The organism is Pedobacter africanus, assembly GCF_040548825.1.
GTDB classification, from domain to species: domain Bacteria; phylum Bacteroidota; class Bacteroidia; order Sphingobacteriales; family Sphingobacteriaceae; genus Pedobacter; species Pedobacter africanus_A.
Genome location: NZ_JBEPSL010000001.1, coordinates 1,326,201 through 1,383,871, shown reverse-complemented (window position 1 = coordinate 1,383,871; position 57,671 = coordinate 1,326,201). Strand labels below are relative to the sequence as shown.

The 57,671-nt window shown below is 41.0% G+C and carries 57 protein-coding genes and 1 tRNA gene (2 of these 58 cut by a window edge); 20 read left to right on the top strand and 38 right to left on the bottom strand.

The annotated features are described in order from the left end of the window. From ABIE26_RS05660 to ABIE26_RS05645, 4 genes are all read right to left on the bottom strand, one after another. On the bottom strand, positions 1-96 hold the 5' end (the start) of the coding sequence (locus ABIE26_RS05660; protein ID WP_310139095.1) for an adenylate/guanylate cyclase domain-containing protein. The gene continues 936 nt to the left of window position 1, outside the view; only the first 96 of its 1,032 coding nucleotides appear in the window; it begins with the start codon at positions 94-96; the stop codon falls past the left edge of the window. A gap of 72 nt (positions 97-168) precedes the next feature. Continuing rightward, positions 169-603, bottom strand: a complete 435-nt coding sequence (locus tag ABIE26_RS05655; protein WP_310139097.1) for a tail fiber domain-containing protein — start codon at positions 601-603, stop codon at positions 169-171. 74 nt (positions 604-677) lie between these two features. Continuing rightward, positions 678-986 carry a hypothetical protein gene (locus ABIE26_RS05650; RefSeq protein WP_310139098.1) on the bottom strand — a complete coding sequence of 103 codons (309 nt, stop codon included), beginning with the start codon at positions 984-986 and terminating at the stop codon, positions 678-680. 109 nt (positions 987-1,095) lie between these two features. Continuing rightward, the gene (locus tag ABIE26_RS05645) at positions 1,096-2,058 is read right to left on the bottom strand and encodes an LCP family protein (RefSeq protein WP_310139099.1); all 963 of its coding nucleotides are present in this window, start codon (positions 2,056-2,058) and stop codon (positions 1,096-1,098) included. Positions 2,059-2,165: 107 nt separating this feature from the next. Between ABIE26_RS05645 and ABIE26_RS05640 the strand changes: the two genes are divergently transcribed. After that, positions 2,166-2,705 (top strand): SRPBCC family protein, encoded by a 540-nt coding sequence (locus ABIE26_RS05640; protein ID WP_310139101.1) that lies wholly within the window; start codon positions 2,166-2,168, stop codon positions 2,703-2,705. A gap of 33 nt (positions 2,706-2,738) precedes the next feature. On the opposite strand, the gene ABIE26_RS05635 is transcribed toward ABIE26_RS05640, so the two are convergent. From ABIE26_RS05635 to ABIE26_RS05610, 6 genes are all read right to left on the bottom strand, one after another. Continuing rightward, positions 2,739-3,764 (bottom strand): TlpA disulfide reductase family protein, encoded by a 1,026-nt coding sequence (locus ABIE26_RS05635; protein WP_310139104.1) that lies wholly within the window; start codon positions 3,762-3,764, stop codon positions 2,739-2,741. A 4-nt stretch (positions 3,765-3,768) separates the two neighbouring features. Then, on the bottom strand, positions 3,769-5,250 hold the full coding sequence (locus ABIE26_RS05630) for a PKD-like family lipoprotein (protein ID WP_310139107.1): 1,482 nt from the start codon (positions 5,248-5,250) through the stop codon (positions 3,769-3,771). Between the two features lie 11 nt (positions 5,251-5,261). Then, complete coding sequence (locus tag ABIE26_RS05625; RefSeq protein WP_310139109.1) at positions 5,262-5,987, bottom strand: DUF4843 domain-containing protein; 726 nt, start codon at positions 5,985-5,987, stop codon at positions 5,262-5,264. A gap of 11 nt (positions 5,988-5,998) precedes the next feature. Then, positions 5,999-7,432: a RagB/SusD family nutrient uptake outer membrane protein gene (locus ABIE26_RS05620; RefSeq protein ID WP_310139111.1), complete on the bottom strand. Its 1,434-nt coding sequence runs from the start codon at positions 7,430-7,432 to the stop codon at positions 5,999-6,001. A gap of 12 nt (positions 7,433-7,444) precedes the next feature. After that, entirely contained in the window at positions 7,445-10,711 is a 3,267-nt protein-coding gene (locus ABIE26_RS05615; protein WP_310139114.1) for a SusC/RagA family TonB-linked outer membrane protein, read from the bottom strand. 282 nt (positions 10,712-10,993) lie between these two features. Beyond that, complete coding sequence (locus ABIE26_RS05610; RefSeq protein WP_310139116.1) at positions 10,994-12,190, bottom strand: FecR family protein; 1,197 nt, start codon at positions 12,188-12,190, stop codon at positions 10,994-10,996. A 246-nt stretch (positions 12,191-12,436) separates the two neighbouring features. Here ABIE26_RS05610 and ABIE26_RS05605 point away from each other — a divergent pair, with 246 nt between their 5' ends. Both ABIE26_RS05605 and ABIE26_RS05600 read left to right on the top strand, forming a co-directional pair. After that, positions 12,437-13,039 carry an RNA polymerase sigma factor gene (locus tag ABIE26_RS05605; protein ID WP_310139117.1) on the top strand — a complete coding sequence of 201 codons (603 nt, stop codon included), beginning with the start codon at positions 12,437-12,439 and terminating at the stop codon, positions 13,037-13,039. A 10-nt stretch (positions 13,040-13,049) separates the two neighbouring features. Further along, complete coding sequence (locus ABIE26_RS05600) at positions 13,050-14,423, top strand: NAD-dependent succinate-semialdehyde dehydrogenase (RefSeq protein WP_310139118.1); 1,374 nt, start codon at positions 13,050-13,052, stop codon at positions 14,421-14,423. Between the two features lie 32 nt (positions 14,424-14,455). Here ABIE26_RS05600 and ABIE26_RS05595 read toward each other — a convergent pair. Next, positions 14,456-14,528: transfer RNA gene (locus ABIE26_RS05595), tRNA-Lys, on the bottom strand. Positions 14,529-14,823: 295 nt separating this feature from the next. Between ABIE26_RS05595 and ABIE26_RS05590 the strand changes: the two genes are divergently transcribed. The 5 genes from ABIE26_RS05590 (at position 14,824) to ABIE26_RS05570 (ending at position 21,044) form a co-directional block, all read left to right on the top strand. Beyond that, a complete protein-coding gene (locus tag ABIE26_RS05590; protein ID WP_310139119.1) occupies positions 14,824-15,579 on the top strand; it encodes a polysaccharide biosynthesis/export family protein in 756 nt (251 codons plus the stop codon). 58 nt (positions 15,580-15,637) lie between these two features. Next, a complete protein-coding gene (locus tag ABIE26_RS05585; RefSeq protein WP_310139121.1) occupies positions 15,638-17,908 on the top strand; it encodes a GumC family protein in 2,271 nt (756 codons plus the stop codon). Between the two features lie 110 nt (positions 17,909-18,018). Next, positions 18,019-18,552: a UpxY family transcription antiterminator gene (locus ABIE26_RS05580; protein WP_310139124.1), complete on the top strand. Its 534-nt coding sequence runs from the start codon at positions 18,019-18,021 to the stop codon at positions 18,550-18,552. A gap of 31 nt (positions 18,553-18,583) precedes the next feature. Beyond that, positions 18,584-19,753 (top strand): DegT/DnrJ/EryC1/StrS family aminotransferase, encoded by a 1,170-nt coding sequence (locus tag ABIE26_RS05575; protein WP_310139126.1) that lies wholly within the window; start codon positions 18,584-18,586, stop codon positions 19,751-19,753. Positions 19,754-19,796: 43 nt separating this feature from the next. After that, the gene (locus ABIE26_RS05570; protein ID WP_310139128.1) at positions 19,797-21,044 is read left to right on the top strand and encodes a DegT/DnrJ/EryC1/StrS family aminotransferase; all 1,248 of its coding nucleotides are present in this window, start codon (positions 19,797-19,799) and stop codon (positions 21,042-21,044) included. 65 nt (positions 21,045-21,109) lie between these two features. On the opposite strand, the gene ABIE26_RS05565 is transcribed toward ABIE26_RS05570, so the two are convergent. The 22 genes from ABIE26_RS05565 to ABIE26_RS05460 all read right to left on the bottom strand — a co-directional run bounded on the left by ABIE26_RS05565 (position 21,110) and on the right by ABIE26_RS05460 (position 43,984). Beyond that, positions 21,110-21,472: a hypothetical protein gene (locus ABIE26_RS05565; RefSeq protein ID WP_310139130.1), complete on the bottom strand. Its 363-nt coding sequence runs from the start codon at positions 21,470-21,472 to the stop codon at positions 21,110-21,112. Positions 21,473-21,504: 32 nt separating this feature from the next. Continuing rightward, on the bottom strand, positions 21,505-23,406 hold the full coding sequence (locus tag ABIE26_RS05560; RefSeq protein ID WP_310139131.1) for a polysaccharide biosynthesis protein: 1,902 nt from the start codon (positions 23,404-23,406) through the stop codon (positions 21,505-21,507). A gap of 19 nt (positions 23,407-23,425) precedes the next feature. Then, on the bottom strand, positions 23,426-23,926 hold the full coding sequence (locus ABIE26_RS05555; protein ID WP_354375534.1) for a GNAT family N-acetyltransferase: 501 nt from the start codon (positions 23,924-23,926) through the stop codon (positions 23,426-23,428). Continuing rightward, positions 23,851-24,480, bottom strand: coding sequence for a hypothetical protein (locus ABIE26_RS05550; RefSeq protein WP_310139135.1), 630 nt, complete (start codon positions 24,478-24,480; stop codon positions 23,851-23,853). Before ABIE26_RS05550 ends, ABIE26_RS05555 begins: the two co-directional genes overlap by 76 nt. Next, positions 24,428-25,618 (bottom strand): O-antigen ligase family protein, encoded by a 1,191-nt coding sequence (locus ABIE26_RS05545; protein WP_310139137.1) that lies wholly within the window; start codon positions 25,616-25,618, stop codon positions 24,428-24,430. Before ABIE26_RS05545 ends, ABIE26_RS05550 begins: the two co-directional genes overlap by 53 nt. A 30-nt stretch (positions 25,619-25,648) precedes the next feature. Then, positions 25,649-26,164, bottom strand: coding sequence for a GNAT family N-acetyltransferase (locus ABIE26_RS05540; RefSeq protein ID WP_310139138.1), 516 nt, complete (start codon positions 26,162-26,164; stop codon positions 25,649-25,651). Next, the gene (locus tag ABIE26_RS05535; RefSeq protein ID WP_310139141.1) at positions 26,161-27,126 is read right to left on the bottom strand and encodes a hypothetical protein; all 966 of its coding nucleotides are present in this window, start codon (positions 27,124-27,126) and stop codon (positions 26,161-26,163) included. Before ABIE26_RS05535 ends, ABIE26_RS05540 begins: the two co-directional genes overlap by 4 nt. A gap of 6 nt (positions 27,127-27,132) precedes the next feature. Further along, positions 27,133-27,936 (bottom strand): phytanoyl-CoA dioxygenase family protein, encoded by an 804-nt coding sequence (locus ABIE26_RS05530; RefSeq protein ID WP_310139143.1) that lies wholly within the window; start codon positions 27,934-27,936, stop codon positions 27,133-27,135. Between the two features lie 17 nt (positions 27,937-27,953). After that, positions 27,954-29,000 (bottom strand): GNAT family N-acetyltransferase, encoded by a 1,047-nt coding sequence (locus tag ABIE26_RS05525; RefSeq protein ID WP_310139145.1) that lies wholly within the window; start codon positions 28,998-29,000, stop codon positions 27,954-27,956. Between the two features lie 12 nt (positions 29,001-29,012). Continuing rightward, complete coding sequence (locus tag ABIE26_RS05520) at positions 29,013-30,161, bottom strand: glycosyltransferase family 4 protein (protein ID WP_310139147.1); 1,149 nt, start codon at positions 30,159-30,161, stop codon at positions 29,013-29,015. Between the two features lie 87 nt (positions 30,162-30,248). Continuing rightward, positions 30,249-31,667 carry a pectate lyase family protein gene (locus tag ABIE26_RS05515; RefSeq protein WP_310139149.1) on the bottom strand — a complete coding sequence of 473 codons (1,419 nt, stop codon included), beginning with the start codon at positions 31,665-31,667 and terminating at the stop codon, positions 30,249-30,251. 230 nt (positions 31,668-31,897) lie between these two features. Beyond that, entirely contained in the window at positions 31,898-33,016 is a 1,119-nt protein-coding gene (locus tag ABIE26_RS05510) for an NAD-dependent epimerase (protein ID WP_310139150.1), read from the bottom strand. 37 nt (positions 33,017-33,053) lie between these two features. After that, a complete protein-coding gene (locus ABIE26_RS05505) occupies positions 33,054-33,872 on the bottom strand; it encodes a class I SAM-dependent methyltransferase (RefSeq protein ID WP_310139153.1) in 819 nt (272 codons plus the stop codon). A gap of 22 nt (positions 33,873-33,894) precedes the next feature. Then, positions 33,895-34,953, bottom strand: coding sequence for a glycosyltransferase (locus ABIE26_RS05500; protein ID WP_310139156.1), 1,059 nt, complete (start codon positions 34,951-34,953; stop codon positions 33,895-33,897). Positions 34,954-35,006: 53 nt separating this feature from the next. Further along, positions 35,007-36,851: an asparagine synthase (glutamine-hydrolyzing) gene (gene asnB / locus ABIE26_RS05495; RefSeq protein WP_310139157.1), complete on the bottom strand. Its 1,845-nt coding sequence runs from the start codon at positions 36,849-36,851 to the stop codon at positions 35,007-35,009. A gap of 27 nt (positions 36,852-36,878) precedes the next feature. Continuing rightward, complete coding sequence (locus ABIE26_RS05490; protein WP_310139158.1) at positions 36,879-37,946, bottom strand: glycosyltransferase; 1,068 nt, start codon at positions 37,944-37,946, stop codon at positions 36,879-36,881. Further along, positions 37,943-38,536, bottom strand: coding sequence for a sugar transferase (locus ABIE26_RS05485; protein WP_310139160.1), 594 nt, complete (start codon positions 38,534-38,536; stop codon positions 37,943-37,945). The genes ABIE26_RS05490 and ABIE26_RS05485 overlap by 4 nt, the downstream gene beginning before the upstream one ends. A gap of 30 nt (positions 38,537-38,566) precedes the next feature. After that, positions 38,567-39,241, bottom strand: a complete 675-nt coding sequence (locus ABIE26_RS05480; RefSeq protein WP_310139162.1) for a class I SAM-dependent methyltransferase — start codon at positions 39,239-39,241, stop codon at positions 38,567-38,569. A 17-nt stretch (positions 39,242-39,258) separates the two neighbouring features. Next, entirely contained in the window at positions 39,259-40,359 is a 1,101-nt protein-coding gene (locus tag ABIE26_RS05475; protein WP_310139163.1) for a glycosyltransferase, read from the bottom strand. Continuing rightward, positions 40,359-41,213, bottom strand: coding sequence for a glycosyltransferase family 2 protein (locus tag ABIE26_RS05470; protein WP_310139166.1), 855 nt, complete (start codon positions 41,211-41,213; stop codon positions 40,359-40,361). Before ABIE26_RS05470 ends, ABIE26_RS05475 begins: the two co-directional genes overlap by 1 nt. Positions 41,214-41,234: 21 nt before the next feature. Further along, positions 41,235-42,680 carry a lipopolysaccharide biosynthesis protein gene (locus ABIE26_RS05465; protein ID WP_310139167.1) on the bottom strand — a complete coding sequence of 482 codons (1,446 nt, stop codon included), beginning with the start codon at positions 42,678-42,680 and terminating at the stop codon, positions 41,235-41,237. Between the two features lie 5 nt (positions 42,681-42,685). Next, on the bottom strand, positions 42,686-43,984 hold the full coding sequence (locus ABIE26_RS05460) for a nucleotide sugar dehydrogenase (RefSeq protein WP_310139171.1): 1,299 nt from the start codon (positions 43,982-43,984) through the stop codon (positions 42,686-42,688). Positions 43,985-44,568: 584 nt separating this feature from the next. Here ABIE26_RS05460 and ABIE26_RS05455 point away from each other — a divergent pair. Then, positions 44,569-45,024: a hypothetical protein gene (locus ABIE26_RS05455; RefSeq protein WP_310139174.1), complete on the top strand. Its 456-nt coding sequence runs from the start codon at positions 44,569-44,571 to the stop codon at positions 45,022-45,024. A 57-nt stretch (positions 45,025-45,081) separates the two neighbouring features. On the opposite strand, the gene ABIE26_RS05450 is transcribed toward ABIE26_RS05455, so the two are convergent. The 3 genes from ABIE26_RS05450 to ABIE26_RS05440 are packed head-to-tail and all read right to left on the bottom strand — an operon-like array spanning position 45,082 to position 46,975. Continuing rightward, a complete protein-coding gene (locus ABIE26_RS05450) occupies positions 45,082-45,732 on the bottom strand; it encodes a YceH family protein (RefSeq protein ID WP_310139177.1) in 651 nt (216 codons plus the stop codon). A gap of 19 nt (positions 45,733-45,751) precedes the next feature. Beyond that, the gene (mgrA, locus tag ABIE26_RS05445; RefSeq protein WP_310141486.1) at positions 45,752-46,738 is read right to left on the bottom strand and encodes an L-glyceraldehyde 3-phosphate reductase; all 987 of its coding nucleotides are present in this window, start codon (positions 46,736-46,738) and stop codon (positions 45,752-45,754) included. A gap of 57 nt (positions 46,739-46,795) precedes the next feature. Beyond that, positions 46,796-46,975 (bottom strand): histone H1, encoded by a 180-nt coding sequence (locus tag ABIE26_RS05440; RefSeq protein WP_310139180.1) that lies wholly within the window; start codon positions 46,973-46,975, stop codon positions 46,796-46,798. Positions 46,976-47,193: 218 nt separating this feature from the next. Here ABIE26_RS05440 and ABIE26_RS05435 point away from each other — a divergent pair, with 218 nt between their 5' ends. From ABIE26_RS05435 to ABIE26_RS05420, 4 genes are all read left to right on the top strand, one after another. Further along, entirely contained in the window at positions 47,194-47,556 is a 363-nt protein-coding gene (locus ABIE26_RS05435) for a response regulator transcription factor (RefSeq protein ID WP_310139182.1), read from the top strand. A gap of 68 nt (positions 47,557-47,624) precedes the next feature. Further along, positions 47,625-48,089, top strand: coding sequence for a type II RES/Xre toxin-antitoxin system antitoxin (parS, locus tag ABIE26_RS05430; RefSeq protein WP_310139184.1), 465 nt, complete (start codon positions 47,625-47,627; stop codon positions 48,087-48,089). Between the two features lies 1 nt (position 48,090). Next, on the top strand, positions 48,091-48,540 hold the full coding sequence (locus tag ABIE26_RS05425; protein WP_310139185.1) for an RES family NAD+ phosphorylase: 450 nt from the start codon (positions 48,091-48,093) through the stop codon (positions 48,538-48,540). 354 nt (positions 48,541-48,894) lie between these two features. Continuing rightward, a complete protein-coding gene (locus tag ABIE26_RS05420) occupies positions 48,895-49,272 on the top strand; it encodes a GreA/GreB family elongation factor (protein WP_310139187.1) in 378 nt (125 codons plus the stop codon). A gap of 8 nt (positions 49,273-49,280) precedes the next feature. On the opposite strand, the gene ABIE26_RS05415 is transcribed toward ABIE26_RS05420, so the two are convergent. Continuing rightward, positions 49,281-50,051, bottom strand: a complete 771-nt coding sequence (locus ABIE26_RS05415; RefSeq protein ID WP_310139189.1) for a queuosine precursor transporter — start codon at positions 50,049-50,051, stop codon at positions 49,281-49,283. Between the two features lie 69 nt (positions 50,052-50,120). Between ABIE26_RS05415 and ABIE26_RS05410 the strand changes: the two genes are divergently transcribed. The 6 genes from ABIE26_RS05410 to ABIE26_RS05385 all read left to right on the top strand — a co-directional run bounded on the left by ABIE26_RS05410 (position 50,121) and on the right by ABIE26_RS05385 (position 56,672). Further along, on the top strand, positions 50,121-51,266 hold the full coding sequence (locus tag ABIE26_RS05410; protein WP_310139192.1) for a methionine aminotransferase: 1,146 nt from the start codon (positions 50,121-50,123) through the stop codon (positions 51,264-51,266). Between the two features lie 24 nt (positions 51,267-51,290). After that, positions 51,291-52,085, top strand: coding sequence for a nitrilase family protein (locus tag ABIE26_RS05405; protein ID WP_310139194.1), 795 nt, complete (start codon positions 51,291-51,293; stop codon positions 52,083-52,085). 62 nt (positions 52,086-52,147) lie between these two features. Further along, a complete protein-coding gene (locus tag ABIE26_RS05400) occupies positions 52,148-53,125 on the top strand; it encodes a N(4)-(beta-N-acetylglucosaminyl)-L-asparaginase (protein ID WP_409035652.1) in 978 nt (325 codons plus the stop codon). 20 nt (positions 53,126-53,145) lie between these two features. Then, positions 53,146-53,886, top strand: coding sequence for a copper homeostasis protein CutC (locus ABIE26_RS05395; protein ID WP_310139198.1), 741 nt, complete (start codon positions 53,146-53,148; stop codon positions 53,884-53,886). Between the two features lie 57 nt (positions 53,887-53,943). Beyond that, a complete protein-coding gene (gene lepA / locus ABIE26_RS05390; protein WP_310139199.1) occupies positions 53,944-55,731 on the top strand; it encodes a translation elongation factor 4 in 1,788 nt (595 codons plus the stop codon). 59 nt (positions 55,732-55,790) lie between these two features. After that, positions 55,791-56,672: a bifunctional 5,10-methylenetetrahydrofolate dehydrogenase/5,10-methenyltetrahydrofolate cyclohydrolase gene (locus tag ABIE26_RS05385; RefSeq protein WP_310139202.1), complete on the top strand. Its 882-nt coding sequence runs from the start codon at positions 55,791-55,793 to the stop codon at positions 56,670-56,672. A 5-nt stretch (positions 56,673-56,677) separates the two neighbouring features. Here ABIE26_RS05385 and ABIE26_RS05380 read toward each other — a convergent pair whose 3' ends face one another. Next, positions 56,678-57,019, bottom strand: a complete 342-nt coding sequence (locus ABIE26_RS05380; protein WP_310139204.1) for a Rieske (2Fe-2S) protein — start codon at positions 57,017-57,019, stop codon at positions 56,678-56,680. 77 nt (positions 57,020-57,096) lie between these two features. Between ABIE26_RS05380 and ABIE26_RS05375 the strand changes: the two genes are divergently transcribed. Then, a protein-coding gene (locus ABIE26_RS05375; protein WP_310139206.1) for a 7-carboxy-7-deazaguanine synthase QueE crosses the window boundary here: on the top strand, positions 57,097-57,671 show its 5' portion. The gene runs 49 nt beyond the window's last position; only the first 575 of its 624 coding nucleotides appear in the window; it begins with the start codon at positions 57,097-57,099; its stop codon lies beyond the right edge, outside the window.

Below are 57,671 nucleotides of genomic sequence, written 5' to 3'. Positions count from 1 at the left end.
CAGGTAATCGTATACCGCAATAAGCAATCCAACAAATAGCCAGGCCAAAGTCAGGATTAACAGCAGTTTAAATTTATACCTTGTTCTTGTGTTCATGGTTACTAATTTAACAAAAAAAGCCATCCTTACGGATGACTTTCCCAAAACACTTAAACTAAAAAAAAGTATTTATTTGGATTTTTCTTTCAGCAGCTGCACTTCTTTTTTCAAAAGCTCTATTTCTGCCTGCTGCTCTTTAATGGCAGCTACAAGTACAGGAATCAGGTTTTCTGTCTGTACCTCATTATACCTGGCCACTTTGGAATTGTTTTTTCCGGCTTCATAAGTCTTGGAAGCTTCGTAAACCATTCCCGGAAATTCCGGTTGCACATTACTGGCCATAAAGCCATATTGTTCTCCGGCAGGGAGCCTCAGGTGCTTGTACTTGCTTACATCGTATTTAAATGTAACTGGTTCAAGGTTTTTCAACTGCTGGGTTGAGTTGGCAATCTTGCCCACATTAACCTTTAGTTCCTGCTCATTAATTTTCTGGGCACTGGCCGTTAATGTAGCCGCGCCTAACAAAAGGCCCATAACAGAACCTTTAAACAAAGGATAGTTCATAAAATAATTTTTGTGTTAATAATAAATTGGGTTGCATGATCTTTTACAGATCATCACCAGGGGCTGTTCAACAATTATGACCAGCTGTTGGGAGGCGGATAGGGCAAAGAAAGATAAGGCGCCGGGATATCAGGGACGATGATATGTCCTGCTTTTTTAGAAATAGTTAGGGAAGCAGGTTCCAGTACGGGCTGACTTCCGAAATCTTCATCAGCGGTTTCCAGCTGCTTGTTTTCTTTTTCAGCATCGCTGGTATCGTCAGTTGCCTGATCCGTACAGCAAACCACAGCATTTTGAGTATGTTGCCCTGCAGCAAATAACGGGGCTCCTTTTATCAATAAAAAGGAAAGTAAAATCAATAAGCCTGTTATTTTTTTAAACATAATCAGCTGGTTCGTATTACTTTATACTGGTATTGCCGCAAATATAAGGGCTACTGCTTAATTAGCAGTACCTGAATTGTATTTTTTTTGTCGGATTATTTACCCCTTTCTATTTAGAAACAGGTTTTATTCCTTTATAAATAAAGTTATGAATGACTGTGGATGTTGCTTTTAAGTCGGCAGTGAGGTACCAGATATTGTTGATCCTCTTCCCCGCGCTTTGCCCATCTAACGGAAATCTTGCCTCATCAATCACTTTATGTTTTGAATTCAGCACGTTCCCCGCAAAATTCAATAGGGTCATACTACCCATACTTGTTTCTAAACTAGGTAGAATCTGCGAAGCGAAGGCAGGAAAAGCTTCCTGACCGGAACTTTTCATTTTACTGAACAAAGCTACAAGCACCAAGCGTTGCCTTTCGGTTCTTTCATAATCACCATTTCCTACTTTTCTTATACGCGTATAAGCAACGGCCTGTCTGCCTGTTAGGTTCTGCAATCCGGCAGTATTCACATGTACTGCGGGGATTTTCTCATAAATAGCCAGTTCATCAAGATAATTGTTCAATACCGGAAGCTCTGCCCCTTTTACATTCACATCTACCCCACCCAATGCATCTACAATCTTTGCTGCACTGTAAAAATCGACATTAATGTAGTCTTTAATGTCAAGACCGAAATTCTGGTTGATGGTTTTTATGGCCAGCTGTGGTCCGCCAAAGGCATAAGCAGCATTGATTTTATCCATTCCATGCCCCTCTATATTCACATAGGTATCCCTCATGATAGAAGACATTTTAATCTTTCCGCTCTGTTGATCAACAGAAATAACCATAATTACATCAGAGTTTGCCTTATTCTCTTCTTTGCGTTTATCTACAGCAAACAAAGCTATGTTTATGGGCGGGTTTGTTATGGTTTTAAGCCTGGCGGTTACCTGCGGAGTAATTCCCAGCGCCTGGGGGCTTTTATCTAATCTTACAGCTACCGGTCTGGCACCAACAGTGTTGTCCTGCGCACTTAACTGCAGGCCAAATACACTTATAAACATAAATAGGAATAACTTTTTCATTCATGAAGCATAGACAATATCCCTGCCAGCAAGCTTCGGAACCGTCCAAAAGTTATTGGCAATTGAAAAAAAATTAATCATCTTTATGTAACCAAAAACTTACTATTATGAAAATTCTAAAGAAAATTCTGTTTGTCATTCTCGGGATCATTGTATTGGCCCTGGTTGTGGCACTCTTTACCAAAAAAGATTATGCTGTTGAAAGGGAAGTCACCATTAACAAACCTAAACAGGAAGTATTTGATTTCATCAAATTTGTGAAGAACCAGGACCAGTACAGTGTATGGAACAACATAGATCCGGCCATGAAAAAAAGTTATACTGGAACAGACGGCACTGTTGGCTTTATTTATGCCTGGGACAGCGCCAACAAAAACGCTGGTAAGGGCGAGCAGGAAATCACTAAAATTACCGATGGCGAACGTATAGAAATGAAACTGCGTTTTAAAGAACCTTTTGAGGCCGAAGATAATGCCTATATGGCTACAGAGCCCATTGGTGCTGATAAAACAAAAGTTAAATGGGGTTTTACAGGCAAAATGCCCTGGCCAATGAACCTGATGCTGCTTTGCATGAATATGGAAGAGATGATCGGGAAAGATCTGCAGGGTGGTTTGGATAAACTGAAAACCATCGTTGAAAAGTAACAAAAGAGCCGGCTAAGCCGGCTCTTTTGTTTTTTACCTTATCACTTCTTCCAGTTTCTTCTCCAGGGCATCGCCTCTCAGGTTCTTGGCGATGATTTTCCCGCTTGGATCAATGAGAAAATTTGAAGGGATGGCTTTAATCGCGTATAGGTTGCCCGCACCTTTCAGATCTGTATGGTCTGAATCGTTGAGCTGAACCCATGGCATTCCATCGTCCTTAATGGCCTTCAGCCATTTATCGCGGTCATCAGCCCTATCGACAGACACCCCCAGCACTGTAAAGTTTTTACCTTTAAAAGCGTTATAAGCCTTTAATACTTTAGGGTTTTCGGCACGGCAAGGCCCGCACCAGGATGCCCAGAAATCCAGCAGTACATATTTCCCTCTAAAATCTGATAGTTTTACAGGCTTGCCATTGGTATCGTTATGCGTAAAGTCGGGTGCCATTTGCCCCACAGTTGTAGCTTTAGCTCCTGCAATAGAGGCTGCAAAAGCCTGCCCTTCTTTGGAATTGCGGTTCCTGGCAGTAAGTCCATTATATAAAGGCTCCACTTTTGCTGCATCAAAATAGGCACCTGCCAACTTAAGCAGGGCCTGCAAACTGAAATAGGAATCAGGGTTTTGTTTTACAAAAGCTGTAAATGCAGCATCCTGATTTTCTTTTATTTTTAAGAGTTGCTCATATTTCTGATGGTCGGCATTGATGATACCGCTAAGTCTCGCTGTTTTGATGGAATCGGTGATATCCATAGTGATCACACCCCTATCCAGGTACATTGAGCGCGAGTCGCGCCCTTTTGTTTTTCTATCGGCAGCTGAATTTTTACTGATAAAAGTAATATATACCTGCTGGGGGCCATCAGAAGGACCTTTAAATTCAAAGGTGCCGTTATTAACCAGCGTACTATCCCTCTTGGTGGTTCCGCCCTGGTAATAACTCATGTATACTTTGCCTGTAGCATCAGCGGATGTGAATTTGCCTTTTAGGGTATAGGTATTGTTTTGCGCCATTGCAGTGCAGGCGAACAAAAGATATAGTATTGAAAAAAAGGTTCTCATAATTTTATAGGTTGGGAATACGGTAATTGATATGGACAATGTTGTCAAAGCCTCCAAACTTTTTACTGTAGGTACTGTTGGCAATATCACCTGTCAGCATAAGATTGAAGTAGTAAAGCTCCCCTTCTGCACCATTATAGGTGCCAACAACCAGGCGGGTATTGTAAGCTGTATTGGCTTTGCCCCAGCCAAGCCCTTTAAACATCTTCATGTCTTTGATCAGGGTGTTTGCAGGAAAGGTATATACCAGCCTGGCTGTTTTGGCCAACACATCGTACAGATAAATTTTATTGGCAACAGCATAGTAAAGCTGTTTGTTCACTTCTGATGCAGCAAAAATAAGGGCTTTGTCAATTTCAGGTGCTCCATCCATTTTATCCATTAGTCCGGCGGGTTGTTTATTGTTGGGCAACACTGAACACAGGTAATAACCTGTTCCATCTCTCATGACCAGAAAATACTCATTATCTGGTCCTTTATCCCCACCAATCAATGTCTTACCAACGTCACTCATATTAAAAGGTATTTCTTTGTCAATTACACTGGGAAAAGTACTGAACGAGCGGCTGGTATAGCTGGTATGCAGGAACCGTTTACCAGTGTTATCGTAAAACAACGTCCAGTACGTTCTGCCGCTCATGAAGTATGGAAATACCGAATAACCGGCAGGCCCATTAAAGCGCTCTGAATATTTTGCTAAACCCTGCGCCGGAGTTAACGTACCATATACATTACCATTACTTACCACATACTGATCAAAATTTACGCTGTTTACCGCATAACCCGGATTTGAAACCGGATTGATAGCTGTTTCAAAGAGGTCAGGTGATTTTCCGGTAAAGGAAAAATCGTTGGCACTGAAACGGTACATCCCCTGATCGGTAAATACATTAACGTCTTCAAGCTTGGCATGTATACCTGAAAAAGCAGCCAATGGTTTACCGCTCACAGTCAGTGAAGGATTAGATGCACCTATCACATCGTTAAAGACCACATCGTCCTGTCGTACAAAAGACAATATGGTTTTTCCGCCTTTGTCGGCCATTACCAGCCAACCCTCGTAGTATTTGCCATTCACGGTTAGCATATATCGTACTGATGTACGCAGGTTTGTTTTGCTATCAGTAATTGTATATTGCAAACGATAGGTCCCGGGAGCCACCAACGCAGGAACTTTCAGGTTTTTCTCAGTTGAAACTGTAGTGGACTTATTCGCCGGATTGAGTACGGTAACTTCATAGCTCTTCACATCCTCAAAACGATAAATTTCCCATTTGTAGGTATAAGGACCACTGCCGGGCAAAGACTCAGTAATATCCGGATTGATACGTATAGTATCGCGCTGCACCACCATCAGGTCCTGTTGTGACCCTTTAATGGTTAACTCATTTATTGCATCGTAGGTGTACTTATTATTGTCCTTTTTGCAGGCAAACAGCAGGGTACAGCCAATTAGTGTCCCTGATATAATTTCTTTAATTCGCATAGCTTTCATATTTACAATGGAAATTCTACTTTTCCTCCGTTCTCGTCTATCAATGGGCCGTTCTTGCTGACGTAAGCATCCAGAGCATTCCTCAGTTTACCTTTGATATTTACCCATTGGGCATAGGTAATGATGCCACCTTTGGTATCTGGCCGGAAATCGGACATACCAAACGTATCTATCATAAACTGGTACCTTACTTCACTGTATTCGCCTATGTAGTACGATATGTAGTTCCAGTAGTCAGGTTTGATCAGCCGGTTACTGAAATTGACTTTAAAGGCTACAGTATTGGCGGTACTGACATCAGCCTGGCCACGGGTACCTATAATCAGGTCCTTACTTTCGGCGACCTGCATCACCAAGCGAACAGCCTTGCTATTTAGGTCTGTTGTACTGAGTAGCACCAGGGGATATTTTACCTGGAAGGAGTCGGCAGGCAGATAAAAATCGGGCAGGATAAAATGTTTGCCTTCCGTGGCTGTTGTACCTGCCCCGGCAACAATTTTGATCTGACGTTGCTGGCCGGATAGTTTTCCCACCAGCCGCATTTTTATCCATACTGTATCCCTTGTTTTAGGCTGGTTAAGCTTAAATGAATAACTTACGCTATCCTGCTCCTGACCTGATTTGTAAAAGAAGGTGATGCCATCCTTTCCGGAGAAGACGGATTGCGGGTCTTTTTTACATGATGCCAATGCCATCAGCATCATACAAAAGGTAAATATCTTATTCATTTTCTGTTGTTCTAGTTATAGTTTGGATTGAATTCAAGTTCATTATCGGGTATAGGCACGATATAACTGGCTTCCATCAGGTTTCTTGTAGAAAACTGCATTCTATTGAACAATTTGCGTTTGTAATAATAGAACAGCTGGCCTTCAGCATAAAAATCCTTCTGGTATTCTTTGGTAATCTCATCGGTCAGTTTCTGCGCAGTAACTCCCGCAGCAATAACCGGAAGCCCGCGCCTGTCGCGAACTGTGTTCAGATAGCCCAGGCCTTCATCTGGCGTCGCTGCAGTTTCTGCAAGGATATAATACATTTCCGATAAGCGAACTAATGAAACATTCTGGTCCAGACGCTCAGATTCTGGTGTAGTGCTTTCAGAGGGAACCCAGGTTTGCCAATACTTTGAACAGAAATAATTACTACCATCAGCTTGTATCAGGTTAACAAAACGGATATCAGAACCACCTATAGTACCAGTCTCATAAAGTGTTTCAAAGTCAGATCGGGTACGGGTAAGGTTATTACGGCTATCTGTTACTGATTTGAAATAAGCGTTTCCATTTTCCACCCAGTTTCTAATGTCCCTCACACGAAGGGCAAATACCTGTTCTGTTGAAAAAGTCCGGTCGCGACTGCCCGCCGATGCTGACACTAATTTAGCTTCAATCAATTTAAAAAAACCAGAGTTCAGCACTTCTTTTGCTGCAGCGGCTGCATTTATTTTATCACCCCTGAACAGATATACACGGGCCTGCAGGGCCTTTATCGCGTAATAATTCATTCTGAAGCGTCGGTTTTTATCCTGCGTAATTGGATCCTTATCTTTCATCAACCCTTCAGCTGTCTTCAGGTCGGCCAGAATAGCTGTCGATACCTCATCAACAGTTGATGGCACTTTAGACAAAGCATTGAGTTCTGTCCGGAACGGGATAGCCTTTTTTGTAGGATTGGCAGCAAAGTTTGCCCCATACAAACGCAGCAGGTCGAAATGCAGGTAGGCCCGTATCCCAAGGGTCTCTCCTTTTACCATTGCATAATGATTTTCTGTAAAGATTGCTTTCTTATCGTCAATTTTCGACAGTATATTGTTTGTTGCTGCGATGGTGGTATAGCCTTTATTCCAGATACCATTCACAAGCGGCACCGCATCTGCCCCTTTAAAATTAAGCGCAACGGTGGTTGGAAAAGAAAAAACGCCACTCAGACTGGTACTGTAATTCTGTGCGATCAGGCTGCTGAACCCCATGGTAAGGTTATCGCCATACAGATCGCGGCTGGCCATTTGTGAGTACAAACCGGTAAGTGCCTGTTGAAAGCCAATTTCTGAACTGAACAACTGATCCTCACCAATAGTGGATTTGGGTTCAACTTCCAGAAACTTTTTACAGCCTGTGCCCGAAGCCAGTATAAACATGGCCATCAGGAAGAATATTTTTGTTTGTGTTTTCATCTTCAAATCGTATTAAAAGCCTGCCCTTACGGATAATGAGTAAGTACGCGAGAAAGGATTACTGGTGCCACGTTCCAGTTGTACTGAACTAAGGGTAAACAAATCATTGGTACTTGCCGTAAGCGATAAACTATTCAGGCCCAATTGTTTCACAAAGGCGTGTTTATAGAAATTATAGCCTATAGATGCCGAGTTCAGGTTCAACATATTCTCGTCCTGAACAAATCTGGAACTCAACCTGGTTAAGACCGACGTAGTGCCAAACCTGGTGAACATAGATTCATCGCCGGGTTTGGTCCAGCCCAGGTCGTAAGCCCTCCTGTCTACATTGTATTTGGTATCAGCTCCCTGCACCTTGTCTACCAAAGTCTGGTTATAGATCTGTCCGCCCAGCCTGTAACTGAAAATAACATTCACTTCCAGCCCTTTATAATTCAGATTGGAACCAAAGGTGCCATTCCATTTCGGATCGGTAACACCAACAGCAACTTTATCAGCCGCTGCCCAGGTAAAAGTTGTGGTCCCATCCTTTTTAAGCAATACTTCCGCGCCTGTTACAGGATCTACACCTAATGAACGAACCACAAAAAGAGTATTGATGGCCTGCCCCTCCTCCAGAATGATATTTGGGACCTTCTGGATACTGCTGGCATTGGCTTTTGTGTTGCTGGCCTTCAGTTTATTGGACAGTTCTTTAAGAATGTTTTTGTTGGTTACAGCAGCTGCATTTACAGACCAGATGATTCCTTCCTTTTTGTTATCGATCAGTTTGTAACGGGCGTACAATTCATAGCCTGTGTTCTGTATCTTTCCAAGGTTTTCAGAATAATCCGTAAAACCATTCGATGGTGCAAGTGATACACTGGTAATAGTATTGTGGGTAAGGCTTCGGTAGTGGTCAAAACGCATATCCAGCCGTTCGTTAAACAGAGTTGCATCCAATCCGAGGTTTAGTGTGCGCACATCCTGCCAGCCAAGTTCTGTATTACCCAACCCCATGATTGCAGCCCCGATATCGCCATCATAAACATTGTCTACACCAAAAGTATAACGGGTTTGTGCGCGATAAGCCGGGATATTCAAAGAGCCTGAAGAGCCGTAACTGACTCTAAACTTAAGCCTGTTCACACTAACGTTTTTATCAAAGAACTTTTCATTATGGACATTCCAACCCAAACCAGTGGACCAGAAAGTGCCAAAACGCTTATTGGATCCAAACTGTGACGAACCATCCCTTCTTATAGAAACATCAGCCAGATAACGGTTATCGTAGGCATAGTTGGCGTTGAGCAGCAAACCCAATCTCCTAACCGTACCCTCATCTCCGTTAGGACGTGCTTCAGGTTTATACTGGGCAGCAAAAAGCAGGTTATCCAGCTGATCAAACGGAAAGCCAACAGTAGATATATTGTAGAAGTTGCTGGAGGTGCTGGCAATGTTTAGCCCCAGGGTTGAATAGATGAGATGCCTGCCAATAGTTTTATTGTAGTTTGCTGTTGTCAGACTTTCATATCCCAATGAATTGTTGCTTCCCACATCATAAGATCCTTTCCTTTTCAGGTCCTTTTCATTATTGAACATCGAGTGCTGGGCCGGGAAAAATTTATCGGAAGAGCCATTTTGTTTGTTCAGGCTGAAAGCGGTTTCAATAAACAGTGAAGGCAATACATTCCAGCGCACCTGCAAGTTGTTCGAAATACCGAAGTACTGCGATTTATTGATCGTGTTTAACCTTGCATCGTATAGCGGATTACTGAAAGTACCAATGCTGTTGCTTTCCATAATTCTTACCGGGTTGCCATTTTCATCAAAAGGCTTCCAGTAAGGATTCATTAATGCATATTGAGAGAAAGAACCATAAGGAGATTCATTAGCAATATTCTGGAAAAGCCGGATCGAATTCCGGAAGCGGAGTTTTTTTATGTTGTAGCTTAGGTCAAACTGCCCTGAGTAGTTGTTACGGTTCTGGCCTTTCATTACACCTTTCTGGAAATCTCCGGTCATCTGCAAACCGTAGCGGACAAAATCGTCTCCTCCTTCAAGGTATATTGAGGTCCTGTTGCTGGTACCTGTTTGTACAGGAAACGAAAGCCAATCGGTATTTACCCCACTGGCAACTGCCCTTGCCCTGATATTGTAGATTTCGTCGAGTGTGTATTGCTGATTGGGCTGGTCAGCAGTAAAGAATCCTACCCGTTTTTCAAAATCCAGCTTCTCCGAAGCATTGAGCAGATTGTAAACAGAAAGATCTGGCTTGGTTAAACGAAAATCGTTATTTATTGTTACCTGTATCTTTCCTGATTTTGGTGCAATAGTAGTAATAACCAGTACCCCATTTGCTCCTCTTGAACCATAAATTGACGTAGCTGAAGCATCTTTTAAAATGGTAACCGATTTAATCATGTTCATGTCCAGGTCAAAAATCCTTTGTGCCCCCACCTGGAAACCATCCAGGATGAACAGGGGTGCGTTTGGATTATCAGCAAACTCACCTGTCAGATTTGGCAATGAGTTGGCGCCTCTAAGTTGTATTTCCGGCAATTGGTTGATATTCCCACCCATTACATTGTTAGGAACAAGACGCAAGGCCGGATCTACGGCAGCTATAGCAGCAAAAATACTGTTGGAATTTACCTTTTTCAATTCCTGCCCATCAATCGTCTTAGCCGCCCCGGTAAAATTCTCTACGGGCCGTTCAAATACCCCGGTTACCACCACATCATTGAGCGACTGCTGATCTTCCACCAACCTGATGTTGAAAGTTAGAAAATTTGCAATTGCAATTTCCTGTGTCTTATAGCCTATAAAACGTACCACCAGGATTTGTCCCTCATCCGGAACATTTAGTGTAAAATTCCCGTCTTTATCAGTTTGAGTTGCTGTTTTTGTGCCTTTAATGAGTATGGTTACTCCAGGCAGTGCTTTACCATCGGCATTGTCAACCACCCTTCCCCTGATGATTTTCACTTTTGTAAAATCATTCTGTTCCCGGATCACAATGGTTTTGTTCTGGATCTCATAGGTAAATGGCTGATTGGCAAAACATTTCTCCAACACTTCCGTTAATGAAGCATTGCGAGCAAATACATCTACTTTTCGGGCCAGTTTAATTTGAGGCGTAGCATATACAAAATCGTATCCGCTTTGTTTTCTGATCTCTCTAAACACTTCAGTTAAAGAGATATTGGTTTTGGTCAGATTTATTTTCTGTGCATAACCGCTGGCACTTACCTGAAGCAGGCAGCTGGTTAACAGGATTACGGTTAGGTTGATTCGCATAATCAGTTTTCTTTGGTCTGTATTACGAACCAGTTGTGCCACCGAATCCATAATACACAAAATTGTTTGTGCTACGCAGTTAAAATACCTGCGTTTAAATAGCGCATAAAATTTCATACATTTGAATTTTAGGCCCCTGATTAGGTTCAGGGTCTTGGTTTGGTTTTAGTTAATTATAGTGTGCGAAACATTGTAGTGCGTAAATCAAGCTGTACAGTCAGGGGTGGGTCCAAGCACTCCTGGCTTTTTTTTGATTTACCGTTTTGTTTTAAACTCGTAGATTTATGGCATAACGGTAACCCTCCTTCCTTCTATCTTAAAGTGAACCTTTCCAGTGGTTTCCAGTGCTTTCAATACTTCAGATAATTTTTTTGTTCTGGAAATCTCGGCACCGAAGCCAAAATCGGGTACCTTGCCTTTGTATTCCACATTCAGATCATACCACCGGGCCAGCTTGCGCATAATGGTGCGAATATTTTCGTCTGCAAAGTAGAAACTATTATTTTTCCAGTCCAGTACCTGGTTTACATCCACTTCGGCAACCACAATACCATCAGACACTGTTGATTGCTGCCCGGGTTTAATCATTTTTGAATTTGTTCCACTTGCCACTTTAACACGACCTTCCAGTAAAGTGGTTCTGGTTGCCACTTCGTCGGTGTAGCTGTTAATGTTAAAATGAGTACCCAGTACGGTTACTTCCTGGGCATTTCCGGCCCCATTGGAAGCAACTGTAAAAGGACGCTGCTGATCTTTAGCAATTTCGAAATACGCTTCACCGGAAAGCGTTACCTTCCGGTCTGTCTCATTAAAAACCGTTGGGTATTTTAAGGACGACATGGCATTCAGCCATACCTTACTGCCGTCGGGAAGATTAATCTGGTATTGTCCCCCAGCCGGGGTGCTTATGGTATTGTACTGCTGTGCAGCGCCAGATTTTACATCTCCTGCCGTGTAAACCAGCGCACCATCCCTGGTTTTGGTAATGGTGATGCCCGACTGGCTGATCAGCTCCCCGTCATCTGCATCTGTTAAGGAAATTTCAGATCCATCGGCCAGTGTCAGGATGGCTTTATTCCCACCCGGACCAACATCATCGCCCTGATGCTGAGCGGTTAAACGCTGGCTCTTGTTTCCTGGGTTAGGATTCATATAGAAAAACAATGCGGCCGAAACCAGCAATATTACAGCAGCAGCCGCCACGTACCTGAAATAATTGCGCATTGGACGGATCACCGCTCCGCTTTGTAATACCTCGTTAAGACCTGGCTTTAACTGCCCGTAAATCTTTAACATGCGCTCATCCAGTGCAGTTTCATCGCTTTCTGTTTCTTCATCCTTTGCCATTTCCCTGGCAATGATGGTCTTAAGGTCATTTTCATTTTCGGGCTGCCCGAAATGTTCCATTAAGCGCTTAATTTCAGCTGTAGTACAGCTGTCGTTCATATATTTGGCAAAGAGTGCTTTCAATTTGTCCATAAGGTTTAACAAGGCTATTGGAAACGCCATATATAAAACAATACGGAGCAAAGCCCGAATACATTGATGCTTTTGTTAAAAAAATCACAGTAATTTAATAACCAACTAATAATCAAGCCAATAAAATTAAACAACAAAACGATTTTCATTTACGGTAGGCTAATCAAAAAATATTCAATATCATTGAAAATGCAATATGACTAAATATGTAATTTAGCATAGGGTACAATCGGGATACAAAGATCAATGAAATTATTAGAGGCGGACGAATTACAAAACCTGCTGTTGCAATTAAAGCAAGGGCAAGAACCCGCCTTTAATACTTTGTATCTCTCTTACAGCAAACTGCTGTACAAAAAAATTAACCGTGTGGTTAAAGATGAATCTGTTGCAGAGGAATTGCTGCAGGACCTGTTTCTAAAAGTATGGGAGAAGCGCCCGCAGATAGACCCCGCGCAATCATTTATTTCTTTTTTACATACGGTAGCCAATAACCTGGTGTATGATTATTTCAGAAAGGTAGCCAAAGATAAACGGCTGCAGGCACGTCTGCTGATCAATGCAGTAGATTATTATATGCAGACAGAAGAAGCACTTATAGGTAAAGAAACTTCAGCGCTGATACAGCATGCTATCAACCATCTTTCTGAATCGCGTAGAAAAGTCTTTATACTCTGTAAAATTGAAGGCAAATCTTATCAGGAAGCAGCAGACACACTCGGCATCAGCGTGGCGACGGTAAACAGCCACATGGTAAACTCTATTCGTTTTATCAAAGAATATCTTTATAAAAATCAAAACATTAGTACCCTTATTGTGGTTTCGGCTATGTTAGGTTTTAGTCTATAGCACCATCAATATGCATATACAATCTGTTAATCCTGTCAACGGTAAAATTATCAAGTCCTATAAAGAAGATACCGAAGCTAAACTGAGCCGGAAAATTGAGCAAACGCATAAGGCCTGGTTGGGCTGGCGGGAAAGCAGTTTTAGCGAAAGGACTGCTTTGATGAATAGGCTGGCTGCACAACTGACCTTAGCACGGGAACATCTGGCTGGCCTGATGGCGGTTGAAATGGGTAAACCTTTAAAAGACGGCCTGGCAGAAATAGATAAATGTGCTTCGGTATGTACTTACTATGCTAAAAACGCAAGCAATTTCCTTAGTGATCAGCTCGTTAAGACAGAAGCTACCAAAAGTTATGTCAGCTTTCAACCATTGGGTGTAGTACTGGCTGTTATGCCTTGGAATTTCCCTTTCTGGCAGGTATTCAGATTTCTTGCCCCGGCATTAATGGCTGGGAACTGTGGATTACTAAAGCATGCATCAAATGTCCCCGGCTGTGCAGTGGCTATTGAGCAACTGATCAAAGATGCCGGTTTCCCCGCCCATGTATTCCAAACATTGATGATTGGCAGTACAGCGGTAGCTGCAGTAATTGAACACCCGATGGTAAAAGCGGTTACGCTGACGGGTAGTACTGAAGCAGGAAAGAAAGTTGCCGCACAGGCGGGCAGGATGCTTAAAAAAACAGTGCTTGAACTTGGTGGTAGCGATCCTTACCTTGTACTTGAAGATGCAGACCTGGAGCTGGCAGCCAGCACTTGTGCCAGCAGCAGGCTGATCAATAACGGACAAAGCTGTATAGCAGCTAAGCGGTTTATTGTTGATAAAAAGATAGAACGGGAATTTACGGGCCTTTTTATAGAGAAGATAAAACAACGGAAAACAGGAGATCCTTTTGAAACCGGAACTGACCTTGGACCTATGGCACGCGCCGATCTGCGCGACGAACTGCACCAGCAGGTACTAAAGAACATTGAAATGGGTGCTAAATGCATACTTGGTGGCCGGATTCCCACAATAAAAGGTAAACATGCCTACTATGAACCTACCGTATTAACAGGCATAAAAAAGGGAATGCCGGCATACAGCGAAGAGTTGTTTGGCCCGGTGGCTTCCATATTGACAGCCCGAAACACGGCCCATGCAGTTAGCCTGGCAAATGATACCTCGTTTGGATTGGGAGCAGCTGTATTCACCCGGAATGAACAGTTGGGAGAAGACATTGCGCAAACCCAGCTTCAGGCAGGGTCATGCTTTGTGAATTCACTTGTAAAATCTGATCCGCGCTTACCTTTTGGAGGCATCAATCAAAGTGGCTATGGCCGTGAACTGGGCATGTTTGGTATCCATGAATTCGTGAACATCAAAACAGTCTATATTCAATAAAAAAAGCCTCACAGATCTGTGAGGCTTTTTTGTGATCCCGCTGGGATTCGAACCCAGGACCACTACATTAAAAGTGTAATGCTCTACCAGCTGAGCTACGGAATCATCTTCTGTTTGAAGAGGGTGCAAAGATAGAATTTTAATTTTTAATTGCTAAATTAATTTTAAAATAATTAGCAAAGATCCCGCCTAAAGAAAAGTACGAAAAATGTAAAGCACCTGACCAACCGCTCTGTAAAGTGCTTAACAACATTTGAAACCTATTCGTAAACTTTGTTGTAAACCTTTACAATTTAAAATACAACCTACTGATAACTAGAGCACCTGGTTTATAATTTCTATAACTTTAATCAACAAAATTGAAAGAATATCATTTAATGAAATTTTAGTTTTTATCAAAATGAAACATTTATTTCCTGTTGCATGCATTTCTATAGTGCTTATGGCTTGTTCTCCTCAAAGAAACCTGGTGTATTTCAGCAACCTTTCTGAAGTATCAAATAATCAGATCACTAATGAAGCAGAATTGAAGCTTCAAAAAAACGATCAGCTGAATATAACGATGAGCAGTCTGAATTCCGAATACAATGTTTTGTTTGCAAGTAGCGGAAATTCAGGCAACAACAACAATATTCCCGGGGGTAGAGCAGGCTTTAAAATCAGCAATAAAGGGACAATAACACTGCCCCTGCTGGGTGAATTACCTGTAGAGGGCCTGAAGATTGAAGAAGCCAGGAATTTAATTGCAAAAGAGCTAAGTAAACACGTAAAATCTCCGATTGTAGATGTGGAGCTGGTTAACTTCAGAATAACTGTAATCGGAGAAGTGAACCGACCGGCCTCACTAAACGTTCCGGGCGATCAGCTCAATTTGCTTGAAGCCCTGGGAATGGCCGGAGATATGACTGTATATGGAAAAAGAGACAATGTTCTGATCATACGTGAAAATAACGGTATGCGAAATATGGCCAGATTAAACCTGAATGACAAGAAAGTGTATGATTCACCCTACTTTCAATTGAAACAGAATGACATCATTTATGTGGAACCAGACAAATCCAAAGAAAAAGAATATAGTTCTAACAACCGTGCATTACCGATTATAACGGCCTGCATATCAGCTGTAGCTGTTTTACTAACTGCAGTACTTAAATAAAAAAATACCGCCAACCATCATACACGTGAATATGCCTGTTTACCAAACTACATCTGTAATGTTAGAAAACTTGAAAGAACTGCTGCAGAAGTATTCGAGATACTGGTATGTATTATTACTTTCCCTGATCTTGAGTTTTCTGGCTGCCTATCTTTACCTGGAAAGCACCAGTCCTGTTTATAAAATAAGCAGTACACTACTGATGCAAGATGACAAAAAGGGGGATGGAGAATTAAAAGGTACAGCCTTTAGCGATCTGAATATGTTTAGAACAGACCGCAAAGTGGACAATGAAATAGAGGTATTACGCTCTAAGGATCTGATTGGACAGGTGCTGAAAAAACTGACATTGGAAATTGCCTATTTTCAAAAAAGAGGTTTAAGAGAAGTGGAACTGTATGGAAAAAATTTACCAGTAGAGGTGAAACTACTTGGGATAAGTGCTTCAGGGTATACCAAAACACCGGCTATAACCCCTATAGATGAAAATACATTTTTACTGGAGGAGAAAAACGAAAAACGGATACTGCCGTTTGGAAAGGTAGTTCAACAAGCTGGATACAGGATTCTGATAAATAAGGGCCTAGCCTATGGCGGGAATAAACAACGGATTTCCCTGAAATTCAAAAACCTGAAATTGTTGGCAGAATATTACAGTTTAGCAGGATTAACCATACAGCCGATTGTAAAAGACGCCAATACAATTACCGTGAGTTTAACAGATAACGTCCCTCAAAGAGGGGTAGATATCCTTACACTCCTGATTGAAACCTATAATCAGGAAAATGTAGTCAAAAAGAACACTATAGCTGTAAATACCATCCATTTTATTGACAACAGGTTAAAATACCTGAACAGGGACCTATCTGTGGTGGAAGAAGATGTTGAAAATTACAAGCAAAACAATATGGTATCTGACGTAGGCATGGAAGCGCAGATAAACCTATCAAAATCTGGAGAATATAGCCAGTTACTGGCCGCTACTAATGTACAACTTAGCGTGCTGACGTCGCTGGAAAAGTACATGCAGAACGACAATATAAATCTGGTTCCAAGCTCATTAAACATCAACAACAACACCTTAAATGAACTTACCAGTAAATTTAACACACTGCAACAAGAAAGGACCCGGATGTTGCGTACCTCTGAAGAAGGCAATCCTCTGGTACAAAACCTGACCGCACAATTGTTAAGTTTAAAAGCTAATATCCGGGAAAATCTGCAAAACATTAAAAAAGGATTAACAATTGAAAGAAATAACCTGCAGGCAATGTCTTCTAAGTTTAACAGTAAGATCCGTTCGGTTCCTGCTGTAGAGCGTGGTATTCTGGAGAGAAGCAGAGAACAAAGTGTGAAAGCAGGTTTGTATAAATACCTGCTTCAAAAGAGAGAAGAAACAACACTTTCGCTTTCAGGCACCCTACCTACCTCCCAGATTGTTGACAAGCCTGCCTATAACAGCAAGCCGGTCTCACCCAAAAAACAGTTGGTGTATCTGTTCGCTGGTTTTATAGGTTGCTTTGCCCCTATTGCCTTTCTATATGGTAAATCTCTATTTAACAACAAAATTACGGATCTCAAAGAAATTGAATCGTATACAGGGGTGCCTGTTTTAGGAGTCATAAACCACCTGAAAAGAAATGAACCGGCGGTAATTGAACACAACAGCAGGTCTACCATTTCTGAACTTTTCAGGTACATCAGGAGTAACCTTAATTTTATGAACTCTGGCTTACCCAACCAGGTACTGCTGGTTACATCCTGTATGAAATCTGAAGGGAAGACGTTCTTTTCCATTAACCTTGGTTTGACACTCTCGTCGGTAAACAAAAAAGTAATATTGCTGGAATTTGATTTACGCGAACCACAGCTGCTGCAAAAGATGCATTTGCACTCTAAGGTTGGCATTACCGATTACTTATTAAACGACGATTTGGATATTGATGAATTGCTGATACAATCCAGGAAATATAAAGATCTGGTACTTGTCGATTGCGGACCGCTTCCGGAAAACCCTGCAGAGCTCATGATGCATCCAAAAGTTGGCCAGCTGATTGAAAAACTGAAAGACAGGTTTGATTATATCATTATTGACACCGCTCCTGTAGGACAGGTAGCAGATGCTTTTAGCTTATCGCCTTATACCGACGTAAGCATATACCTGGTACGCTATAACTACACGAACAAACTACAGCTGAACATTTTAAAAGACATTCTTTACTATAAAAAACTGACCAATCCGATGGTGGTATTTAACGATACAAAACTGGAAACTGTAAATGCTTACGGATACGGTGGCTACGGATTGGAATTGTCGAAGAATTATTGAATTATCCCCCGATACAATTGCATTAGTGCCAGAATTACGTGAGTGATATAGCGAAGCTCTGCAATTAAACGACAACGCCTCAGGTTTCTTGCAAATAAACAGGCTTATATATGGAAAATTCATTTGGCAGTCGTACAGTCTGGAACAGACGTTGGCTGGTAGTTTACACCCGTCCGAGATGGGAAAAAAAAGTGGACGGGCTATTAAAATCGCAGGGGATACGGTCTTATTGTCCACTTAAAACTGTGATCAATCAGTGGTCGGACAGAAAAAAAACAGTAGAAATCCCCTTGTTTAGCGGCTACGTTTTTGTATGGGTAAGCGAACGGGAAGAATACCGGGTAAGACAAACACTAGGTGTATTGAATTTTATCTATTATATGGCCAGGCCCGCTGTAATCAGAGACAGTGTAATAGAAAAAATTGAATGTTTTTTAAAAACAAGTACCGACTGCGAAATTGTGGACGCTAAAGAAATATCACCAGGCGACCGTGTCCGAATCAAAAGCGGAGTTTTTTTCAACCAGGAAGGCACTGTAATTAAAGCTCGTGGAAAAAGTGTTTTAATGGTCTTTGACCACTTAAACTGCGCGCTGATCAGCAGTATAGCGATTTCTAACATCGCACTCCAAACAGCCATTTAATATAGATTACAACCTACTTAACCTAAAGAAAATGATTCCTGTAACCAAACCATTTCTTCCAAAAAAAGAAGAATTTAAAGCTTATATCGACAGCATATGGGAACGTCAGTGGTTAACCAATAATGGCCCGCTGTTGAACGATTTTGAGCTTAAGCTGAAAGAGTATCTGAACGTCAAACATTTACTATTTGTTTGTAATGGCACTTTTGCACTGCAACTGGCCATAAGAGCCTTGCAGCTGAAAGGTGAGATCATCACTACCCCGTTTTCTTATGTAGCCACCACAAGCAGCATTGTATGGGAAGGCTGCCAGCCCGTGTATGCAGACATCGATCCGGAGACCTTCAATATAGATCCGGAAAAGATAGAAGCGGCAATTACCCCCAGGACATCGGCAATACTGGCCACTCATGTATACGGGAATCCCTGCGACATTGATGCGATACAGCAGATTGCAGACAGGCATGGTTTAAAAATTATTTATGATGCGGCCCATTGTTTTGGTACCAGATATAAGGGTAAGTCGGTATATGAGTATGGCGACATCAGCGCAACAAGCTTTCATGCTACAAAGTTGTTTCATACCATAGAAGGTGGCGCTGTATTTACAAAAGACCCGGATCTGCTCAAAAAGATGTTATATTTAAGAAATTTCGGACACAATGGCCCGGATGCCTTTGCGGGTCTTGGAGTCAATGGCAAAAACTGCGAATTCCATGCAGCAATGGGCTTGTGCAATTTAACTTACGTTGATGAAATACTGGAAAGAAGAAAATTGCTTTCTGAACATTATTATGAGAGACTCGTTGACATCAAAGCAAAATTTCCAAAATTAAACCGGGATAAAGATTACAATTATGCTTATTTCCCACTGCTATTTGACACAGAAACCCTGAGACAACAAGCTATGGAAAAACTGGAACTGGCTAAAATCTACTGCAGAAGGTACTTCTCGCCTTCGCTGGCCACACTACCTTATGTTAAACGGGTTAAAATGCCAGTTTGTGATGAAATCGTAAAAAGAATAGTTTGCCTTCCGCTATACCATAGCTTGACCTTTCCAGATCTGGATATGATTTGCCGTATCCTGATCAGAACTCAGAATTATGCCCCTGACGTACCTGCAGAAAATGAAAACTTTGGACTGGTTGTGGCCGGTAAGATTGAAAAAGAGATCAATCATATCCGGACCACCAACTGATTCAAGCACAGAACAACAATCAATTTACTTAAAATCTAAGACAATGAATATTTCATTCTCTCCTCCCTTTATTGACCAGAATGTGATCAATGAAGTAGTGGATGCACTAAAATCGGGCTGGATTACTTCCGGGCCAAAAGTTAAGGAATTGGAAGCGGAAATTTTGCATTTGACAAAATCAAAATCAGCCATATGTGTAAATTCATGGACTTCCGGGGCCATAATGATGTTAAAATGGTTTGGTATAAAAGAAGGTGATGAAGTAATTATCCCAGCCTACTCCTACTGTGCAACGGCTTTATGCGTACTGCATTGCGGCGCTACCCCGGTTATGGTAGACATAACAGACGACCTGACCATAGACCCCATGCAGATCAAAAGAGCAATCACCCCAAAAACCAAAGCCATAATTGCAGTAGACCTTGCAGGTTTACCTTGTGACTATAATGCAATTAAATCCATCATTAAGAGTACCAGAAGTCGGAACCTTTTTGTAGCCGAGTCAGAAAAACAACAGCGACTGGGCCGTATTCTGCTGATTTCGGACGCAGCGCATTCTATTGGCGCTACTTATATGGGGCATTCTGCTGCTCTGAGCAGCGATATTACCATTTTCTCTTTCCATGCTGTAAAAAATATTACAACAGCTGAAGGAGGGTGTATTTGCCTAAACCTTCCCGGCTTTTTTGACATCAATGAAGAGTACACCTTTCTGAAGGTGTTTTCCCTAAATGGACAGAACAAAGATGCCTATACGAAATCAAAAGGTGGCAACTGGCGATACGACATCCTTTATAAAGGCTTAAAGATCAATATGCCTGATGTATGTGCCGCAATAGGCCTGGCCCAACTCAGGCAATACAAACGTTTTCTGCTGCCTGCCCGCAAAAGAATCGCTCAAAAATATTGTCAACTGCTCAGTAAATTTGAGTGGTTTATCTCTCCGTCTTTGAAAGATCATACCAGAGAATCGTCTTATCACATCTTTCCATTGAGGATAAAAGATATTACGGAAGCCTTACGCGACCAGATCATCGAAGATATTGTATCCCTTGGAGTTACTGTAAATGTGCACTTTATCCCTATGCCCATGCTGAGTTATTTCAGGAAGTCAGGTTACGACATTGCCAAATATCCAAACAGCTACAAACAATATGCCTGCGAAATATCGCTTCCCATTTACCCTGGACTGACAGAGGAAGATACTGACTATATCATTGACGCCGTAGTTAACGTGGTCCAGTCTAAAATGAGAAATGCAAAACTGATGGAACTCTCACTGATCCGATAGCCAACCCTACATTTCCTTGTCAACGAAAAAGAGAGGATGCCGATTGTGCATCCTCTCTTTTTGTATTAAAAATTATTGGTCTGACGTAAAAGTTCGTTATACTTTTCGAGTAAGTTGATGTATTTAATCATCCAATAGCTTACAGAATTGCCACCAGCATCATCTGTTTCAACATTTACATCTATAAACGGCTCTGTGTCTGTAAATATCTCCGGACCGACAAGTTCAAAATCATCAGGAAACTCCTTAGAGAAATCATGTTTAATGGCTTTTCCAATTTTATCGATGATCTCATGCTTCAGCGTTTTTTTGTTAAACCAATTATATATGGTTCTCCTGCTTACACGTAATTTTCTAGAGAGTTCACTGATCCTGACATGGTCCTCTCTCACAATATGTTCTATTAACCGACCTACGTTTAAATCCATAGCAATCCATTAAATTCGTCAATCTTTAATACTTAATCCATAAGGTAATAATCGATCTGTTCATACCTTGAATTTTTACTTTTATAATCGGGAATAATTTCTTTCATTTTCTTCACCATATCAAAATCGTTGTTCAGGCTATTTAGTTTTAACAACTCTTCAATAACATGGCCTATGTAAAAGAAACTATGACCAACTACTTTTGAGATTTTAATTTTTGGATGATAGGTAGAAATAACCTGTTCTTCTACCAACAGTAGCTCTTCATACAGTTTTTCGCCCGGCCTTAAGCCGGTAAATGCAATTTTGATGTCTTTATCAGGAACTAAGCCCGCCAACTTGATCATATTGGCAGCCAGGTCAGCAATTCGAATGGGTTCGCCCATATCAAAAAGGTAGATTTCTCCCCCCTTCCCCATCGCAGCAGCTTCCAGCACCAGTTGTACCGACTCAGGTATTGTCATAAAATACCTGGTAATTTCCGGATGAGTAACTGTAACCGGCCCACCCCGCTCTATCTGGGCCTTAAACCTTGGAAGTACCGAACCGTTTGACCCCAGTACATTGCCAAAGCGGGTGGTAATGAACTTTGTACCTCCTTTTTCATTATTGAGGGACTGGATGTACATCTCGGCCAGACGTTTAGATGCCCCCATGATATTAGTTGGCCGTACGGCCTTGTCGGTGGAGATCATGATGAATTTATCTACCCCGGAATCTATAGCCAGGTCAGAGATATTCTTAGTACCCAGCACATTTGTCAGTATAGCTTCAGAGGGATTGTTTTCCATCATTGGAACATGCTTGTAAGCCGCAGCATGAAAAACAATCTGAGGACGATATGCTTCAAATATAGCTTCCATTCTGCTCTTGTTCTGTACATTCGCCATCACAACATGTGTTCTGGCATCCGGAAAATCGTCGGATATTTCGAGTTGCATATCATGCAAAGGTGTTTCTGCCTGATCGCAGAGCACCACATATTCAGGTTTAAAGCCGATAACCTGACGCACAATCTCCGAGCCTATAGAACCGGCTGCACCCGTAATTAAAATCCGTTTCCCACTGATCTCCCTCAGGATGTTAGCCGTTGACAAAACAATCGGTTCCCGCTGTAATAAATCTTCAATTTTAAGGTCCTTAATCTGATTTGCGGTTAGTTTACCATATAGCCATTTATCTGACTGCGGAACGGTGACCACCTTAATTCCCATTTCAATACATTTGTCAATAGTAGCTTTCTTTCCATTCACGTTCAGGTTGTCGCCGGTAAACAGGATTTTTTTTATGTTGAATTTATTTTTGAGAACTGTAATTGCATCAGAATGATAAACGTGTTTTTGTTCAATATGCTTGTTTATTTTATCTTCATTGTCATCTACAAATGCAAACACATTTAAATTACTTGTTTTGCTTTCTTCCAATGCCTTTTTAACTAAAATGGAATCTGGCCCGGAACCGAATATCAATATATTCTCTTTCTTATCACAAGGCTCGATGGTTTTAAGATAACCAAACAAGCTTTTAACGGCAATCCTTACCAGGATCAAAAAGGAAGAAGAAACAAAAAAATTCATGATCAGCAGTTCAGGAAACCATCTGGCAGGAACAGGGAAATATGGCGTTAGAAAAACATGGCATAAAGCAGTAAACAACAGTCCGCTCAACCAGGCAGCCATGAATATCCTGAAAATGTCATCTGTATTGGAATACCGGATGATACCGGTGTGTATACGCATTCCGGTAAACACAATAAGCGAAATGAAACAATACAGCGCGGTATAAATGAAAAAATTAGAATGCCACAACTGCTGGTAATCAAATTTATTGATCAGCAGAAAAGAACAAAAAAGTGTCCAGGCAATAATGAGCTGGTCGATCAAAAGGATCAACCAGCGCGAATATATTTTTTCAGGGAACAGGAACTTTTTCATGGTATTAAAATTTAGGTAATTAAATGAAAACAACCGCTGTAAATACATTCATTACCGCCCGGTAAAGTGGAAAAAAATCTACATCCGTATCTTTATCTATTCCTTTCCGGTCGAGCAGCGACTGATAAACGGCATCATTGGCTATAAACCTCAGGCTTTTATAATTGAGATAGGAGTCTGAAAACAGGGATTTCCATTTAAACAGGGAATCTTCTTTAAACCCGAACCCTCCGCCGAGATGCATGTATTTCATTCCTTCCACTCTGCCTGTTTTACTTACTTCATCTACTAAAAATTTGGCCGGAGAATCATTTATAAATGCGGTTTTGGTACCAATCAGGTGGGCCTGGATAATTCCATGTGTAAAAGCGGCAACCATACCACAAATTGCCTCATCTTCAAGACAAACCAAAAACAAACGGCAGTCAAACTCATCTGCTTGGATCAGGTCAAGGAAATATTTCCGGCTAAAACGGTAATAATCAGCTGACTGTACGCGATCCATATTCTCGGTATAGATAGAGACAAATGTTTCGATATCCTGCTGTTTTTTGGTTTCCTTAACAGTGAAACCTTTTTTTTGCTTTTTTTTATAGAATCATAAACAGATGAATTATACTTCTTACGTTGCTCATCAATGGGTAAGGTTAAGTCGAGTACCACGGTTTTACCATTTTCATATACACCTTTAAAATCCCCGACCAGCGGATCCTGATTAAGAAACGGATTTAGCCTGGAAAAAACCGAAACAATTTGTTCGCTTTTAAGGAAGTTCAGAAACTCACGTTTGAAATTGTTGATGAAATTTTGGTTCAGATACTTGTTATCTTTGCTGGCAATAGGTCCCACATAACCATATACAGAACTTAAATCAAAAAAAACCGCTCCGGGTATTTTTCTTTTCACTACAGGAAAAGCAATATAGTCTTGACCTTCCTCATAAACAAAGAGCATGGCCATGCCACTATGGTCCAGTGCATGATAATACCAGGTGTGGTAAAAATCGTGGACAAAAGCATTGTTAATGTAAAAATTCCATTCCCGCTTTTGGGCTAAGGTGATTGTCTTTATCATAAACGTAGTTTTTAGTTACCCTTACTTTCTCCGGTGTCTCCGGATTTTTTATTTTATAGGTTTTATGGTACAACCATAATGAAGTGAACAGTACCAGGTAGACATCAAAATAATTATGAATGGTCAACATATAGAGCATCAACGAAAAGGTTACGAAAAAGATGGAAGGGTTCTCCTTAAAAAAACGGAGACCATTAAACAGCAGATATCCATATATCCATAAAAAATAGATCAATGCAAAAATACCAGCCTCTCCCATCACCATTAAATAGGTATTGTGTACCCCCACCCTGATGTTGAAGTTATTAATTTCGTCACCTCCGGTTTGGCCGCTGAATGTTTTGTAACCATTGCCAAAAAACGGGTGGTCAAGTATTTTATCGTAATAGAGTGCCCAGGTTTCTGTACGCGCCCCTTCTTTCATTTTGGGGTCAATTTTCCCATTTAACATATCTGAAAATGCAGTCAGTCTTTGGCTGTTGAAATCAAGTTTGTCTCCAAAAGAGACAAATAAGGCAAACAAACAAACACAAATAAAAAGCTTATAGATATTTTTAAAATCCAGGAAAACGGACAAAATGTTGATCAGCACCCAGATCAGCAGGAAGGTGCGTGAAAAAGTTGCCAGACCTCCAATCGAAAAGAGCAGCTGTCCGATCAATTTTAAGGTCTTATTCTTGAGTGTCAACCCAAAAGCATAACCAAAAAGACAGGCATAGGCTGCAAGATTTGCATTGAGATAGAATCCGCTGTATCGTCCGCCGATGCCGCTAACAAATACTGCTTCGTACAGGATACTCAGGCAACCAATGAGCAGTACAATATATATATCTTCATTTTTCAGATCTCTGATCAGGCTGGGCACCATGATGACAAAAATCAGGTATTTACTGAAGCCAGCCAGGAAGGTGGTCGAATATTGACTATCGACAATCAAGGAAATTATGGAAAACAGGAAACCAAAAATGACGAAATGAACCATTGGTTTTGCCTTAACAGCAAGAAAATAGTATAAGATAATGCAAAGAAAGGTACAGTAGCTGAGCAGACTCCCCATAGCTGCACTGATATGAACCAATGCATAGCCCGGAAGATTACATAAAATCAACAACAGGATAAGCAGCTTCAGGATTTGCATCTTTTTAGCTTAAAGGTTTATCTGGCCACATTAAAGTCCGAATGAAGGGTGCTTGTGACTGAAGGTATCTTTACTGATCTTCATCTCTAAAAAACCGTTGGTCTCATCTTTACCGGAAAGGGAAAAGCCGGTCTTTTCATAAACCCGGTAAGCGGCACGGTTTAAGGGACTCACCGACAATTGTACGTAAGACAGACCAAGTTCGGAAAAGGCATAATACAAGATGATCTCTGTAGCCTTCTGCGAAATGCCTAATCCCCATAATTCCTTTTCACCTATGAAAATGTGTAGCCAGGCTTTTTCATAATCTATTTCCAACAACTGTACATTCCCCACATATTGGTTATTATCCAGCAGGCAGATGGCAAATCGTTTTTCATCAGCTCGCTTAAGTTTACTGCTTAACCATGCTGTTTCCAGTTCAGGAGAGATGTATTGATTAGGTTTGGATCCGGTATATTTCCATATTTCAGGATCATTTCTCCATCGATATGAAATCTTTGCATCGGCCAGTTTCAGGGGCCTCAAATAGATAAATGTGTTCATATTATCTTTTTTAAAACGTTGACCATATACTCCATATCCTGAAGGTCATAGCGTTGGTCTACGGGCAGGCAAACCAGATTCGCAGCCAGTTTATGTTCAAACGTATTCTGACTGGTCCATTTCAACACATTAGGCCAATAAGTTGGCACAAATATTTTTTTTTCGATCAACTTGGATTTTACTCCTTTTTTTGACAAGAGTAAAGGATAGGTCATGGCCGGCACCCCTTCAGGCAGGATCAGCTCCAGTTCATTAACCAGCATGAGCTGTTCATTTAAAAATTTGAAATTTTCAATACGCCGGGTTTTACATTCGCGGTAATTGATACCGCGCAACAGGGCCCTGGTAAATAAAGACATCGATTTAATGTCATTGTCTTTTAAATTGAGTTCATTGGTTGTAAAATCTGCATACCCCTGTTCAATACCATAGTCTATACTTTTCGTTAAATGCCCCACTCTTTCCGTAGAATAATCTTTTTCCAGAATGAGACGATCTTCTGTATTGGTCTGAAGATAAGCGCCATCCGGTACGCCAAAAAATTTTCGGCATGAATAAAAAGTATCTGAATACGGGATCGGCTTAGAAAAAAAAGCCTGAGCATTGTCAATAATCAGGTTGCCAATGGTAGCTTGCAACTGCTTTAAAACTGCATCTTTCAGTCCAAAATAATTGGTATACAACAGACATTCTGTTGGTCCGACCTCAAAATCCAGTACCGGCTCCAGTTGCTTGTTGATCTTGTAAAACTGATAAGGGATATTGAGCCTTCTCAATGGTTCCAGCAATACCTCACAGGTATAATAAGGAAAATATATCCTGGTATAGTCTTTCAGGATCAGAAGGTATTCCAATGCATTTCTGGAAGTGTTCAGTTTTATCAGCTCGGGATAATATTCTTTGCCCTGGACAAGTGCCAGCTGAAAGTATCCACCAATGGGTTTAACTGCCCGGTTTTCCATAATAAATTAGCCTTGTCCAGGCTGGTACATCCTTAGATGCACCGGCTGATAAAATTCATATAAGTTTGCTGGTATCCGGGCATTATAGCCAACGACCTGTCTCAGGTTTTCCTGAAGCGTTGCTCCGAACTCATACCCCAGGTAACGCGGAAAATCAAACTGGGGCTTAAAGTAGGGTTTGGTAAAACTTAAAGTAAGCGCCCTGCGTGGTCCATCTGTTTCATTTTTACCAGCGGCATGCCAAAGATTGGAATCGAATACAATGATGCTCCCTTTTTTGGCAATAGCCCTGTCTGCATGTTTGTAAAAGTATCCATCATCTGGCCTGGCTTCTATTTTATGAGATCCGGAAAGCAGGTAAGTGGCACCATTGTCGACAGTAAAATCATCCAACAGCACAATCATCTGAATCATCAGCTTCAGAGGCCCCGTAAAACTCCGCAAATCCCGGTGTACGTTTTGGACATAAGGCCGGTCGTCCTTCCTGTTGATAACCCCACTCATCCCATTCAGCACATAATTTCCATTCAGAAATTCCCGCATTTCTTTATCACAAAACATTTGCCCCAGAAAATGCAGGCCAAAATTATCACGTTCCAATATGTGGTGTAGCGTACCTTCCATGTTGGCTTCTATACCATTCTCAATTTGAACCTGTCGGCGGACATGATATGCCACGATTAAATCGTTCTGGATTTCTTCGACCAGTTCTGAGTTTAAGGCGTTTTCGTAAACCACCCAGCCATACTGGCTGATGGCATATTGAAAATCGGACAATGTCGCTTCTGCGTAATTGAATTTATTTTCCATTTGCTTAAAGTTTTATTTTAAACATTTCTATACAGGGGAAAGTATCCCTTATCCTCTTTGACATTTTTTTGCTGTACCAGCTGATTATAGCCAGGTTCATCGCCAATGTAGCACCAAATCTGGTCTGTCAGCAACAGGTCGGAAAACAACCGTTTGAATTGAAAAAGGGTATCTTCTCTACCGCCTACACCTCCTCCGAGATGAAAAAATTTCATTCCCAGGTCGCGTCCCATAACACTGATCTCGTCGGTAAGTAATTTACTTGGAGAAAAACAGATATGGGACTCGCTTGTGGCCGATAAATGGTTTCGGATGATACCGGCCAGCCACATCACTATGGCACCACAAATCATCTGTTCTCCATCATAAACCAGCATCAGTTTGCAATTGAATTCTGAATTGTCTAGCAAAGCCGAAAAATATTCTTCATTGTAAAAATAATGCTGACCGGCATGTAAGCGAAGCATGTTCTGATTGTACATCCGGGTAAATGACCGGATCTCTTCTTCAGTATCGGCATATTTAATCAGATAGTTTCTTTTTCGAAGTTGTCTGATCTGCCGAAGTAGTCTTTTGTCGTACCGTGACCTCTGTTCTTCCAGCGATTGAGTCAGATCGATGTATACCGTACGTCCGTTACTCCTGACCCCTCCCAGTTTATCCAGAAGGGGGGATTGATTGATAAATGGGTTTAACCTGGAAAATACACTCACTGCCCGGCTATGTTGCATAAAATCAGCAAACGAATACTTAAAATTACTGATCAGGCTGTCACTGAGCTGGTCAAATTTTTTATTGGAAACCGGGCCTGTATAGCCATAGCTGGAAGTAAGATCACAGAAACTGGCCTGCTCTATCCCTCTTTTCAGAAGCGGCAATGCAATAAATGTATTCCCTTCTTCATAAACAAAAAGAATGGGTTCACCTCTTTTATCTAAAATATGGTAGTGAAGCGTATGATAAACATCGTACACCACCGATTGTTGCATATACCAGGCCCAGCGTTGTGCATCAGTGATTACCTGATATTTAGGTTGAAACAAAAAATTTTCTAAACAAGACATCTTTTTGTGTTTTTAATTCAGGTGCATTATTTTTAGCATGGCAGCATTAATCAGGTTAACATCGAATTTCTGTCTGGCAAATTTTCTTCCGTTCAGGCCGTAAATGAGAATATCCTTTGTATGCCTGATGTAATATTCCATTTTGGAAGCCAATGCACTAATATTCTTTACTGGAACTAAAAAGCCATTGGGTTGTACATCTGAGGGGTTTATGGTTTCCCGGCATCCTACAGAATCGCAGGTGATAATAGCCCGCCCCATAGCCATTCCTTCCAGCATACACCTTGGAACACCTTCTCCATAGTAAGACGGCAATACCAGTACGGATGCTGCTTTAATGTAAGGCCTGACATCATCAACTGACCCGAGGTATTCTACCACTTTGCCAGACTTGATACTGGCATAGAGTTCCTGGTCTATAGCATCTATATTTTCATCATACGAACCCAGAAGTTTGAATTTTATTTCAGGGAATTTCTGTTGAACCAGTTTGGCTGCCTCATAAAACTCCTTAACACCCTTGGCATTGATCAATCTTGAGATCATTAAAAAACTGATGTTCCTCGTTTTTGGCCTCGAATACCGATAAGCGCTCAGATCTACGCCGGAACCATTTACAATAAAAGTGTGATGCTGTTTATTGATAACACCGGCCCGTAACAAGGTTTTGCAGTCATCCGGATTCTGAAAAATTATACTCAGCCGCTTACTGGGCAAGAGGCTCCATTTTAGAAGAAATCTGGTAATGTGGCTCACCAAACCATGCTTTACTCCCTGAGGCGAGAAATTATACCCTAAGCCGGTTAACATTGGGGTAATGTGATTTACTTTACAGATTTTGGCAATTGCAGTTCCATAAATTACGGGCTTAAACGTATATGGAAAAAATATTTCTGGCTTTAAGGTTTGAATCAGTTTATAGAGTTGAAAGATGTATTTCAGATCGGAAAATATAGAAACATTACTTCCGTTTAAGGTATTCTCATGAACTGTGACCTGCAGCGCTTTCAACTGATCGGCCACCGAGGTCAAATAAATTTTAGGGGTAAAAACATGGACTTCATTGGTTTTCACCAGTTCCGCGATCAGTTTACCCCGAAAACCCAGCAATGTAGCAGAAGAATCGCAGGCGATGAGCACGCGTTTTCTATTGTTTTCCATATCGTTGTTAATTTTAAAGATGAACGCAAAAAGCCACCTGACTCCCATCAGATGGCTTTTTGACCAAATATTAAAAATTATTTTTTATTACAAGGTTGCACCCGCACCTTTGGTCACCACTGCAGGAACGTCTGCAGCTGCATGGAGTGCAGATTTAAATTCATAACCAGGGTCCCAGTTGCCTGCTGGAGTAGTAATTTTTGGACTACCGCTATTTACATAGATATTTGTACCCGCTCCTGTAACTGTACCGGCAGCTTCGCCAGCCTGACTGTTGGAAATAGGGACCGGACAATTAGAAAAATAATCATTATCTGTACGCAAATTCACGTTTGATCTGGCGCCAATAGAGTATCCACTATTGTTAAGATGATAATTATTGAACATGTGCACACTTCCCCAACGCGTCATTGGCTCTCTTTCTGAAATATTGTACCAGAAATTGTGGTGCAGTGTTACATGCAGTTTACCTGCATCTGATTCGTAACCGGCACCACCGGCACTGATCAGAACCGACAGGTTGTTGTCATGAAATTTATTCCATGAAAGTGTTACGTAATCTGATTGAGTGGTAATGGATATGTCCTTACCCCAATATTCCCATCCCTGATTGCGGTCAGTTGAAAATTCGCAATGGTCAACCCAAATATGATGTGAACTTTCAGCCACCTGAACACCTGAATAGGTTACATAGTTTTTCATGGTCAGGTTTTGAAAAATAATGTTATTTACTCCGAATAACATAAATGACACCCCTTCTATTGACGAACCTTTCAAACCAATGATAGATTTATTTGAGGTAACATAGACCTTATTCACCCCAGTGGCTTTGATTGCACCTGATACATAAACCACTTTTGCACCACTTGATCCAACGGCACTAATTAAAGCCTGTAAACTGGATACTGTAATTTCTGAACCGCCTTTACCACCGCTTGTCAAACCGTTTACCGCGGCGTAACCGATCAGACCTGTAGTTACAACACCCGTAGTTGGCGGTGTTACTGGGGTAGTTGGTGGAGTTGGATCAATTGGTGCAATACTTGGTATACCACCTGTAGTTACTGTATACTTTTTACCATTAGTCCGTGGATCGGAGTTATCTGAAGCAGAAAAAATTAAACTGCCACCCCAATGGCTAAATCTGCCATTTCCTTTAGAACGGATATCTGCATGAACGCTGTGGGCAGGCCCCAGTTCTTTACCATCTTCAAACACCCTAAGCTTTGAAATTGAAGGTTGCGAATTTGAATCACCGGTGGTTCCGAAATTCTGTGAAATGCTATATGCATAGCCTCCATCCGTTGTAATTTTTGATAATGTTAAAGCAATTGGTGTGGTGTTGGAAACAGCACTTTGCGAATCTACCAATTCACTTTCATCACTTGTTTTTAAGTCGGCAGGAACTGCGGGACTTTCTTTTTTGCATTGAGTAAACGTTAAAAATGTAGAGAGTAATAAACCTAGTACCAGCACTCGTCTTAATTTGTCTTTCAATCTTTCCATTAATAATATTGTTTTTTAAGATACGCACTTTTAACGTGACAGTTAAAAATAAATTATATCCTAAAAGTTACAATCAAGGAAAGAAACAAAGGGTTTTAACACATAAAAAACCGCATAAAATCACTTAAAAAGCTGTTTACACAATATTGTACAATGTGTAAACCAACTTTACATTTTTTATAAAATCAGGTTTAATGACATTTAAATGACGATCAAACATCAACTACAAGTTATCTTTTTGTAACCAAAACATTGTATTTTGATGTAAAACGTAGCCTAACACGTTTTTTAAGTACTTTAAAGCGGTAAAAATTATCGTACCAATTAATAAATTCTCTAACACCATCTTTAACGGAAATTCGGGGAGTATAACTTAATTCATTTTCCAGGTCGGAAATATCTGCCCATGTTTCTGCGACATCTCCTTCCTGCATAGGTAAATATTTTTTGTCGGCAAGCTTACCAGTAGCGCTTTCGATTTCCTGAATAAATTCCAAAAGACTTACAGGCGCTCCCCTCCCAATATTAAAGATCTGATATGGCGCTTTCGAACTTCCGGGATCCGGGCACTGAGCATTCCAGTCTGGATTGCCTTTCGATGGCTTGTCTGTAACATTTATAATTCCTTCAACAATGTCATCTATATAGGTAAAATCCCGACGCATTTTACCCTCATTAAAGATCTCTATCGGTTTACCTTCCATTATGGCCTTGGTAAATATAAAAAGTGCCATGTCCGGCCGGCCCCATGGACCATAAACGGTAAAGAAACGTAAGCCGGTACTTGGGATATCAAAAAGATGGCTATAGGCATGTGCCATTAATTCATTGCTTTTTTTTGTTACAGCATACAGTGAGATCGGATGATCTACATTGTGATGGGCAGAAAATGGCATTTTTTTATTTAAGCCATAAACACTCGATGAACTCGCATACAACAAATGTTTGATTTTTACACGCCTGCAGCATTCCAGCACGTTCAGAAAACCAGAAATATTGGCTTCAATATAAGCCTCCGGGTTTGTTAAACTGTACCTGACCCCTGCCTGGGCGGCTAAATTACATACTACATCAAAATGATAAGTATCAAACAGTTCTTCCATATTGTGTTTGTCACTGATGTCTAATTTGATGAAAATATAATTGCTGTATTTTGAGCTAACAACAGGATTATTATAGGTAGTGAGCGATTTTTCTATCCCACTTTCTTTCAATCGTGCATACTTTAAATTGACATCGTAATAATCATTGATGACATCTATACCAACCACTTCATCTCCTCTCTCTGCCATTCTTTTTGCCAGGTGAAAGCCAATAAAGCCTGCAGTGCCTGTGATTAAAATTTTCATATGTTTTTAAATTAATTAGGAATTTAGTTTACATGTATCAATCAGATCCTTTTACAAATACAAACTGATTTGTACCGGAATGATTGGTATTCCTGATATTTCTAAGCTCAAAGCCCCGAGGATGGAGAAAATTGAAAATTTCTTCTACTGTGGCCACTTCAAAAGGATATCCGCCCAACCAATCAAACCAATCATGCGTAATCGACATACCCCTGTTCTTTTTATAGGCCGCAAATTCATTCTTACCCCTCACAGCACTGGACATTAATGTTCTGAAGAAAAAGTAGGGTATAAATATGCTGGAAGTGATGGCTTTTCCCAGGAAACCCGAGCAATAAAATTTCTTTATTCTCGCCCAGATCTTAGATCGTCCATCCTGATTGTTGTAGATAGCAATAAACAAGGTGCTGTTTTTTTTTGCTAATGAAGCTGCATTTCCAATAGCTGCCCACATATTACCTGTATGATGCAAAACACCCCAGGAATAAATGACATCAAAACTGCCAAATGAATTCAGGAAATCTTCATCCAGTACCGAGCCCTTTTCAATAATCCAACCCGGATCACCAGGAAAATACCGTGAACGAAGTATCTTGGTACAGGCAACCGACGCCGGATCGTAATCGAAAGAATAGACTCGTGCCCCCAGATTACGTGCCGCCAGAGAAAACAGCCCACTCCCTGATCCGATGTCCAAAACCCGCTTCCCTTTAAGATGCTCTACCTGCAACATCTCTTTTATGGAATTTTCGGCTATTTTTATTCTCTCATTGGTTAAAGACGCCAAAAAGCTTTGCCAGTTTTTACCAAACTCAAAACGTTGTCCATGTTTAATTTCTTGTTCAAATGTGTTCATGTTTTTGCCCGGGATAAGTTTATTAATCAATTACGGTCTGCCAGTCCTGCATCACCTTTTCTTCTGAAAAATTTGCGGCTATATATTGTCTCCCCCTATTGCCTAAAGCCTCTCTCTCCTGCAAGGAACTTTTCATTAACCTGCTCATCTGATCTGCAAGATCCTGCGCGTCTGCTGGTTTGGAAAGGAAACCGCAAGCTGCCCCCCCAACTAATTCTCTATTGCAACTGATATCTGTTACCACCACAGGCTTGGCATAAGCCATAGCTTCCAGTATACTATTGGACATGCCTTCAGAAAACGAGGAAAGCACAAAAGCATCCGCAACAGCTAAATAACCGGCCGGATTGTGGCTATGCCCCAACAATTGTACTGAATCCTGAATTTCCAGGCTCTTAATCAGCTGATTTGGCCAGTCCTGATGATGCAGATTTCCAACAACCTGTAAAAGAACATGCTCCCCCTTTAAGAGAGACATGGCTTTAAACAAAGTCGGATAATCTTTATTGTATTTAAAATGCGCTATGCAAATCCAGACAAATGGTTTCGTTTGTGGGATTGGAGAATCAGCAGCTGTTATAACCGGAATATCAATACTGTTATGGATTACAATTCCTTTTTTAAGTACCAGCTTTTGTTTTTCGAAGCTAATTTTTGAGGCATGGGAATTGTAAACTATAGCATCGTCCAGGCCTCGGGTCAGTTTAAAGGGCAGGTACCATTTTCTTTTGATGACGGAAATCCTTATGGTAGAAACCAGCTTAAATCTAAACCACACTCTTAATAAGCGGGCAAATATAATCGCAATAAACATAAAAGCGACGACCACATCAGCGCGATAAGCCTTTACTGTTCTGAAGAGTGTAATGCTGTTCCATACAAAACCAAATGACCAGTTTTTCAAATAAAGAACGGAAATACCTTCCTTCTCCAGTTCAGTTCCAAAGAAATTAATTGGTTTTAAGGAAATGATCATCACCTCGTGCTGCCTTGACTTGAAAAATCTGGCAACTTTAAGCAATTGTGTTTCGGCACCTCCTTTAAATAAACCAGGCGTAATGAACAGAATTCTTAGTTTCATAAGCTAAGCGATTGAATTTGGCGGGACAATTTTAAGCTACCATAGATTCTGGCTTAACCCAATATGCCGCTAGGGGTTTGTGCTGTTTTTTTCTGACCTTTAAGCCATTGGGCCAGCACCAGTAGTTTCCAGATCTGGGGATAACGATTCCATCTGCCAGACAAATGCTCCTCTATAATTTCCCGGGTCCTTGGTATATTGATACCAGGAATATTATGAAGTTCTCGTTCCGAAAGGTTATCCTGAACATAAGTTTTCAACTCTTTTCTGAACCAATGCTGGAAAGGCATAGTGAAGCCCGCCTTTGGCCTGTCAAAAAAATGAGCAGGTACATGTTCAAAAAGCAGGTCTTTTAAAATTCTTTTTTGATTGCCTTTGTAAAATTTAAAATCTGTTGGCAGTGTACGTGAAAATTCAATAATCCGGTAATCCATCAATGGCGACCTTGATTCCAGAGAAAAAGCCATTGAAGCCCGATCTACCTTTGTGTTGATGTCGCCGTTTAAATAGGTTTTGATGTCAAAATCTGAGACCCTTTCCAACAATGGCTTTAACCGATTATTCAGAATATACATCATCTCATTAGCCAAGTCCGTATCATTATTTAACACCCATGAATTTTCCATGCCGCCAAATATTTTAACATAAAGTGCTGTGATGGTAGGCATAGAAATCCCCATAGCAATAAGCTTATGCCGGTATTTTGGAGAAAGCGCAACAAGCGAAGCAATTGCTTTCCTGACAGGCAATGGAAGGCCAAACAACAATTGCACATTGTTTATCCATTTATAGCGATGATAGCCTAGAAAAGCTTCGTCGCCGGCATCTCCGCTTAAAGCTACGGTAACATGTTTCCGGGTGTGTTTGCTGAGCAATAAGCTTGGGATTGCACTGGCATCGGCAAAAGGCTCATCGTAATACCTCGATAAATTTTCTATCAGGTCTATTCCTTCATGATAATCGCAGGTTATGGTGTGATGGTGGGTTCCCAGGTGTTTGGCTACTTTTTCGGCATAGACACTTTCATCAAAACCGTTTTCATTGAATTTAACCGAAAATGTTTTTACATTTTCAACCTGCTGTACCGCCAACGCTGTTATCAGCGAGGAATCTATTCCTCCGGATAAAAAAACGCCTAGCGGTACGTCGGCAAACATCCTTATCTTCACAGCATCTGTTAGCAGGCTCGAAAGCTCCTCCCTGGCAGTCTGATAACTGCCGGTAAACTTGTTTTCGCAGTTGTAGTCCAGATCCCAGTACTTGCTGATGTTTAGTTTACCACTAAAAAGATCAAAAGTAAAACGATGGCCGGCGGGTAATTTCTTCACTTCCAGATAAATAGATCTGGGTTCCGGAATGTTGTTCCAAACCAGATATTCATGGATCGCAGTTTCATCTATGGTTAATTTCCTTCCTATGCTGAGTTGACCTGGCTGACTTGCGAATTCAAAGGATTGTCCGGAATGGCTGTAATAAAATGGTTTTTTACCTAAACGATCCCTGGCACCAAACAATTCTTTCTTCACAGAATCGTAAATCACGAAAGCAAACATTCCGTTAAAATGTTGTACACAATTTGCACCATAAGCCAGATACGCCACACAGATCACTTCGGTATCAGAACCTGTTCTGAACTGGTACCCCTGTTGTTTCAGCTCTTTTCTTACTTCCAGGTAATTGTAGATTTCGCCATTAAAAACAATCTGAAGATGTAAGTAGCCGAAAGGCTGATTCGAACGCGGATCCAGATCAATAATCGACAACCTGTTGTGTCCTAAAGTAAGGCCGTCCAACTGTTTAAAGCCGGAAAAATCCGGACCACGAAAATCAACACGGGCCAATTTTTCGCAAATGACCTCATCACTGTACTTAATGGTAGAACCGTAAATACCACACATAACTACTCCTGGTTAAGATTAGAGGATTCATTCTAATAAACATTCATATTCAGGCACTACTTTATCCAAAGCATATTTACTGAAAACATCAGCCTTAATTGCTGCAAAATCCCATACTTGATTACATGTGGTGATGATCCTTTCTTTGAAAGCATTCAGGTCATTTTGCTCTACGATATAACCATTAAAACCATCTTTTAACAATCCGTTTACCCCACCAACCCGAAAGCTTACCACAGGAATACCTGCCGACAACGACTCTAAGATTACATTTGGAAACCCTTCTGTATAGGAGCTGAGTACCACACAGTCATACTGGGGCAGTATGTGAATAACGTCAGTTATACTACCCAATAAACGCACCCTTTTGCTCAACTTTAATTTTTTTATCTTTTCCTGCAATACACGCTTTAACGGGCCATCCCCTGCAATATTTAAAGTATAGGTGCCTGGCAGTTCCGAAAAAACATCCAGTAGACGCTCCAACCCTTTCTCTTTCGACATCCGGGCAATAACCAATATCTTTTTGCACTCAGCAATTTTATAGCTGACTTTTAATTCCTTGAGTACACTGGTATACAATACTGGATTTGGAATAATGACCAATCGGCCAGGATCAAGGTGATATTCAGAAAGCACTGAATTTTTCATTTCTCGTGTCTGACACACAATTACCTGATATCTTCTATAGCTAAAACGGGTAAATAAGGACCAGAACCTGGCTTTAAACCCCTCATACTGTTTCATCTGATGGGGATTGTTTGACGCCCGGGCAATTAGTTTTGGAATCTTAACAAACAGGGAAACAAAGGAAACCAGTATATTGATGTGATCTGTAGTGGAGAAAACTGCAAATGGCTTTTCCTTTTTAAATAATTTATATAAACTGAAAAAGGACCTGGAGGCTTTCTTGGTATTCAGATCAACAATGTTTACTCCTGGTAAATCTCTGGAAAATGCGGTCTTATCTGAATCAATCAGCACCAAATTTACATCATATAGCGCTTTATTAAAACCCTGACATAACAGCCAAAACACCCTTTCAGACCCGCCATCTTTCAGTGCTGTCATCACAAAAAAAATTTTCCGCTTCATGCAAATGTCCGCTTAAGTGTTAACCATATGATTTTAACATCTGTCCATATGTCATGGTTCCTTATGTACCGGAGGTTCTGACTAATTTTTTGCGGTATCAACTCATGTATGTAAAATGACTCAGGATCATCTACCTGTTCGAGCATCTCATTTTCATCATAAAACTGAATGGATGCCCAATCGGTGATTCCAGGTTTAACCGACAATACCTGCATTTGGGCCTCGTCATATAAATTTACGTACTTTCTCACTTCCGGACGTGGCCCTACAAAGCTCATGTCACCTCTTAAGATGTTGAACAGTTGTGGCAATTCATCAAGCTTGTATTTTCTGAGCAAACGCCCGATTTTGGTTATTCTGACATCTTTTCCGCCAACAGTAAGCAATTTTTCATCTTCAGCATGAACGTACATGCTACGAAACTTATACAGGCAGAAATCCTGCATATTCCTGCCCACTCTTATTTGCCTGTAGTAGATGTCGCCTTTGGAATCCAGGCGCACTAATACACTTATCAGCATAAAAAGGGGGGCAAATACAATCAGTCCGATTGCTGCCAATACAATGTCAAAAATCCGCTTAGCCAACATTTTTTCTATTTATTATAATTCATCCTATCACTATTTTGTAGCTACACCGATAATAATATATCGGCTTGCACTTGGGATGATAGCATCAAACAGCCGGTCTAATTTCCCAAGCATGATACGCTGGTATTCGTTTCTACCCATACAACCAAAGAAACCAATGGTAGTATAATCCAGTTTTGCGAATGACGAGAATACCGTTCCTACATCACTCAATTTAAGATAATTCCAGTTTTTTGTACCAAACCACCTCCTCAAGATCTTATGAAAAATGGAAGCGTCGAGGTTTTCGGCAAATAATAATTTGCCTCCCGGTTTAAGTGATTTGTACATCTCATTGATCACTTTAACCTTTATGTCGGGATCCCCGTCGTTGATACCGCCTAAAATAGATTTAAATACGATGTAATCAAATTGATCCGTATAGGGAATAGCAGTAGCGTCGATAGCTTCATACTGTATATTGGAATGACATTTGTATTTCCGATGGACCTGCTGGGTATTTGCGTCCGGTTTATTTAAGTTTGAACAAACAACCTTGTTTTTGTTTAAGGCCAGCCATAAAGACAAACCACCGCCATATGCCCCAATCTCTAAGCACTCCTTGGAAGTTGTGTTGACTTTTCCGAAGCTTTCCCAAAAAGGTAATGCCCTCGACCAGTTTTCAGTATCCCAGCCGATAATATCTTTCCTTAAATAGCTTTCCATAATTTCATTTTTCAAGACTAAGGCAGGTTCAATAGCAGACCTCGCCAATAGCCTGCTATATTTTTTACGGAATTTGCCTCGTTAATCAATTGTGCGTTGGCTGAAATTTTCTTTCTTAAACTATGGTTAAGCAACAAATCATCAATAGCCTTACTTAGTTTACCTATATTGTTTTGTTCGACAAGTAATCCGTTGAATTCATTTTCTATTATTTCTGAAGGACCAAAATCACAGTTTACCGCTACGCAAGCACATCCAAAACTCATAGCCTCTGTAAGTGCAACAGGATATCCTTCATTTCTTGAGGGCAAAACAAACAACTCCGCCTGATGATAATAATCCTGTAAGTTGTCCTTCGATCCAACCAGTTTCACCCTGCCCGTTAAGTTCAGTTTTTCTATCTGAATTTTCAGACTTTCATATTCGGCTCCATCTCCGGCAATCACCAGGTCAATACCCGTATTATTAATGTTATTGTAGGCCTCAATTAAAATGTCAAAACCCTTGACAAAAGACAACCTGCCTACGCCCAGAATAAATTTTTTATCATTTACCTTCCAATCAGAGGGCTCTGGAAATTCATTTATGGGATTTCTAATGAGTTTAAAATTATTTAATTTTCTAAAGGAATTACTTTGTTTGATCCGTTCAGCGATACCTATTGAAGGAACCACAACTGCGGTTGATTTTCGGTAGATGTGATATGACAATTTTCGAAAAAAATAATTGAAAGTATTAAGTGTAATGTCGGGAGTAGTATGTTCAGATACGACAAAGGGTATTCTGGTTAAAAGGCAGGCTAAACCCGTCCATAAATTGGAAGTAGTCATAAAAGAAACAACGTAAAACGGCTTTTCTTTCATTAACAGCCTAATTAACCTTGTATAAAGCAATCCCGCATACCACAATCTGTTCAACGGATTTTCCTGCTTCCGTTTTTTCAACAGACTGACTACCTTCACCTCCGGCAAAATTGCAAACGCAATATCGGCGTCATTAAGACAAACGATAGTGACCTCAAAATTCTGCTGATACAGTGCATTTGAGACTATTGATATGGCCCGTTCAGCTCCGCCTCTTTGAAGACTGTTGATCACAAAAAACAGCTTATTGTTCATCACAATATGGTTCTGATGGTACCCAGCGTTTCCTGCAGTCCACGTTTCCTTAACTCAAAAAGAAAATATTTTTTTAGGTAAAGGAAGAACAATTTGGTTTTTTGGATCCAGGTATAGTTAAAAATATTGACCATAGTATACAGATCGTTTAGCTCTTTCTGTTTTAAAACATGGGGCGCTAATGAACTCCACATTCCCCCTCTATGTTGCCTGTAACAACTCATTGTTTCGGGCATAATGTATATACGTTTTCCAGACACAAAGGTGGTATAGAGTTTAATAAATTTGTCGGGTGCATTGCACTTTAAAAACCATTCCGTATCAAACATTTCCTGAATTTCCTTAGTGTTTCTAAAAACAATGGTTAACGTAGATATTTCTGTCTTACTTCCCGACATTACATCATCAAATGAATAACTCAATGGTATGGGGTTAAAATTCATATAGTGTACTTCATCATTTTCTGAAATTCGTTTTGAATAGTGTCCGCACATCACATAATCTTCATTTTGATCAAGAAAATCAATTTGCTTTTGCAGTTTCAAAGGATCTGTCCAGTAGTCATCTCCATCGCATATAGCAATATATTCAGCTCCTGCAGCTTTGAAAACCCGGACGGCGTTAACATTAGCACCAACATTGGACGCAGAAGTAATTAGACGTATCTGATCTGGGTATCTCGACTTATATTCCTCCAAAATTAACCTGGTACGGTCTGTAGAGCAATCTTCTCCAATGATAATTTCAAACGGAAAATTAGTTTTTTGCATTACAAAACCTTCTATAGCCTTTGCAATGTAGCGTTCATGATTGTAAGTCAGGCAGCAGATACTTACCTTGATATTTTTTCTCATATTCAGATTTATATTTAATTTTTATGGTCTTGCCTGCAAAATGTATCTGAAGTCTGCAACAGCGGATAATTTGACCAGGAAACCAAATCCGAAATAGCAGGAAAAAAATAAGACTGCAGTTGCAATGATCCTGAACAAATCGTTTAGGCCGAAAGCGTAAAAAACGTTTTTGTCAAGCAGGTAACAGCCTAGTCCCAATGCGCAGGATATAAGCAGGATTGGCAGAATATCTTCTATCTGTTTCAAAAAAGGATAATCAATAAACCGGCCACTGTAAATGGAATTAATGTAGAAACTAAAAAAACTAAAAAACAATTGAAAATACAGTAAACCGTAAATACCGAAAGGAAAGACACCGTAAATACCAACAATACAGAGTATCTTTTTTACAATTTCAAGCTTCAGGAACAAGTTGGTTTGTCCTTTCACTTTTAAAATATTGAGGTTGTAGGCGTGCACCGGATACATAATTCCGCATATACATAAAATGCGGAAATAGGGAACGGCAGGCAGCCATTTATCCGTCAGCACCAGCCGAAATAGCGGTTCCGCAATAACGCTCAGGAATACCATCGAAGGGGCCATCCAGAAAAGCACTTGCAACATTACTTTTTTATAGACGTTTACCAATTGTTCTTTATCGTCTGCAATTTTAACAAACATGGGAAAAGTAACTTTATTAATGGCGGAGGACAGGATACCTACAGGCAATTGGCTGATCGATTCGGCCCTGGAATAAAAGCCCAGTTGAGCAGGTGCATAAAATTTACCAATCAGTATAGTATAGATATTCTGGTATACATTGTCAATCAATCCAGACAAAGTCAGCTTGTAACCATAGTCGAAATGTTTTTTCAAGCTATGCAGATTAAACAATATAACGGGTCGCCAGGCAGAATACCACCAATGCAATACCGTTGATATTAAAGGGTTCAGCAGGTTCATCCATACAAGGCTCCAAACTCCATATCCCCTCTGTGCCAGCACAATTCCTAAAATCCCGCCGCAGATGACCGAAGGAAGTTGAATCATGGTCATTACTTTAAACTTCATTTCTTTTACAAGCAAAGTTTGCTGAATTCCAAAAAAAGCATTGATAATTAAGGCGATACCATATATCCTGATCACATTTATCAATACCGGTTGATGATAGAATAATGCAATTAAAGGGGCAGAAAAGAACAAAATAGTGTAAATCACCAGGCTTCCCGCCAAATTAAAATAGAACACTGTGGAGCAGTCTTTTTGCGTTACCACCGGCGTACGGATTAACGAAGAACTTAGCCCACTGTCCAGCAGGGAATTTCCAACAGCAATAAAAACAGACAGCATAGCAATCAGGCCAAATTCGGCGGGAGACAAAAGCCTGGCCAAAACAATGGTGATAAAAAAACTGATAAATTTGGAACTCATTTCCTGGCCAATTGACCATAATACTCCATATATTGTTTTACTACCTAAGTTCATGGTCCTTACAAGCTGGAATCTGCCGATTTATCCGGCAGTACTGATTTCACATCATATATGACGCTGTTTTTTTTACATAAACTTTTTATATCAATGGACTTAAATTCCTGATGCGCTACTGCCAGCACTACCCCATCATATTTTCTGGTCTTTGATTCACCATTTTCACATATAATTCCATATTCATGCATGGCGAGTGCTACATTTGCCCAGGGATCATGAACGGTAACCTGTATCTGATACTCCTTTAGGCGATTGATGATGTCGATAACTTTGGTGTTGCGTACATCCGGACAGTTCTCTTTAAAGGTGAAGCCCAGGATGAGTACTTTGGCGCCTATAATATGAATGTTTTTCCGGACCATTTGTTTAATGAGCTGATCGGCAACATAGGCCCCCATCCCGTCGTTCACCCGTCTCCCAGCCAGAATGATTTCCGGATGATAACCTACTTCCTGGGCTTTCTGTGCCAGATAGTAGGGATCAACTCCTATGCAATGCCCACCAACCAGTCCTGGTCGGAAGTTTAGAAAATTCCACTTTGTAGCGGCTGCGTCTAAAACTTCCGTAGTATTAATGCCCAGGCGGTTAAAGATCATCGCCAGTTCATTAACAAAAGCGATATTAATATCCCTCTGTGCATTTTCGATAATTTTTGCTGCCTCTGCAACTCTGATCGAAGAGACTTTGTACGTTCCTGCAAGGATAACAGAATGGTAAAGCTGGTCAACTATTTCAGCCGTTTCAGCAGTAGATCCTGAAGTTATTTTAAGAATGTCAACTACAGTCCTGCTTTTATCACCGGGGTTAATGCGCTCTGGCGAATAACCTGCAAAAAAATCTACATTATAGGCTAAACCCGATATCTTAGTTAAGATGGGGATACATTCTTCTTCGGTAACTCCTGGGTACACAGTAGATTCATAGATCACTATATCTCCTTTTTTTAACACCTGTCCAACAGTTGCACTTGCTTTTAAAAGTGGTGTCAGATCCGGATGGTTATTCTTATCTACAGGTGTAGGCACTGTAACAATATAAATGGTACAACTGCTTATTTTGTCTAGCTCATTGGTACAATAGAGTCCGAACGTTGAACTACAATTCTGTGTAAGCACCTGGTTTAATTCAGCATTGCTTACTTCAAATGTCTGATCCATTCCTGAATTAAGTGCTGATATCCGCAATGCGTCGATATCAAAGCCGAACACCTTATATTTCTTTGCAAATGCTACAGCCAGAGGTAAACCTACATATCCCAGCCCTATAATAGCAATCTTGGGCTGTACTTTTATCTTATTCATAATAAAACTGTGCTTGCACCTAGATTATAAGAATTTTTATTTCCTTATGAGAAAATAATATAAAGTTTGCTTTTATAAAGAATAGCCTTTGTTTCTGTATAGCTTCGCTACATCAGTTACATGAACAGATTTCAAATTGAAGGCAGTTACATCATCAGATTGACATCATAATCCTAATCCCCACTCCCGCTACATACTTTCACACGCGGGTTACTTTCCCTTTTATTTTATCAGATTTTTTTGTCTTCAATTAATTTTATTAAATAAAGCTATGCAATATATCTCAAGAAGATAAGCTTTTTTTAAAGTTGTAATTTTAATTGTACGGTTTGTACATCTTGGTTTACATTTATTATACAAATAATCATTTAAAATTGTCAAAATTTTGAGAAAAATGTGCTTTATTTATCTGTATACACAATCGGATAGCATATTTAGGTAGCGCTAAATTCGAAATACCTTTAACAATTATTAATTTTTTTTCTAATTATGGTATTTTTTTTTTAACTTTCTATTAGATTAGTCCATCCCTCTGATCTCAACATTTAGATAATAGAATTAAGTATCATTTAAACTATTTACTAATGAATTCAAACAAGGGGGATATTATCGAACGGATAGTACGCACCAAAATCGGAATCAGCGAACTCTCAAGAATACTACATGTAAGTAGAACCTCCATTTATAACTGGTTTGAACATGGCCATTTAAATCTGGAAACCATTTGTAAAATAGGTCAGGCGATTGGCCATGATTTCGCTAACGAATTTCCTGAAGAATTTGCAAAAGCAAAAATCCAGACATCAAGAGAATTTATTGATTCAAAGGATTTCAAAAATAACAGTAGCGAAAACTCAGTTCATTTTTGGATGAATAAGTATATTGTCCTTTTAGAAAAATTTAATCAGCTGCTGACTGAAATCGCCGAACGGGATGCTAAAGCAGACCTGAAAACAATAGACAGCCCGTCCTATAATGAATATAATGGGGATTTAGATGATCATTTTGACAGAAGAGACCATAGCTTAAGCTGCATCTAGCGCCAAGCTATATCTTCACAATGATTTTTTATGTATTACCGTTCTGATCAGCAGACATTACATCAACTCTTTCATTAATTTTTCAAAGGCTTCTTTCAATTCAGCTAGCTCTTCTTCCACTTTAGCTAGCCTTATTTCTAGCTCACCTGCTGGTTTACTGTATCCCTCTTCCTGCTGGTCAATCTGGCTTAGGTCTGGTTCACCGCATAACAAATGCATATAACGTACCTCCTTTTGACCAGCACGTTTGGGCAATTGGACTACATAGGGCATTTCCGGATCGGAAAGTCTTTCCAATACTGATTGTACTTCGTCAAGGGATTCAAACTCGAACATCCTCCCCGAATTGGTATTTAGCTCACCTGGTGTTTGCGGTCCCCTCAACATCAGCAAACACATGATGGCAACTTCCTGTGGCAATACGGGAAATACAATGGCAAAATTGTGCTTATATTTTACACTGCGACTGGAGCCTCCGGTTGCTGTAGATACCAGGCTTTTTCTTTTAAGCGTATCCAGGGCCAGTGTTACCGTCTGTTCGTCGTATTGAACCACCGGCTTTCGGGAAGTTTTCTGATTGCAGGCCAGAGTGATAGCATTGATAGTCATTGGGTAATATTCCGGTGTTGTTTTCGACTTCTCCATGAGTACACCCAGTACACGGAGTTCAACACCATCTAGAATTGGTAATTTTTGTGATGGTTCCATCCCTAAATATAGAAATAAATCAAAGGATACGATCTATTTTATCCAGTTCTGCCTGGCTGAATGTAATATTATCCAGGCATTTTAAGGAATCCGCAAGCTGCTCAGGTCTGCTTGCCCCAACCAGTACTGAAGTAATGCGCCGATCGCGAAGTATCCAGGACAAGGCCATCTGGGCCAATTTTTGTCCCCGTTCTGCCGCAAGTGCATTCAGTTGCTGCAGCTGGTTAATTTTCTCGGGTGTAACCTGCTCGGCTTTTAAAAATCCATGCGCTTTGGCTGCTCTGGAACCGGACGGAATGCCCTTCAAATATTTATCGGTAAGCATCCCTTGCGCCAGTGGCGAAAAAGGAATACATCCTACACCCTCGTTCCCCAAAAGATCAAGTAAGCCATCTTCAATCCAGCGTTCATACATCGAATATTTGGGCTGATGAATGAGACAAGGCGTTCCCAGTTCCTTTAAAATCTGAATTGCCTGGGCCGCTTCTGCCGGTTTGTAATTGGAAATGCCCACATACAAGGCTTTGCCTTGCCTGACAATGAGGTCGAGCGCCGACATGGTCTCTTCAATCGGGGTTTCAGGATCTGGACGATGATGGTAGAAAATATCTACATAAGAAAGGTTCATTCGCTTTAAGCTCTGGTCCAGACTGGATACCAGGTATTTTTTGGAGCCCCAATCGCCATATGGTCCCTCCCACATGGTATATCCTGCTTTTGTAGAAATGATCATTTCATCTCTGTAACCAGAGAAATTTCGTTTTAATAAACGGCCAAAATTCTCTTCGGCCGAGCCCGGAGGTGGTCCGTAATTGTTGGCCAGGTCAAAATGCGTAATGCCGTTATCAAAAGCCAGTTTTAAAATGTTGCTGCAATTTTCCAGCTGGTCAACATGGCCAAAGTTATGCCATAACCCCAAAGAAATGGCAGATAGCTTTAACCCGCTATTGCCACAGCGACGGTATTCCATTTTTGAATACCGGGAGGAATTGGGTGTATAGGACATATTAAAAAAATAAAAAATCAGCAGCCAGAACCTGGCTGCTGATTTTTTCAAAGGTTATTATTTACCGCTGTTTTTCTTTTCAGTAACTTCTGTACGGATCTCCTGAGCAAGAACTTTTAAATCTTGCATAGCTTTACGTACTCTTGTACCTGCAGCGTTGTTACCTGCGCTATAAAATTTTTCAGCATCTGCTTCAACTGAAGCTAACAATTCTTTAACTTTTGAGAATTTTTCCATGTTTTCTTTTAATTGTTAAGAAGCCGCCTGAGCAGCCTCTCTTGTTTTGAATTTTTAATTTGAGCCAAATATATATTATTTTGCAATTAAACGCACAGAACTTACCCTCTATTACATTTTTTCTGTTTAAACTTTTTTGTTTTTAAAACTTTTAGCGCCCAAATGGGTTGTTTTTGCAGGGTACCTGAATTTAATTAGAGAAGAATCACAATTTACTTATGGCAAAACGTATACACATTGTTGAAGATGATGAAGACATTAGATTTATTGTAGAATACCTGTTGAGAGATGAAAATTACGAGGTAGAATCCTTTGGCAGTGCCAAAGAGTTTGACCAGGGAATAAAAGATAATAAGCCTGATTTGATTATTTTAGATGTTATGCTTCCCGATGGCAACGGAATTAGCATTTGCCGAAATTTAAAAACAAACAGCGATACACTCCATATACCTATAATTATTATGTCCGCCCATGCTGCCGAAAAATCCGTATTGGAAGAAGCCTGTGCGGATGACTTTATCAGTAAACCCTTTGATCTCGATTATTTTCTTCAAAGGGTCAAAAAACAACTAACGGCCTGATGAAGAAAATATTCCACAACAAAAGGAATTTTTTCTTATATTTGCATATACACTAAATAGCATGTGATATGGCCGCTACACCAAAACCTTATAAAACAAAAGCAAAAGTTTCTATAGTCGCTGAATCTGCTTTGATTGCACCATATCAATCTTTATATGACAATCCCATCAGCTTACTTACCAGTTCAAAAAAAGGTTTATCAGCAAAGGCAGCTCTCGATTTTTTAAATCTTTCGGGCTTCAGCAAAGAAGAATTTCAGGATACCTTCAAAACCAATGTCAAAACCATACAGAATTATATCAGCAATTCCTCAAAACTGGATGCTGCTTTAAGTGAAAAGCTTTTAAAGTCATTTTCTTTATTTGACAAGGGTATAGAAATTTTCGGTTCCGCCAAAACTTTCCACCAATGGCTAAATATGCCTGCCTATGGCTTAGGAAATCAGGTTCCTTTCGATCTGATGGATACCATTACAGGCATTTCTCTTATCGAAGAAGAACTGATCAGGATTGAATACGGCGATTTAGCGTAAGATGCAGGTATTCCGTATTTGCCTGGCTAAATATGCTGTTAAACTAACGGCCTCAGGAAGGGCGGCACGCTGGAATCCTAACGATATAGAAATGATCTACACGGCCTCTTCCCGCTCACTTGCCTGCCTGGAAAACGTGGTGCACAGGAACCAGATCGGGCTGAACCAATCCTTTAAAGTAATGACCATCCAAATACCAGACGACATCTGCATTCTTAATATTGATCAAAAAAAATTACCTGCAAACTGGACTGAATTTCAGCATATGCCCCTTACCCAGCAATTAGGTGAAGAATGGATAAAGAATAACAAATCTGCTATATTAAAAGTTCCCTCTTCTATCATCAATGCAGAATACAATTACCTGATCAATCCACTCCACCCGGAATTTAATGCCATTAAATTGTTAAAATCAGAGACTTTTGTGTTCGATCGGCGGATAAAAGCTTAAGGATGCTCATTTTCCTTTGAATTCTGAAAAAAGCTAACGACCTTAGCGGAAATGGGACAAAAAGGGATTCATAAAGCAATAATTGTGACTTACAACAGAAGTCAGTTGCATGCTTATGCCCTGTTCAAAAAGTTCTCCAGAGAGAACTATCCACTCGGCTTTACCTTTCAGACAACGAGTAAAGACTTTATCAGTTAAGCCCCGAATCCTTCCTTTTACCTTTTTTCGATTCAGGGGCTCAGAAATTTTCTGATCAATCATTCTATTTAATTTTTTAATCTGAGGGCCTTATAGCTTTCATTTTTTGCCCGCTTGCTACGGGCATCTGTTCAAACACATTAATACATTACAATCATGGAAACAAAATCATTATCACTATCAAAAAGCGATTTCAAGCTTTTAAAGGAACACCTGGAAAAATCAAACATGAGCGCTTACAATAAAGAAAAGCTACAGGCAGAACTTAAATCGGCCACCATTTATTCGGAAGAAGAGCTTCCTGGCGATGTAGTTTGCCTGAAATCAGAAGCGCGGATAGCAAATGTAAAAACGGGTAAAGAGTTTACCTTCACACTGGTTATGCCCGAAGAGGCAAACATTAAAGTACAGAAAGTATCCGTATTTGCACCCATTGGCATTGCGCTTTTTGGCTACAGGACCGGTGATAGTATCAACTGGGAAATGCCCGATGGTATACAAGAATTTAAGATCCTGGAAGTCAACAGGCCTTAAGCCCCACACTACCTCCTGCCAGCCATTTTGATCATCCGCTGGGCCAGATCACGGCCCAGGTAACCATCGATAATGCCATGAACCATGTACAATATCGGGGTCATCAAAATGGCTACAATAAACTTATAGGTGTAGTTTACCAGGCCAATGGCAGCCACCATTTGCCAGCTCCAGTTGTATTGTGGGTTCAGGTAAAATGCGATAAAGATTACCACAAAGCTATCTATGCATTGTGAAACCAGTGTTGAACCGGTAGCACGCAGCCACAGCGCTTTATCACCGGTAATCTTTTTAATGCGGTGAAAGATCAGTACATCGGCAATCTGTCCTACCAAAAAAGCAATGATGGAACCCACAATAATCCACATACCCTGTCCGAATATACCCGCAAAGGCAGCATTCATGTTTACGGGCTGTCCGTTAATGTTTTGGTTTACCCAGAACCCGGAGGGAGTAAGGTGCATGGCTGCCCCTACAATAATAAAGGCATAGGAAATTAAAATCGCTGTTAATACGGATAAAAACCGGACCTGCCTAACCCCATAATACTCATTGATAATGTCAGTCATGATAAAGATCAATGGCCAGGTCAGTACACCGGCCGACATGTTAAAAGACAAATTAGGTACACCGAGCAAACTGATGTCAAATTGTTTTATTCCCAGTGTTCCCTCAACGGTGAATATTTTAACGCCGATAAACTCGGACAAAATAGCATTGGCAACAAAAAAGGATCCTAAAACGAGCAACAGTTTGCTCTCTTTTGTCTTAAAACTCATAGCAGGCTGAAATTATTAAATAAATCTGATATAAAGGGATAAATATTTTATTTCTATTTTCGTTGAAGCATGATATCTATACAATCAAAATTACCACATACGGGCACTACCATTTTTTCTGTAATGTCCAAACTGGCCGATACACACCAGGCCATTAATCTTTCGCAGGGCTTCCCTGACTATGATTGCGACCCTAAACTGATTGCCCTGGTAAACGAGGCTATGAAAAATGGGTTTAACCAGTACGCCCCTATGCCGGGCCTTCCGGAACTGAGAACTTTGATTGCCGAAAAAGTGAGCAATTTATATGGTGCTAACTATCATCCTGATACCGAAGTAACCATTACAGCGGGTGGAACCCAGGCTATTTTTACAGCTTTAAGCGCCGTGATCAATTCGGGAGATGAGGTGATCATTTTTGAACCGGCCTACGATTGTTATGCCCCAACAGTAAAATTACTCGGCGGTTTGGTTAAACCTTATGAGCTGGCGCCGCCAAATTATGAAATAGATTGGGAAATGGTAAAGAAATTGTTTACCGCCAATACCAAAATGATCATTCTGAACAGCCCGCAAAACCCTACCGGTTGTACTTTGTCAGAAAAAGACATCAAAGCACTAACCAAACTCACCAAAAATACGGATGTATTGATTTTAAGTGATGAGGTTTATGAACACATCATATTTGATGGTCTGAAACACCAGAGTATTGCCTTATATCCCGAATTAAGGGAAAGGAGTTTCATTACCGCTTCATTCGGAAAATTGCTGCATGCTACAGGCTGGAAACTGGGCTATTGCCTGGCCCCGGAATGGCTGACCAAAGAGTTCAGAAAGGTGCATCAGTTTAACGTCTTTAGCGTAAATACCCCCATGCAGGTTGGAATAGCCAATTATCTTAAGGACACAGATACCTATTTGGGTTTGTCTGCATTTTTTCAGGAGAAACGTGATTTCTTCCGTTCCCTCCTTTCTGAAACCAGTTTTAAATTACTACCTTGTAATGGATCTTATTTTCAATGCGTTAGCTATGCGCACCTGAACCAGGAAAAAGATACAGATATGGCGGTAAAGCTGGTAAAAACGCATGGCGTAGCCAGTGTACCTGTTTCAGCCTTCTATACAAAAGGCACTGATCATCAGGTATTGCGCTTTTGTTTCGCAAAAAAACAAGAAACCCTGGAAAAAGCCGTTGAAAGACTAATGAAATTATAATCCATATCCCTATAAACTAATATAATGGAAAGTCCAAATATAAGTAACCTTAAAGTCACCAGTTTCCAGGCCTATCTATTCTGGGAAAATATTGATAAGAACCTACAAAACTTGTCTTTACGGCTATCTATGGGCGTAAAAGAGAAAACAGACCTGATCGTTTTACCGGAAATGTTCAATACAGGCTTTAGCATGAACGCTGCTGAGCTTGCCGAAGAAATGAACGGAAAAACCATGCAGTGGATGGCTGGGATCGCTGATAAATATGAATGTGTGGTAACGGGCAGTCTGATCATCAAAGAAAACGAACATTATTATAACCGCCTCATCTGGATGCAGCCGGATGGAAGTTCCAGCCATTACGATAAAAGACACCTGTTTGGACTGGGTGAAGAAGATAAAAATTACACCCCCGGAAATGACAGGGTAATTGTTGAATTAAAAGGCTGGAAAATACGCCTCGCGATATGTTATGACCTTCGCTTTCCGGTATGGTTACGCAACCAGAATGAGGAGTACGACATCCTGTTGCTTGTGGCCAGCTGGCCCGATAAAAGGTCTGCTCACTGGAAGGCGCTTATTCCCGCTCGTGCCATTGAAAACCAGTGTTATGTGATTGCCACAAACCGCATGGGCCACGATGGAAAAGAAGTTTATTACAGCGGACATTCCATGTGCCTGGACCCCATGGGGAAAACGGTTTATTACAAACCTGAAGATGAGGACCTCTATACTTTCAGTATAGGATACGAGGAGCTTGTTAAAACCCGCGAAAGCTTTCCTTTTTTAAAGGATGCTGATAATTTTAAGATCATTTAAGCCGCACAATGTTCAATCGCCGAAAATTCATAAAAACAACAGCAGTATCAGCATCTTTGCTGATGATTGATAAAAAAAATATCGCAGCATTTGCTCCACCTGCTGTAAATACCGGTACCAGGCCTATAGTCATCTCAACCTGGGATTTCGGCGTTGCAGCCAACAAAGCTGCCTGGAAAGTCCTTTCTTCTGGCGGAAGAGCTCTTGATGCGGTAGAAAAGGGAGTTCATGTTCCCGAAGCAGATCCCAAAAACCAGTCTGTGGGTTACGGTGGATTGCCCGACAGGGATGGTCATGTTACACTGGACGCTTGTATTATGGATGAATTGGGCAATTGTGGTTCAGTTGCAGGTCTGGAACACATCATGCATCCCATTTCTGTAGCCCGCCTGGTGATGGAAAAAACCCCGCATGTAATGCTGGTTGGTGACGGTGCCCTGCAGTTTGCGCTGGAGAATGGATTTAAAAAACAGAACCTGCTTACCAAAGAAAGCGAAGGTGCATGGAAAGAATGGCTCAAAACAGCAAAATATGAGCCGGTCATGAATATCGAGAACAAGCTCTACGACAAAGCTGCCCCTACCAAACTCCCGGGAAATCAATACAACCACGATACCATTGGCATGCTGGCCCTTGATGCCAAAGGAAATCTTTCCGGAGCGTGTACCACCAGTGGTATGGCCTATAAACTGCACGGACGTGTGGGTGACAGTCCGATTATCGGTGCTGGCCTGTATGTAGACAATGAAATTGGCGGCGCAACTTCAACCGGTGTTGGCGAGGAAGTGATCCGCAATGTGGGCAGCTTCCTGGTGGTAGAGTTGATGCGGCAGGGATACTCTCCCGAAGATGCCTGCAAAGAAGCCGTAATGAGGATCATCAGGAAAAAACCCGAAACCGCCAAAAAGATACAGGTTGGCTTCCTGGCCTTAAACAAAAAAGGCGAGTACGGTGCCTATGCCATTCAGCAGGGCTTTAGTTATGCTGTTTGTACAGCACAGAAAAACGACCTGCTCATTCCTGGAAAAAGCCATTATTAATAACCTATAATTTTATACAAATGGTAAATATGGAGGTTTGTGCCAATTCTGTGGCATCAGCACAAGCAGCGGAGAAAGGCGGAGCCATACGTGTGGAATTGTGCGACAATTTACCTGAAGGTGGAACCACCCCCAGTTATGCCCAGATTGCACTGGCAAAAAAGTTGCTATCTATAAAAGTATACCCTATTATACGACCCAGGGGTGGCGACTTTCTGTATTCAGACTTAGAGTTTGATTTAATGAAAAACGATATCCTGGCCTGTAAATCACTGGGCTGCGATGGTGTAGTTATCGGAATTCTGAAAGCCAACGGCAGCATTGATAAAGAAAGATGTGCAGAACTGATTGCCCTGGCCGCACCTATGCCGGTTACCTTTCACCGCGCATTTGACATGTGTAACGACTTACAGCAGGGACTGGAAGACATCATCTCGCTTGGCTGCGAAAGGGTGCTTACCTCCGGTGGGGAAGCTTCTGCTATCAAAGGGGCCCAAACCATCGCAGCATTGATCCATCAGGCAAAAGGCAGAATCATTGTTATGCCCGGTGCCGGTGTTTCTGCCAGCAACATCATACAGCTCATCCAAACTACGGGGGCCGTCGAATTTCATGCTTCTGCAAAAGGACCTGTTAAGAGCCAGATGCAGTTCAGGAACACCCGCCTCAACATGGGTGCGGTGGCCGATGAATTTAGCTATGAACTGACTGACAGCGAGACAGTACAACGCTTAATTGAACTGGCAAACCAGGCCGGTTAAAACCCTGATGAAATTCCAAGAAAATAATCAAGGCAAAATCTTATATTTGCGCCACTGATGAAGCACATACGTAATTTTTGCATAATTGCACATATTGACCACGGCAAAAGCACTTTAGCTGACCGTTTATTGGAATACACCCAAACCATTAGCCAGCGCGAGGCACAGGCCCAATTGCTGGATAACATGGATCTGGAGCGTGAACGTGGGATCACTATAAAGAGCCATGCCATACAAATGAATTATAAGGTTGGAGATGTTGAATACAACTTCAACCTGATTGATACACCGGGACACGTAGACTTTTCTTATGAAGTTTCCCGCTCTATTGCAGCCTGTGAGGGTGCATTGCTTATTGTAGATGCCTCGCAGGGTATCCAGGCACAAACCATTTCAAACTTATATTTAGCCTTAGAGCACGACCTTGAAATTATCCCCATCTTGAATAAGATGGATTTGCCAGGGGCCATGCCTGAAGAAGTAAAAGACCAGATCATTGATCTGATCGGCTGTAAACGTGAAGACATTATTCCTGCATCCGGCAAAACCGGCATGGGTATCCCGGATATCATCCAGGCCATTGTAGATCGTGTTCCCGCTCCGGTTGGCGATCCTGAGGCACCTTTACAGGCATTGATCTTCGATTCTGTATTTAACCCGTTCAGGGGAATCATTGCTTATTATAAAGTAGTTAATGGTGAAATTAAAAAGGGTGACAAAGTTAAATTCATCAATACGGGCAAACAATACCTGGCCGATGAAGTTGGTATCCTGAAACTGGATATGGCGCCACGCAACTCGGTTAAAACCGGCGATGTGGGTTATATCATTTCCGGTATCAAAGAAGCCCGTGAAGTAAAAGTAGGTGATACGATCACAACAGTCGACAGGCCGGCACTGGAATCTATCCAGGGATTTGAAGAGGTTAAACCAATGGTATTCGCAGGTATTTACCCAGTAGATACAGATGAGTTCGAAGAATTGCGTGAAGCCATGCATAAACTGCAGCTGAACGACGCTTCTATCGTTTTTGAACCGGAAAGTTCTGCAGCACTGGGTTTTGGTTTCCGTTGCGGTTTCCTCGGCATGCTGCACATGGAGATTATCCAGGAACGTTTGGAACGTGAATTCGGCATGACCGTAATTACAACGGTACCCAACGTATCTTATATTGCACGTACAACCAAAGGCGACGAAGTTATTGTAAATAATCCATCTGATTTACCAGATCCCAGTAAACTGGATTCAGTAGAAGAGCCTTTCATCAAAGCAAACATCATTACCAAGGCTGAATTTGTTGGCCCCGTGATGTCACTTTGTATCCAGAAAAGGGGGATTATCGTTAACCAGTCTTACCTGACCTCAGATCGTGTGGAGCTTGTATTTGAGATGCCCATGGGAGAGATTGTTTTCGATTTCTACGATAAATTAAAAACCATTTCAAAAGGTTATGCTTCATTCGACTATCACCAGGTGGGTTACCGCAAATCGGATCTGGTAAGGCTGGATATGCTTTTGAACGAAGAGCCTGTAGATGCCTTATCATCACTGATCCACCGCAGCAACGCTTACGATTTCGGAAAGAAAATCTGCGAAAAACTGAAAGAGTTGATCCCGCGTCAGCAATTCGAGATCAAGATCCAGGCCTCTATAGGAGCAAAAGTTATTGCAAGAGAAACACTCAGTGCATTACGTAAAGATGTTACCGCCAAATGTTATGGCGGTGATATTTCACGTAAACGTAAGCTATTGGAAAAACAGAAACAGGGAAAGAAACGTATGCGCCAGGTGGGTAACGTAGAGATTCCTCAGACCGCCTTTATGGCCGTATTAAAACTAGACTAATTCATGCAATGTAAAGCATTGCTGATTATATTTGAACTTTAAAACAACATCATCAATTCATGCAGTTACTTGACGGAAAATTCGCATCAGAAAAAATAAAACAGGAAATAGCGGCGGAAGCTGCAGATTTTTTAGCTAAGAGTGGCAGAAAACCACATCTGGTAGCGATTCTGGTAGGTAATGACGGCGGAAGTGAAACTTACGTGGCCAGTAAAATGAAAAACTGTGAGAAGGTTGGCTTCCAGTCATCCCTGATCAGGTATGATATTGGCGTAACAGAGGCTGAACTGCTGCAAAAAATTGAAGAAATAAATCAGGATGCGGGTGTAGACGGGTTAATTGTTCAGTTACCCCTGCCTAAGCATATCGACCCTGAAAAGGTAACGGAGAAAATCGACTACCGTAAAGATGTAGATGGCTTTCACCCGGTAAACCTGGGCAGAATGATGCGCAACCTGCCCTGCTTCATCCCGGCAACACCTTATGGCATTTTATTGATGCTGCAAGCTTATCAGATTGATACTACAGGCAAACACTGTGTGGTTGTAGGACGCAGCAATATTGTAGGTAGCCCTATGAGCATTTTAATGGCGCGTAATGCCAATCCGGGAAACTGTACCGTTACCCTTACCCATAGCCGCACCGCAAATTTAAAAGAACTTGCCTTGCAGGCCGATATCATTGTGGCTGCTATTGGCAAAAAGAATTTTGTTACGGCAGACATGGTGAAACCCGGCGCCATCATTATCGATGTGGGCATCAACAGGGAAATTTCAGAACAGACCAAGTCGGGTTATAAATTATTTGGTGATGTTGATTTCGAAAATGTAGCCCCTAAGTCTTCGTGGATTACCCCTGTTCCGGGCGGCGTAGGTTTAATGACGATTGTAGGTTTACTGAAAAATACCCTGGCATCTGCCAAAAAAGAAATCTACAGTTAGTAGCTCTAGCTTCCAAAAAAGCGTTTAATCCAGCTTTCCTTCAGGCCAACATACAGGCCGTCATCACGCATTTCAACCGGATAGGTATCGATGTAATCGCCCTGTCCCTCTGCCCCACGTCCATTGTGCAGGTTATATTCCCATCTATGGATCGGACAAACCAGGTACCCATTCTTACACCAACCGGCGCTCAATACTCCTCCGGCATGTGGACAATAATTCTGTACCACAAAAAATTCACCCTGATGTTTTACCAGGCATAGCTTTTTGCCATCTATCTCAATTTGCCGTACAAAATCCTGTTCAGCTGCCTTAAAATCAATTTTATGCCACTTTAATTTATTCATCCATTGGTCATATCTTCCGCTCAAGATACAGATAATCTTATTTTGACGGGATATTTATTTACCTTTGCAGCCTTTATATGGCACATCAAATACCGGAAGACGGCACATTACTTCCTTTAATGGAAGAGTTTTATACGATACAGGGAGAAGGATTTAATACAGGAAAAGCTGCCTATTTTATTCGTTTGGGCGGTTGTGACGTCGGATGTCACTGGTGCGATGTGAAAGAAAGCTGGGATGCGGAACTGCACCCTTTAACCCCTGCCGATGCTATTGTAGAAAAAGCTGCCGGTTTTCCTGGTAAAGCTGTAGTTATCACAGGTGGTGAGCCCCTGATCTATAACCTGGACTACCTGACCAGGGCTTTACAACAGAAAGGCATTCTCACCTTTATAGAAACGTCGGGTGCCTATCCCCTTTCAGGAAACTGGGACTGGATCTGTTTATCGCCTAAAAAGTTTAAAGCACCTCGCCCGGATATTACCCCTTTTGCCAATGAGTTAAAAGTAATTGTATTTAACAAGAGTGATTTTGACTGGGCAGAGAAATATGCCGAAACGGTCTCGCCCAACTGTAAGCTTTATCTGCAGCCTGAATGGTCGAAATCTAAAGAGATCACCCCCTTGATTATCGATTATGTAATGGCCAACCC

Excerpts from the sequence above, each read along its gene's own strand:
- ABIE26_RS05655 (WP_310139097.1), bottom strand. The coding sequence starts at position 603 with ATGAACTATCCTTTGTTTAAAGGTTCTGTTATGGGCCTTTTGTTAGGC.
- ABIE26_RS05650 (WP_310139098.1), bottom strand. The coding sequence starts at position 986 with ATGTTTAAAAAAATAACAGGCTTATTGATTTTACTTTCCTTTTTATTG.
- ABIE26_RS05645 (WP_310139099.1), bottom strand. The coding sequence starts at position 2,058 with ATGAAAAAGTTATTCCTATTTATGTTTATAAGTGTATTTGGCCTGCAG.
- ABIE26_RS05640 (WP_310139101.1), top strand. The coding sequence starts at position 2,166 with ATGAAAATTCTAAAGAAAATTCTGTTTGTCATTCTCGGGATCATTGTA.
- ABIE26_RS05635 (WP_310139104.1), bottom strand. The coding sequence starts at position 3,764 with ATGAGAACCTTTTTTTCAATACTATATCTTTTGTTCGCCTGCACTGCA.
- ABIE26_RS05630 (WP_310139107.1), bottom strand. The coding sequence starts at position 5,250 with ATGCGAATTAAAGAAATTATATCAGGGACACTAATTGGCTGTACCCTG.
- ABIE26_RS05625 (WP_310139109.1), bottom strand. The coding sequence starts at position 5,987 with ATGAATAAGATATTTACCTTTTGTATGATGCTGATGGCATTGGCATCA.
- ABIE26_RS05620 (WP_310139111.1), bottom strand. The coding sequence starts at position 7,432 with ATGAAAACACAAACAAAAATATTCTTCCTGATGGCCATGTTTATACTG.
- ABIE26_RS05615 (WP_310139114.1), bottom strand. The coding sequence starts at position 10,711 with ATGCGAATCAACCTAACCGTAATCCTGTTAACCAGCTGCCTGCTTCAG.
- ABIE26_RS05610 (WP_310139116.1), bottom strand. The coding sequence starts at position 12,190 with ATGGACAAATTGAAAGCACTCTTTGCCAAATATATGAACGACAGCTGT.
- ABIE26_RS05605 (WP_310139117.1), top strand. The coding sequence starts at position 12,437 with ATGAAATTATTAGAGGCGGACGAATTACAAAACCTGCTGTTGCAATTA.
- ABIE26_RS05600 (WP_310139118.1), top strand. The coding sequence starts at position 13,050 with ATGCATATACAATCTGTTAATCCTGTCAACGGTAAAATTATCAAGTCC.
- ABIE26_RS05590 (WP_310139119.1), top strand. The coding sequence starts at position 14,824 with ATGAAACATTTATTTCCTGTTGCATGCATTTCTATAGTGCTTATGGCT.
- ABIE26_RS05585 (WP_310139121.1), top strand. The coding sequence starts at position 15,638 with ATGTTAGAAAACTTGAAAGAACTGCTGCAGAAGTATTCGAGATACTGG.
- ABIE26_RS05580 (WP_310139124.1), top strand. The coding sequence starts at position 18,019 with ATGGAAAATTCATTTGGCAGTCGTACAGTCTGGAACAGACGTTGGCTG.
- ABIE26_RS05575 (WP_310139126.1), top strand. The coding sequence starts at position 18,584 with ATGATTCCTGTAACCAAACCATTTCTTCCAAAAAAAGAAGAATTTAAA.
- ABIE26_RS05570 (WP_310139128.1), top strand. The coding sequence starts at position 19,797 with ATGAATATTTCATTCTCTCCTCCCTTTATTGACCAGAATGTGATCAAT.
- ABIE26_RS05565 (WP_310139130.1), bottom strand. The coding sequence starts at position 21,472 with ATGGATTTAAACGTAGGTCGGTTAATAGAACATATTGTGAGAGAGGAC.
- ABIE26_RS05560 (WP_310139131.1), bottom strand. The coding sequence starts at position 23,406 with ATGAAAAAGTTCCTGTTCCCTGAAAAAATATATTCGCGCTGGTTGATC.
- ABIE26_RS05550 (WP_310139135.1), bottom strand. The coding sequence starts at position 24,480 with ATGATAAAGACAATCACCTTAGCCCAAAAGCGGGAATGGAATTTTTAC.
- ABIE26_RS05545 (WP_310139137.1), bottom strand. The coding sequence starts at position 25,618 with ATGCAAATCCTGAAGCTGCTTATCCTGTTGTTGATTTTATGTAATCTT.
- ABIE26_RS05540 (WP_310139138.1), bottom strand. The coding sequence starts at position 26,164 with ATGAACACATTTATCTATTTGAGGCCCCTGAAACTGGCCGATGCAAAG.
- ABIE26_RS05535 (WP_310139141.1), bottom strand. The coding sequence starts at position 27,126 with ATGGAAAACCGGGCAGTTAAACCCATTGGTGGATACTTTCAGCTGGCA.
- ABIE26_RS05530 (WP_310139143.1), bottom strand. The coding sequence starts at position 27,936 with ATGGAAAATAAATTCAATTACGCAGAAGCGACATTGTCCGATTTTCAA.
- ABIE26_RS05525 (WP_310139145.1), bottom strand. The coding sequence starts at position 29,000 with ATGTCTTGTTTAGAAAATTTTTTGTTTCAACCTAAATATCAGGTAATC.
- ABIE26_RS05520 (WP_310139147.1), bottom strand. The coding sequence starts at position 30,161 with ATGGAAAACAATAGAAAACGCGTGCTCATCGCCTGCGATTCTTCTGCT.
- ABIE26_RS05515 (WP_310139149.1), bottom strand. The coding sequence starts at position 31,667 with ATGGAAAGATTGAAAGACAAATTAAGACGAGTGCTGGTACTAGGTTTA.
- ABIE26_RS05510 (WP_310139150.1), bottom strand. The coding sequence starts at position 33,016 with ATGAAAATTTTAATCACAGGCACTGCAGGCTTTATTGGCTTTCACCTG.
- ABIE26_RS05505 (WP_310139153.1), bottom strand. The coding sequence starts at position 33,872 with ATGAACACATTTGAACAAGAAATTAAACATGGACAACGTTTTGAGTTT.
- ABIE26_RS05500 (WP_310139156.1), bottom strand. The coding sequence starts at position 34,953 with ATGAAACTAAGAATTCTGTTCATTACGCCTGGTTTATTTAAAGGAGGT.
- asnB (WP_310139157.1), bottom strand. The coding sequence starts at position 36,851 with ATGTGTGGTATTTACGGTTCTACCATTAAGTACAGTGATGAGGTCATT.
- ABIE26_RS05490 (WP_310139158.1), bottom strand. The coding sequence starts at position 37,946 with ATGAAGCGGAAAATTTTTTTTGTGATGACAGCACTGAAAGATGGCGGG.
- ABIE26_RS05485 (WP_310139160.1), bottom strand. The coding sequence starts at position 38,536 with ATGTTGGCTAAGCGGATTTTTGACATTGTATTGGCAGCAATCGGACTG.
- ABIE26_RS05480 (WP_310139162.1), bottom strand. The coding sequence starts at position 39,241 with ATGGAAAGCTATTTAAGGAAAGATATTATCGGCTGGGATACTGAAAAC.
- ABIE26_RS05475 (WP_310139163.1), bottom strand. The coding sequence starts at position 40,359 with ATGAACAATAAGCTGTTTTTTGTGATCAACAGTCTTCAAAGAGGCGGA.
- ABIE26_RS05470 (WP_310139166.1), bottom strand. The coding sequence starts at position 41,213 with ATGAGAAAAAATATCAAGGTAAGTATCTGCTGCCTGACTTACAATCAT.
- ABIE26_RS05465 (WP_310139167.1), bottom strand. The coding sequence starts at position 42,680 with ATGAACTTAGGTAGTAAAACAATATATGGAGTATTATGGTCAATTGGC.
- ABIE26_RS05460 (WP_310139171.1), bottom strand. The coding sequence starts at position 43,984 with ATGAATAAGATAAAAGTACAGCCCAAGATTGCTATTATAGGGCTGGGA.
- ABIE26_RS05455 (WP_310139174.1), top strand. The coding sequence starts at position 44,569 with ATGAATTCAAACAAGGGGGATATTATCGAACGGATAGTACGCACCAAA.
- ABIE26_RS05450 (WP_310139177.1), bottom strand. The coding sequence starts at position 45,732 with ATGGAACCATCACAAAAATTACCAATTCTAGATGGTGTTGAACTCCGT.
- mgrA (WP_310141486.1), bottom strand. The coding sequence starts at position 46,738 with ATGTCCTATACACCCAATTCCTCCCGGTATTCAAAAATGGAATACCGT.
- ABIE26_RS05440 (WP_310139180.1), bottom strand. The coding sequence starts at position 46,975 with ATGGAAAAATTCTCAAAAGTTAAAGAATTGTTAGCTTCAGTTGAAGCA.
- ABIE26_RS05435 (WP_310139182.1), top strand. The coding sequence starts at position 47,194 with ATGGCAAAACGTATACACATTGTTGAAGATGATGAAGACATTAGATTT.
- parS (WP_310139184.1), top strand. The coding sequence starts at position 47,625 with ATGGCCGCTACACCAAAACCTTATAAAACAAAAGCAAAAGTTTCTATA.
- ABIE26_RS05425 (WP_310139185.1), top strand. The coding sequence starts at position 48,091 with ATGCAGGTATTCCGTATTTGCCTGGCTAAATATGCTGTTAAACTAACG.
- ABIE26_RS05420 (WP_310139187.1), top strand. The coding sequence starts at position 48,895 with ATGGAAACAAAATCATTATCACTATCAAAAAGCGATTTCAAGCTTTTA.
- ABIE26_RS05415 (WP_310139189.1), bottom strand. The coding sequence starts at position 50,051 with ATGAGTTTTAAGACAAAAGAGAGCAAACTGTTGCTCGTTTTAGGATCC.
- ABIE26_RS05410 (WP_310139192.1), top strand. The coding sequence starts at position 50,121 with ATGATATCTATACAATCAAAATTACCACATACGGGCACTACCATTTTT.
- ABIE26_RS05405 (WP_310139194.1), top strand. The coding sequence starts at position 51,291 with ATGGAAAGTCCAAATATAAGTAACCTTAAAGTCACCAGTTTCCAGGCC.
- ABIE26_RS05400 (WP_409035652.1), top strand. The coding sequence starts at position 52,148 with ATGATTGATAAAAAAAATATCGCAGCATTTGCTCCACCTGCTGTAAAT.
- ABIE26_RS05395 (WP_310139198.1), top strand. The coding sequence starts at position 53,146 with ATGGTAAATATGGAGGTTTGTGCCAATTCTGTGGCATCAGCACAAGCA.
- lepA (WP_310139199.1), top strand. The coding sequence starts at position 53,944 with ATGAAGCACATACGTAATTTTTGCATAATTGCACATATTGACCACGGC.
- ABIE26_RS05385 (WP_310139202.1), top strand. The coding sequence starts at position 55,791 with ATGCAGTTACTTGACGGAAAATTCGCATCAGAAAAAATAAAACAGGAA.
- ABIE26_RS05380 (WP_310139204.1), bottom strand. The coding sequence starts at position 57,019 with ATGAATAAATTAAAGTGGCATAAAATTGATTTTAAGGCAGCTGAACAG.